Raw genomic sequence first — 55,891 nt, 5'->3', positions numbered from 1 at the left:
GGCGCCCGCGACCGGCCCGCGGGCGAAGGACAGCACGGCCTGGACGACCGCGAGGTCGTCCTCGGCCGGCAGGTGGGCGGCGGCGGCCCGGAGGTAGTCGGCGGGCGGGAGTTCGGCGTCGCGGACCATGTCGCGGGCGGCGTTCCACAGCACGGCGCGGCTGAGCGGGTCGGGGATGCCGGACAGGCACCGGAGGGCGGTCTGCCAGGAGCGCTCGTCGAGCCGGATCTTGGCGTACGTGAGGTCGCCGTCGTTGACGAGGACGAGGTCGGGCGCCCGGCCCTCCGCGGACGCGGACTTCAGCCCGAGGTCCGGCGCGAACTCCTGCGCCACCGTCTCGCGCAGCAGCATCCGGCCGGGCTCGTCGGGCACCTCGTCGTAGAGGCCGACGTCCAGCCGGTGCGGGCGGCGACCGGCGTGCTCGACCTCCAGCACCCACACGTCGTCCTCGCCCTCCCAGGTCTCGGGGCGGAAGGTGTCGACGCCGGTGGTGCGCAGCCAGGCGTCGGCCCACTCGGGCACGTCGCGGCCGGAGGCGCGGTCCATGGCCCCGATGAAGTCGGCGAGGGAGGCGTTGCCGAAGCGGTGCCGGGAGAAGTAGTCGTCGAGCCCGGCGAAGAAGTCCTTCTCGCCCATCCAGGCGACGAGTTGGCGCAGCACACTCGCGCCCTTCGCGTACGAGATGCCGTCGAAGTTCTGCAGCGCGGAGGCGCTGTCGGCGACGCGGGGCGGGGCGACGGGGTGCGTGGAGGGCCGCTGGTCGGCGTCGTAGCCCCAGTTCTTGCGGGCGACGGCGAAGTCGGTCCAGGTGCCGGCGAAGCGGGTGGCCTCGGCGAGGATCTGGTAGCCCATGTACTCGGCGAAGGACTCGTTCAGCCAGATGTCGTCCCACCAGCGCAGCGTGACCAGGTCGCCGAACCACATGTGCGCCATCTCGTGCGCGACGACCATGGCGCGGGTCTGGCGCTCGGTGTCGGTGACGGCGGAGCGGTAGACGAACTCGTCGCGCATGGTGACCAGCCCGGGGTTCTCCATGGCGTTGGGGTTGAACTCCGGGACGAACGCCTGGTCGTAGGAGTCGAAGGGGTACGGCTCGGCGAACCGCTCGTGGTAGCGGTCGAAGCAGCGCCGGGTGATGTCGAACAGCTCCTCCGCGTCGGCGTCGAGGTGGGCGGCGAGGGAGCGGCGGCAGTGCAGCCCGAAGGGCAGCCCGGCGTGCTCGGTGTGGACGGAGTGCCAGGGCCCGGCGGCGACGGCGACGAGGTAGGTGGCCAGCGGCGGGGTGGTGGTCAGCCGCCAGCGGACGCCGGCTCGGGGATCGGCGCCGGGGCCGGCGTCCGCTTCCTGGTGGGCGATGCCGTTGCCCAGCACGGTCCAGCCGGCGGGCGCGGTGACGGAGACGTCGAAGACGGCCTTGAGGTCGGGCTGGTCGAACGCGGCGAAGGCGCGCTGCACCTCGTCCAGGAAGAGGTGGCTGTAGACGTACGTCTCGCCGTCGGCGGGGTCCGTGAAGCGGTGCATGCCCTCGCCGGTGCGCGAGTAGTCCATGACCGCCTCGACGTGCAGTTCGTGCTCGCCCTCGGCGAGTTGCAGCACGAGGCGGTTGTCGTCGAGCGCGCCGGTGTCCAGCTCCCGGCCGTCGAGCGTGGCGCGTACCAGCTCGGCGGGCCTGATCTCGACGAACGTCTCCGCCGCCGCGCGGGCGGCGAAGGTGATGACGGTGCTGGAGCCGAAGACCTCCTCACCGCGCGTCAGGTCGAGGTCGACGGCGTAGTGGCGGACGTCCAGCAGGTCGGCGCGGAGCTGCGCCTCGGCGCGGGTGAGTGCGGGCATGGGCCATATGCTGCCTCACGACCTGCGGGTACGACGACACCCCGGCGGGCTCGGGCCCCGGACCGGGGGCCGGCGGGCGGGCGGCGGAGCTACCCTGCTCGGCGTGCCGGACAGAACCCTGGAGGCGCTGGGCCTCGCGACCGTGCCCCTGCTGCAGCCGCTGACGTACCCGGGCCCGCCGGGCCCCGGCCCCGCGCTCCTCGCCGGCGACCGGCTGCTGCCGCTGCGGCCGGAGCCGGGCGGTGTGGGGCGGTGGCGGGTCGCCGAGGGGCATACGGGCACGGGGCTGGACGAGGCGCTGGCGGCGCTGGGGCAGGCGCCGGCCGCGGCGCGGGTGCCGGTGCTGGCGCTGGGGTCCAACGCGGCGCCGGGGCAGGTGCGCCACAAGCTGACGCGGCTGGGGCTCCCCGCCGTGGTGCCGTTCTCGCCGGCCGCCGCCGGCGGCCTCGGCGTCGGCGTCTCGGGGCACATCAGCGGCCCGGGGTACGTCGCGGCGGCCCCGTACGCCGACGGGGGCGCCGGGTCGCGGCTGTGGGTCACGTGGCTGGACGAGGCGCAACTGCGCGCCGTGGACGGCACGGAGATGCCGCACTACGGGCGGGCGCTGCTGCCGGCCGTGGAGTTCCCGGTGCGGCTGCCGACCGGTGAGCGGCTGCCGGGCGCGTACGTCTACTACAACGCCCGCGGCGTCCTGGCGGGCGCGGACGGCCGCCCGCTCCCCCACACCCGGGACCAACCCGCCCTCCTCGCCCGCCTCCTCGCCGCGTCGGCCCGGCTGCGGGACCTCCTGGGGCCGGCGCCGCGCGACTGGGTCGCCCGCGCGGGGGCCGACGCGGCGGCGCGGGAGGCGGGGACGCGGATCTTCCGCGAGGAGGGCTGGCTGCTGCCGGAGCGGGCCTTCGCCGCGTACGACGCGGGGGCGGGCGGATGACAGGGCCCGCGGTCACCCGGCCGCGGGGGGCTCCGGGGCGGTGGAGTTGGCGATCGTCTCGTGGTGGCGGATGACCTCGGCGATGATGAAGTTGAGAAGTTTCTCCGCAAACGCCGGATCCAGCTTGGCGCTCTCCGCCAGCTCGCGGAGCCGGATGATCTGGCGGGCCTCGCGGGCGGGATCGGCCGGGGGCAGGTGGTGCGTGGCCTTCAGCCGGCCTACCTGCTGGGTGCATTTGAAGCGTTCGGCGAGCATGTGCACGACGGCCGCGTCGATGTTGTCGATGCTGTCGCGGAGCCGGGCGAGCTCGGCCCGTACATCGGAGTCGGAGAGGCCGTCCATGGCCGACGGGGACGTGGAGTGGTCGGTCATCGGGCCACCGTAACAGGGGCGGGGCCTTTGTCAGTGCCGGCTGTTACCTTCCTGGGCATGGCAAACGTGCAGGCGGGGGCGGATCGGCGGGCGATGGCCGCGGCGGCGGTGACGGTGGTGCTGTGGGCGTCGGCGTTCGTCTCGATCCGGGACGCGGGCGAGCACTTCAGCCCCGGCGCACTGGCGCTCGGACGGCTGCTGGCGGGCTCCATCGCGCTGGCACTGATCCTCGCCGTGCGCCGCGAGGGGCCGCCGCCGCGGGCGGCGTGGCCGGGCATCGCCGTCTCCGGAGCGCTCTGGTTCGGGGTGTACATGGTGGCGCTCAACTGGGGCGAGCAGTTGGTCGACGCGGGCACGGCCGCCATGGTCGTCAACGTCGGGCCGATGCTCATAGCGGTGCTGAGCGGCTGGCTGCTGAAGGAGGGCTTCCCGCCGGCGCTGCTGGCCGGCCTGGCCGTGTCCTTCGCGGGCGCCGTGGTGGTGGGCATATCGATGTCGGACGGGGGCGGCTCCTCGCTCGGCGGGGTGCTGCTGTGCCTGCTGGCCGCGGCGACGTACGCGAGCGGGGTCGTCAGCCAGAAGCCGGCCCTGGCACACGCCTCGCCGTTGCAGGTCACGGCGTACGGCTGCATGACGGGGGCGGTGCTGTGCCTGCCGTTCGCGGGGCAGTTGGCGGGGCAGGTCGGGGACGCGCCGCTGTCGGCGACGGCCAACGTGGTGTACCTCGGCATCTTCCCGACGGCGCTGGCGTTCACGACGTGGGCGTACGCGCTGGCGCGGACCACGGCGGGGAAGATGGGCGCCACGACGTACGCGGTGCCGGCGCTGGTGGTGCTGATGTCCTGGGCGGCGCTCGGCGAGGTGCCGGAGGCGGCCACGCTGCTGGGGGGCGTGCTGTGCCTGGCGGGCGTGGCGGTGTCGCGGCGGCGGGGCACGGGGCGGCGCCCGCGCGTCGTCGCCTCGGGCGGCGCGGCGGAGGCCGGTGCGGTGCCGGAGGCCGGTGCGGTGCCGGAGCTGCCCGAAGCCGGGGAGTCGGTGCGGGAGGAGAAGCCCTGCTGAGTACGCGGGCGGGACACTCGGGCGCTCCGGGCTCGGGAGCAGTGGCCCCGGTGAGCGGCGGGGGTGCGCCCGGGCCGTAGCGGGGGTCCTCCCGTGGTACTACGGCGTCGCGCGGATGCGGGCCGTGGTCGGACGACCCGCGCGGGCGCGCGGCCTAGCGTCGCCGGTATGACCATCGAAGCACGCGGGCTCACCAAGCGGTACGGCGAGAAGACCGCCGTCGACGACCTGACGTTCACCGTGCGCCCGGGGACCGTGACCGGCTTCCTCGGGCCCAACGGCGCCGGCAAGTCCACCACGATGCGCCTCATCACGGGCCTGGACGCGCCGACGCACGGCTCCGTCACCGTCAACGGGCGGCCGTACGACCGGCATCCGGCGCCCCTCGCCGAGGTGGGGGCGCTGCTGGAGGCGCGGTCCGTGCACACCGGGCGCAGCGCGTACAAGCACCTGCTCGCGCTCGCCCTGACCCACGGCATCCCGCGGGCGCGGGTGGAGGAGGTGATCGAGGCGGTGGGGCTGGCCGGTGCGGCGCGCAGACGCGCCGGCGGGTTCTCGCTGGGCATGGGGCAGCGGCTCGGCATCGCCGCCGCGCTGCTGGCCGACCCGGCGGTCGTCGTGCTCGACGAACCGGTCAACGGCCTCGACCCCGAAGGCGTGCTGTGGATCCGCGGTCTGCTCAAGGACCTGGCGGCCCAGGGCCGCACGGTGTTCGTCTCGTCGCACCTGATGAGCGAGATGGCGCTGACCGCCGAGCACCTGGTCGTCGTCGGCCGCGGCCGGCTGCTCGCGGACACCACGGTGGCGGAGTTCGTACGGTCCGCCGGGCGCGACGAGGTGTCGCTGAGGTCGCCGCAGGCGGGGAGGCTGCGGGAGTTGCTGGCCGGGCCCGGCGTCGAGGTCGCCTCGGACGCGCCGGGCGAGCTGCGCGTGCGCGGCGTCGGCGCCGAGGACATCGGTCTGACGGCCGCGGCGCACGGCGTGCCGCTGTTCGAGCTGACACCCCACCGGGTGTCGCTGGAGGAGGCGTTCATGGAGCTGACCCGGGACGCCGTCGAATACCACGCCCCTGCCCCGGGGCGGACGGAGGAGATCGCCGCATGAGTACCCCGTCCCTGACCGCGCCCGGCCCGGGCGGCACCGGCACCGGTGCCCGCGGCGGCGCCGGATACCGCGTGACGTACCCGCGCGTGCTGCGCTCGGAATGGTCGAAGCTGTGGTCGCTGCGCTCGACGTGGTACTCGCTGGCCGCCGTCGTCGTGCTGACCGCCGGCATCGGGCTCGCCGTCGGCGCCACGTTCACCGACGGCGGCGGCGACGGTCCCCAGGACCCCGTCGAAGTCACCCTGCTGGGCCTGAACTTCGGCCTGCTCATCCTGCCCGTGCTCGGCATCCTCACCACCGCCGGCGAGTGGTCGACGGGGACGGTGCGGGCCACGATGGCGGCCGTGCCGCGCCGGCTGCCGGTGCTGTGGGCCAAGGCGGCCGCCCTCGGCGCGGTGAGCTTCGTCCTGATGCTGGCGACGGCGCTCGCGACGTTCCCGCTGGCGCAGGCGTTCCTCGCCGACACCCCCATCGCCGCCGGCCTCGGCGACCCCGGGGTGGCGCGAGCGCTGGTCACCACGGCCGCGGGGGCGTCGCTGATCACCGTGCTCGGGGTGGCGGCCGGGGCGCTGCTGCGCAGCATCCCGGCGTCGATCGGGGCCTTCGTCGGGGTGCTGATGGTGCTGCCGAACGTGGCGCCGCTGCTGCCGTACGAGTGGGTCGGGGACGCCGTGGCGTACACACCGCTGGCCGCCATGGAACCGCTGGCGGCAGCACACCCGCCGCCCGACCTGCCGACGGTCGGCGCCGCGCTCGTCAGCATCGCCGTCTGGGCGGCGGCGGCGCTGGCCGCGGCGGCGCTGCGGCTCCGGCGTAGTGACGTCTGAGAGTCCGCCGGGCGACCATGGCCCAGGGGCACGCGGCTGCGCGCGGCCGTGACCGGGAGTTCGGGCAGGTGCCGGGCGGGGGACGGCTCCGGCAGGGAACGAGGCGCGGTGCGGAAGGCGGGGACGGCGGTGCGGACGAAGAGGGCGGGAACGGCGCGGGCGGCGTGGGCACGGACGACGGAGAGGACGTCCGCGGGCGGGTCCGCAGCCCCGGCCGCGGGGGCCGTGCCGGCGCCGCCGCCGACGCACCGCATCCACGCCGCCGCGCAGCGCGTACGGGCCTTCGACACCCGTCATCCGGCCGTGTGGGATGCGGGGCTGGCCGTCCTCCTCGCGTTCCCCGGCCTCGTGCAGCTCACCGTCGGCGACTGGCGCGAGGACTCCCGGGACCAGCCCGGCGCGGACGCCGCAGAACTGGCGTCGGTGCCGGTGGCGGTGCCGTGGCTCCTCCAGGCGGGCATGGTGCTGGCGCTGCCGTGGCGCCGGCGGCACCCGTTCGCCGTGTTCTGCGGCGTCGCCGCGCTGACCTTCGTCCACGACGCGTACCACCTGGCACTGGTGTCCGTGGTCGCCCTCGGCGTCGCCCTGCACAACGTCGCACTTCGGCTACCGCTGTCGCGGCTGCTGTGGGTCGCCGCGGTCCTGGCGGTGGACATCGGCGCGGAGACGCTGCGCGAGCCGCCGGAGGACTTCGTCCGCACGTATCTGCCCGTGGTCGCCATCGCCGCGACGATCGTGATGAGCGGCATCACCGTACGCACCCGGCGCGACTACATCGCCTCCCTGCTGGACCGGGCGGACCGGCTGGAGGTCGAGCGCGACCAGCGGGCGCGGCTCGCCGCCGCGGCCGAACGCGCGCGGATCGCCCGGGAGATGCACGACATCGTGGCGCACAACCTCTCGGTGATCGTGGGTCTCGCGGACGGCGGCGCGTACGCGGCCCGCGGCGGCGGCCGGTCGGCGAACGGCACCGGTGGCCGGTCCGCGGAGCGGCCCGCGCAGGCGCTGGAGGCGATCTCCGCCACCGGCCGGGAGGCGCTGGGTGAGCTGCGCCGGCTGCTGGGCGTCCTGCACGAGCCCGGCCCCGGTCCCGCCGACCTCGCGCCGCAGCCGGGCCTGGCGGAGCTGGAGCCGCTGCTCCAGCGGGTGCGGGAGGCGGGGCTGCCGGTGCGCTGTACGGTGCGCGGCGACTCGGGAACGCTGTCCGAGGGACGGCAGTTGACGGTCTACCGCATCGTGCAGGAGGCGCTGACGAACACGCTGAAGCACGGCGGCGCGGGTGCGGCGGCCGAGGTGCGGCTCGACTGCACGGTGGGCGGGGTGGAGATCGTGGTGACGGACACGGGGGCGCCCTCCGGGCGGGGCGGCGGGGACCGGGGCGGGATCGGGGGCGGACAGGTGCGGCGGGACGCGGGACACGGGAGCGGACGGGAGCAGGGAGCCGGGACCGGCGGCACCGCGGGCGGAGGGCAGCCGCCGTACGGCGCCGAGGCGGTGCCCGCCCGCGGCGCGGCGCGCCCGGCCCCGGGCGGCGGTGGAGCCACGGGCGCGGGAGCGGCCCCGTACGGCGGTGAGGCGGCGGGCGGCCGGGGCATCGCCGGTATGCGCGAACGCGCCGCCGTCTACGACGGCACCCTCGCCGCGGGCCCCGCCCCGGGCGGCGGCTGGCGCGTCCACGCGACGCTGCCGCCCCCGGCGGACCCGGGGCCGGGAGCCGATCGCCCGGCCGACTCCGCGTCCGTTCCCGGGCCTTCGCACCCCGCCGCCCCCGCGCCCGGCTCTCCTCCCGCACCCGGCCGCCGGCCCCCGCGGGACTCCCCGTCCGGTGCCGCGTACCCGCCCGGCCCCGCCGGCCCTTCCCCGGAAGGGGCCCCGTGACCAGCGTGCTGATCGTCGACGATCACGCCCTCCAGCGGTTCGGCTTCCGGATGCTGCTGGAGAGCCAGGACGACATGGCCGTCGCCGGCGAGGCCGGCGGGGGCGCGGATGCCGTGCGGCTGGTCGCCGAACTGCGGCCGGACGTCGTCCTCATGGACGTCCGCATGCCCGGTCTCGACGGCATCGAGGCCACCCGCCGCATCGCCGCCTCCGGCGGCCGCACCAGGGTGCTGATCCTGACGACGTTCGACCTCGACGAGTACGCGTTCGCCGGGCTGCGCGCCGGCGCCAGCGGCTTCCTCGTCAAGGACGCGCTGCCGGACGAACTGCTCGCCGGCATCCGCGCGGTGGCCTCCGGCGACGCCGTGGTCGCCCCGGCGCTGACCCGTCGGCTCATCGAGCGCTACGCGCACCTCCTGCCGGCCCCCGAGAAGCCCGCGGGCCCCGACCCGCGGCTCGCCGTGCTCACCGACCGGGAGCGTGAGGTGCTGCGGGCCGTGGCACTGGGCTGGACGAACGGCGAGATCGCCGAGCGGATGCACCTCGCCGAGTCGACCGTCAAGACGCACATCGGCCGGATCCTGGGCAAGACCGGTGCCCGCGACCGCGTGCAGGCGGTGATCTTCGCGTACGACACCCGCCTGGTGCACCCCGGCTGACCCGCCCCGGCTGGCACGGCCCACCGACCCGCCCGCACCGACCCGCCCGCACCGGCCAACCGGCAGGCCCCGCCCGCGGCTTCGGGCGCGGCTCCCCCGCGGCCCGCTACGCCGGTGCGCCGCCCGTCCCCCGCGGCGCCCCCTCCACCACGGGCGGGTCCCCCGCGTCCGGGACCCGGTCGCTCCAGCCGCCCGGCACCGTACGCCCCTGCTGGTCGCGGAAGCGCACCGGCGCCACCCCCACCCGGCGCGTGAACAGCCGGGAGAAATACGCCGGGTCGTCGTACCCCACCCGCCGGGCGACCGCCGCGATCGGCAGCTCTGTGGCGGCCAGCAGCTCCTTCGCCCGCCCGAGCCGTATGCCCAGCAGGTAGTCCTTCGGGCTGCACCCCGCCGCCCGCCGCACCGCCGAGCGCAGCTCCGCCGTCGTCATCCCGTGCCGCGCCGCGTGCTCGGCGACGGACAGCGGCAGGAAGGCGTCGCGGGCCAGCGCCGGCAGCACCGGGTCGCCGTCGGGGGCCATGTCCGCGCGCGACCGCCGCAGCGCGACGAGCAGGTCGTGCACGGCGGCGGACGTCTCGACCTCCAGCATCGGGTTGCCGCGGCGGGCGGCGCGCGCGATGCGGGTGACGACGGTGCGCGGCCCGGTGGCGTCGCTGAGCGGGACCACGGGCCGCTCCGGCTGGACGTAGCCCAGCTCGGTGTACGCGGCCACGGCGGACCCGGTGAAGTCGACGAACGCCTCGTCCCAGCCGGTCGCGGGGTCGGGCCCGTAGTGGTGGACGGTGCCCGGCGTGAGCCAGAGCAGCGCGGGCGCCGCGACGTCCAGCACCGGACCGTCGGCGCCCCGGAACCAGCCGCGTCCGCTGCTGATGACGACGGCGACGTGGTGGTCGAGCGTGCGCGGCCCGACGACCGGCAGGTCGCCGTACTGCAGGCCGACGCCCAGGCAGACCAGGCCGAGTTTGCGGTGCACCGGGCCGGGAGTGAAGTAGCGCATCCACGTGTGGTAGCTCATTCCCCGCCCTCCTCGCCTCGCCGCCGCCGGGTCCGGACACCGCATCCGAGTGCCGAGTCCAAGCACCGTCGATCTTTGTCCATGGACGGGCGGGTGGCCAGGGGGCGAGAGTATCTGCCCGGCAATCGGCGACGAACGGCGGGAATCGGGTGCCTGAGTTCACGGTGGGCGGCGACAGCTTTCTTCTGGACGGGCGGCCGGTGCGGCTGCTGTCCGGGGCCATGCACTACTTCCGGGTGCACGAGGCGCAGTGGGGCCACCGCCTGGCGATGCTGCGCGCGATGGGCCTGAACTGCGTCGAGGCGTACCTCCCGTGGAACCTGCACGAGCCGCGACCCGGCCGCTACGAGGACGTGGCGGCGGCCGGCCGCTTCATCGACGCCGCACAGGCCGCGGGCCTGTGGGTGATCGTCCGCCCGGGCCCGTACATCTGCGCCGAGTGGGAGAACGGCGGGCTGCCGCACTGGCTGACGGGCCCGCTGGGCCCGCGGGTGCGCACGCGCGACTCGGAGTTCCTCGCCGCGGTGGACGACTGGTTCGACGCCGCGGTGCCGCAGGTCGTCGCCCGGCAGGTGACGCGGGGCGGTCCGGTGCTGATGGTGCAGGTGGAGAACGAGTACGGCTCGTACGGCAGCGACCGCGCCTATCTGCGCCACCTCGCCGACGGGCTGCGGGCCCGCGGGGTGACGGTCCCGCTGTTCACCGCGGACGGGCCCGAGGACCACATGCTCACGGCGGGCTCGCTGCCCGGCGTGCCGGCCGCGCTGACCTTCGGCTCGGGCGCCCGGGAGGCGTTCGCGACGCTGCGCAGGCACCGGCCGGACGGGCCGCTGATGTGCGCGGAGTTCTGGTGCGGCTGGTTCGACCACTGGGGTGAGGAGCACGTCGTACGGGAGCCGGCGGACGCGGTGGCGGTGCTGGCGGAGATCCTGGACTGCGGCGCGTCGGTGAACTTCTACATGGCGCACGGCGGCACCAGCTTCGGCGGCTGGGCGGGCGCCAACCGCGCGGGCGGGCTGCACCGCGGCGCGCTCCAGCCGGACGTCACGTCGTACGACTACGGCGCGCCGGTCGACGAGTACGGGCGGCCCACGGCGAAGTTCGAGGCGTTCCGCGAGGTGCTGGCGCGGTACGCGGCCGGCCCCCTCCCCGAGCCGCCGCCCCCGCCCCCGGCGCTCCCGGCGGCCGTGCCGGCGCCGGTCGACGGGTATGTGCCGGCGGCGCGGGTGCTGGCGGCGCTGGGCGGGCCCGAGACGGAGTCGGGGGTGCCGCCGACGTTCGAGGAGCTGGACGTCGACCGCGGGCTGGTCCGCTACCGCTTTCGCATCCCGGGCCCGCGGCAGCCGTACCCGCTGCTGGTCACCGGGCTGCGGGACGTGGCCGTCGCGTATGTGCGGGACGCGGCCGGCGAGCGGCGGATCGCGCTGGCCGGCGAGGAGGCGCCGCTCGGGGACGTCACGGGCCCCGCCGAGGTCGAGGTGTGGGTGGAGTCGCTGGGCCGGGTCAACTACGGCCCGCGGCTCGGGGAGCCGAAGGGGATCACCGGCGGGCTGCTGCACGAGCGCCAGTACGTGCACGGCGTACGGGCCAGGGGGCTGCGCCTGGACGCCCTCGACGACGCGGAGGCGGTGGCGGCGCTCCCGTACGACCCGCCGGACACGGACTGGACGGACGGCACGGACGCCTCGGACGGAGGGGGCAGCGCGGGCGGCGCGGGCCTCTACCGGGCGTCGGCCGAGGTCGCGCACCCCGGCGACGCGGCGCTGGAGCTGCCGGGCTGGGGCCGCGGCTGGGCCTGGGTCAACGGCTTCTGCCTGGGCCGCTACTGGGCCGCGGGCCCGCAGGAGTCGCTGTACGTCCCGGGCCCCGTGCTCCGCACCGGCGCCAACGAGGTGCTGCTGCTGGAACTGGCCGGGCCCGGCGGCGAGCCGGTGCTCGGCCCGCCGCCGCCCTGACCGGTGCGCCTACGCCCCCTCCGACAGCCGCGCGGGGAAGCCTCCGGTGGCCACCGGGCCCCACCGCTCCGGCGTGATCCGGATCAGCGACTTCCCCTGCCGCACCATGGCCTCGCGGTACTCGTCCCAGTCCGGGTGCTCCCCCGAGATGTTGCGGAAGTACTCCACGAACGGCTCCACGTCCTCCGTCGCGTCGATCACGTCGGCGGCGCCGTCAACCTGCACCCACGGCCCGTTCCACTCGTCGGACAGCACGACGATCCCGACCCGCGGGTCCCGCCGCGCGTTGCGCGTCTTGGCCCGCTCCGGGTACGTGGACACCACGATCCGCCCCGCGTCGTCCACCCCGCAGGTCAGCGGCGACGCCTGCGGCGAGCCGTCGGCCCGCCGGGTGAGCAGCAGGGCCCGGTGCCTGGGCCGTACGAAGTCCAGCAGCCCGGCGAGGTCGACACGGGTGTTGGTGGCGATGTTCGGACTCATGCGCGTCACGATACGTCGCCCGCGGACCCGGGGGCGCGGGCCCGTACAGTGGGCGGGAGTCGGACCCTGGGGGTCGCCGGTGGACAGCGCGAGCGAGGTCGTGCACGGCTTTCCGCACCTGCGGACGGTGCAGTCGGCCCTGACGGCGCTGTACCGGCGGCTCACCGCGGACGCCCTGCACGCCGACTTCGCCCTCAGCGTCCCCCCGGCGGACGTGGCCCTGGACGCCGACGAGGACCTGCACCTCGGCGTCCAGCGGGTGGCGCGCGCGCTGGTGCAGCACCTGCGGCTTCCGGACGCCCGCATGATCGTGAGCTTCCGGGAGATGCCGGAGGCGGCGGTGGTGGAGCTGGCGGCGGGCCCGGAGTACTTCATCGAGCTGAACCCGCGCTTCCGCGAGCACCGCCGGGACATCGGCGGGGCGCTCGCGCACGAGGTGATGCACGTCTACCTGGACCGCCTCGGCCTGTCCTTCCAGGACACCGGGGAGAACGAGATCCTCACCGACACCGCGACCGCCTACCTCGGCGCCGGCTGGCTGCTGCTGGACGCCTTCCGGGAGGGCGGCGGCGCCTCGCAGCGGTTCGGCTACCTGACGCCGGAGGAGTTCGGCTACGTCGTCGCCAAGCGCGCCCTCGCCTTCGGCGAGAACCCCGAGGTCTGGTTCACCAGCCCGCAGGCGTACGAGGCGTACACCGCCGGCATGCGCCAGGCCCGCCGGGACGCCGCCCGCCCGCCGCTGACGGCGAGCGGGCGCCTGGGGCGGCACCGGTACACGAGGGACCGCAGGCGCGCGCAGGAGCTGTTCGCGCAGGCGGGCGGCGGCGAGCTGACGACGACGGCCGTCCCCGTCGACGGCTACGCCTTCGAGGACGGCTCCCCGCTGCGGGTGTCGTTCCCGTGCCCCGTCTGCCACCAGCGGATCCGGGTGCCGGTGCGCGGCCACGTACGGGCGCGCTGCGGGCTGTGCAGGACGGTGCTGGAGTGCGACACGTGACCGGCCCGCGAGCCGGTACGCGCCGCTCCCCCTCCCTGAGCCCTTTGAGCCCAGCCTGCGGTCTCAGCCCTTGATCGCCCCGGCCGCCAGCCCGGAGGCCAGCCGCCGCTGCACGATCACGAAGAAGATCAGCACCGGCAGGGTGATCAGCGTGGAGCTGGCCATCACGGGCCCCCACGCGGTGTCGTTCTCGCCGAAGAACTGGTAGATCCCGACGGCCGCCGTGTACTTGTCGCTGTCCTTCATGAACGTGTACGCGAAGACGAACTCGTTCCAGGCGGTGATGAACGCGAACACGCTGGTGGCCACGAGACCGGGCGCCACCAGCGGCAGCAGCACCGACCAGAACATCCGCGGCCAGGTGCAGCCGTCGATGTACGCCGCCTCCTCGACCTCCTTGGGCACGGTGGCGACGAACCCGCGCAGCGTCCAGATCGCGAACGGCAGCGACAGCGCGATGTAGACGATCGTCAGCCCGAGCAGGCTGTTGAGCATCTCGTAGTCGCGCATCTGCAGGAAGAGCGGGATGACCAGCGCCTCCAGCGGCACCATCTGCACGATCAGGATCATGATCAGCACGGAGGTGCGGAACTTGAACCGGAAGCGCGCCACGGCCACGGCCGCGAAGAGCGACAGCGCGGCGGCGGCCAGGATGGTGCCGAGGCCGACGATCGCCGAGTTCAGCAGGTAGCGGTCGAAGTCGCCCTCGTTCCACACCCGGCTGAAGTGCTCGAACGACACGCCGCTCGGCAGTATGTCCGAACCGCGCGAGGAGGCCCGCGGGTCCAGCGCCGTGCTCATCATCCAGTAGACGGGGAAGAGGGTGAAGATCAGCAGTCCCGCGACGGCGGCCGGCAGGCCGATGCGCGAGCCGATCGAGGTGCGTTTCACAGGTCCTCCTCCCCCTGCCGGAAGAGCGTGCGGATGTAGACGAGGGTGATGGCGATGAGCAGCAGCGTGAGCATCACGGCCGCCGCGGCGCCGGCCCCGTAGTCGTTCTTGGCGAACGCCTCGATGTACGAGTACACGCCGAGGTTCATGACCTCCTCGTTGCTGCCGCTGCCGCCCGGCATCAGGAAGATCTGGGTGAAGACCTTGAAGTCCCAGATGGTCGAGAGGATGGTCACGACCAGGAAGATCGGCCGCAGCGCCGGCACGGTGATGCGCCAGAACCGCTGCCAGGCGCTCGCGCCGTCGATCATCCCGGCCTCGTACAGCTCCTTCGGCACGGTCATCAGGCCCGCGAGCACGGTGATGGCGACGAAGGGGAAGCCGTGGTGGATGACGTTCAGGGTGGCGATGGCGTAGAAGCCGAGCCGTTCGGTGAACCAGTTGGTGGTCTCCGGGTCGATCAGCCCGAGGCCGCCGGCGACCTTGCTCATCAGCCCGTCCTCCGGCGCGAACAGCCACACCCAGACGTACGTGCCGGTGACCGCGGGCATCGCCCAGGCGGCCATGATCGCGGTGGAGCAGACCACCCGCCACAGGGTGCCCAGGCGGTTCAGCAGCAGCGCGACGAGGGTGCCGAACCCGACGGTGAGGATGACGCAGGCGAACGCGAAGAACGCCGTGTTCGGCAGGACGGTGCGCCACAGCAGGTCGTTGGAGAGCAGGTCGGCGTAGTTGTCGAAGCCGGTCCAGGTGCCGACGCCGCCGCCGAACTTGACCTCGTAGTCCTGCAGCGACAGCTTGCCGACCTCGATCAGCGGCCACAGCAGCAGCCCGGCGAGCACCACGAGGGAGGGTGCCAGCAGCAGCCACGGCCGGGTCACCGTCACCAGCCGCTTGCGGCGGCGTGCGGCGTCAGCGGAGGCGCGGCCGGGCCGCGACGGCTCCTTGGGGGGAGCCAGCGCGGCCTCGGCGGCAATCGATTCCTTCACGGTGTCTTTCCGTGTCCTTGTCCGAAGTCCGGGTCTACTCGGACTTGGCGAAGATGTCGTCCATCTCGCCGGCGGCCTTGTCCGCGGCCTCCTGGACGCTCTGGTCGCCCTTGAGCACGGACTGCACCAGCTTCAGCACCACCTGGCTGGCCTGGATCTCGCCGTAGGAGGTGGTCTTCGGGACGGTCGCGCCGGCCTCCAGCATCTGCTTGGCGAACGGCTCGACCAGCGGGTCGCCCTCCGCGGCGATCTTCTCCAGCTCGGTGTTGGTGCCCGGGAAGTAGTTCGTCTGCTTGGCCCACTCCGCGGCGTACTTGCCGGTGGTGGCCATCTTGACGTACTCCCAGGCCAGCTCCTTCTTGTCGCTGTCGAAGGTCGACAGGTAGGAGCCGCCGAGGAACGACGGGCTCATGCCGCCGTCCTTGCCGGGGATCGGCGCGGCGCCGAGCTTGCCCTCCAGCTCGGGGGCCTCGTCGATGAAGGTCTTGGGGGTCCAGTTGCCGGAGATCGTCATGGCGACGTTCCCCTTGGTGAACTCCTGGGCCACCTCGTCCTCGCGCCAGGTGGTGACCTTCGCCGGGGACAGGCCGTCCTTCGTCGCCAGGTCGGTGTAGAACTGCAGGCCCTCGACGGACTCCGGCGAGTTGATGGCGGACTTCCAGGTGTCGCCCTCCTGCACGGCGGGCTCGCCGCCCGCGCCCCAGACGAAGGGCATCGCGAACATCTCGGCCCCGCCGGCGACGGGGAACGAGATCATGTCCGGCTCCTCCTTCTTCAGGGTGAGCGCGACGTCACGAAGCTCTTCCCAGGTCGTCGGGGGCTTCAGACCGTGCTTGTCGAAGATGTCCTTGCGGTAGACGAGGCCGCGGACGCCGGCGTACCAGGGCATGCCGTACTGCTTGCCCTCCAGCGTGCCCGCGTCCTTCAGGCCCTCGACCAGGTCCTGGTCGAGCCCGGCCTCCTTGACCTGGTCGGTGACGTCGACCAGACCGCCGGTCTCGGCGAACTGCGGCACCCAGGTCGTACCGACCTCGGCGACGTCCGGCACCTGGTCAGGCCCACCCTCGATCGCAGTGGTGAACTTGCGCTGGGCGCTCTCCCACTGCTGTTCCTCGATGTTGACCTTGGCGCCGGTCTTCTTCTCGAACTCCGCGTTGAGCTTGTCGAAGAACGGCTTGGCGTCGGGGTTGGTCCCCTTCATGATCCAGACGTCGAGGGTCTTGCCCTTGCCGTCCAGTGCGTCACCGCCGCCGTCCCCATCGTCGGAGTCGCTGCCACAGGCAGCGAGCCCCAGCACCATTGCGGCGCTCACGGCGCCGATGACGAACTTCCGCATGAACCGCTCCCGCTCCTCAGTGAGCCGAACCTGAACTTGTCTAGACCAGCAGGACGGTATGGAGTGGTTTAACCAGGGTCAAGGGTGGCTTCGAGGTGATGCCGAACCGTTGTCTGAGGCGTCGCAGAAGCGTCCACTCGACAATTGTCCGACCTTTGGCGTTGCGCGCTGTGCAGCCGAAACTATCATCGCCATTTTCATGACGCACGCCCCCGGCGTACGACCGGGGGCGTGCGTGGAAGCGCTTGCTACCTGCGGGTTGTCAGCTCGCCGCGCTGCTGGAGGCGGTCAGCGTGCAGGCGTCGCCGTTGAGCACGGCGCGCTTCGGCGGCGAAACGTCACCCGTGTGGCTCGCCAGATAGCCCAACGCGACGCTCTCCCCCGGCTCGATCACCGCATTGTGCGTGGCATTGGCCGCCGTGACCATGTCACCGCCCTGGAAGAGGTCGGTGTTCCAGTCCGAGATCACGCTCTGCCCGGCCGCGAGCGGGAACTTCAGGGTCCAGCCGTCGATCGGCGTGCTGCCCGTGTTGGTGAGCGTCAGATCCACGGTCAGGCCCCCGCCCCAGGTCTTGCTGGCGACGTCCAGCCCGCAGGTCGGCTGCTGCCGCCCGAAGTCGACCTTGTGCAGCCCGCCGGGCAGGTCGTTGACGACGTAGAACTCGCCGTCGACGGTCTCGCCGACGTCCGTGACCTGCGTGGGGAACTGGCCGATCTCCGCCTGCCGGTAGCCGCCCGCGCCGTCCGGGCGCAGCGCCCAGACCGCGGAGGAGCAGTAGTCGGTGCCGATGTACGTGCCGCCGAGCAGGTCGGCGTACTGCTCGCCGTGGTAGACCCGGCCGCCGACGACGGCGCAGCCGCCGGTCTGCGGGGAGTAGGTGAAGACCGGGTCGGTGTAGTCGGCGTCCGCGGCGCACTGGGCCTCGTCGAAGACCTCGAAGCCCTCGCGGCAGGACCAGCCGAAGTTCGCACCGGCCTGCTCCGTACGGGCGACGTGGTCGATCTCCTCCCAGCGGCCCTGGCCGACGTCGCCGAGCCAGAGCGAGCCGTCCGCCGGGTCGAAGGAGAACCGCCAGGGGTTACGCAGCCCGTACGCCCAGATCTCCGGGCGCGCGCCCGCCGTGTCCGCGAACGGGTTGTCGTCGGGGACGCAGTACGGCAGGTCGCCGCAGGTCCGGCCGACGTCGATGCGCAGCAGCTTGCCGAGGAGGGTGTCGAGGCGCTGGCCGCTGTCGAACGGGTCGCCGGAGCCGCCGCCGTCGCCGATGGTCCAGTACAGGTAGCCGTCGGGGCCGAAGGCGAGCGTGCCGCCGTTGTGGTTGCTGTACTCGGCGTGCTCCTGGGAGAGCAGCACCTCGATGCCGCCGTCGTCGAGGCCGTAGCGGGCCAGGGTGATCGCGCCGTCGGGCAGCGCGCTGTAGACCACGTACAGGTCCTGCACCTCGGGGAAGGCGGGGTCGGGGACGATGGCGAGCAGCCCGCGCTCGTTGCCGGACTCGTCGACGACGCCGGTGAGGTCGGCGACGGGATCCGGCGCGAGGCCGGTGTCGGGGTGGTACGCGCGGACGGTGCCGCGCTTCTCGGCGATGAACAGCCGGCCGCTGCCGTCGTCGGGCGCGGCGATGTCGATGGGGCGGCGCAGGCCGGAGGCCACCTGGGTGGTGGTCACCGCCAGCTCCTCCAGCGGGACTTCGGCGGCCGGGCCCGATCCGGTGACGGTCGGTTCGGGCGCGGCGGCGGCCGTGAGGGGGGCGAACAGGGCGAGCACGAGGGCGAGGAACAGCGGTGCCGTCGAGCGACGTCTGAGCATGTGGACTCCTGGGAGACATACGGGAGTTGCATGACGGCGCACCTTCCCGGAAGGTATCCGCTGCGCCCCTGCCGCACCAGACCGCATCCATCCCGCCGCAGCCATCCCACCGGCCCCGCCCGCCACCTCGCCCCGGCGCCCCGCGTCCGGACACGCCGAGGCGCCCGCCTCAACGGTCGGGGAGAGGCAGGCGCCGCGGGTCTTGCTGTTCCGTACCTCGTTGTACGGGACATCCCAAGGACATCGTGCGGGTGGAGCCGGGCGTCAGACCACCACTGCCCGGTCCGTCGGCCTGATCGGGGCCGGCAGTTCGCTCGCGCCCGTCAGCATACGGTCCACGCCGCGCGCCGCGGAACGGCCCTCGGCGATCGCCCAGACGATCAGCGACTGGCCGCGCCCGGCGTCGCCGGCGACGAAGACGCCGGGGACGCTGGTGGCGTAGTCGGCGTCGCGCGCGACGTTGCCGCGCGCGTCCAGCTCCAGGCCCAGTTGCTCGACGAGCCCGTTCTCCCGGTCCACGCCGGTGAAGCCCATCGCGAGGGTGACCAGCTCGGCCGGGATCCTGCGCTCGGTGCCCGGTACGGGCTTGAACCCGCCGTCCTCGAACCGCACCTCCACCAGGTGCAGGAAGGCCACGTTGCCGTCCTCGTCGCCCTCGAAGTGGGTGGTCGAGACGGCGTAGACGCGCTCCCCGCCCTCCTCGTGGGCGGAGGTGACCTTGTACGTCATCGGGTACGTCGGCCACGGCTGGCCCTCGGGCCGCTCGTCCGACGGCCGCGGCATGATCTCCAGCTGGGTCACGGACGCCGCGCCCTGCCGGTGCGCGGTGCCGACGCAGTCGGCGCCGGTGTCGCCGCCGCCGATGACCACGACGTGCTTGCCCTCGGCGGAGATCGGCGGTGCGACGTAGTCGCCCTCCTGGACCTTGTTGGCCAGCGGCAGGTACTCCATCGCCTGGTGGATGCCGGCCAGCTCGCGGCCCGGCACCGGCAGGTCGCGCGCGGTGGTGGCGCCGGCGGCGATGACGACGGCGTCGTAGCGCTTGCGCAGCTTGGCGGCGTCGATGTCGCGGCCGATCTCCACGCCCGTACGGAACTTGGTGCCCTCCGCCCGCATCTGCTCGACGCGCCGGTTGATGTGCCGCTTCTCCATCTTGAACTCGGGGATGCCGTACCGCAGCAGCCCGCCGATCCGGTCTGCCCGCTCGTAGACCGCGACCGTGTGCCCGGCCCTGGTCAGCTGCTGCGCGGCGGCCAGGCCCGCGGGGCCCGAGCCGATGACGGCGACCGTCTTGCCCGACAGCCGCTCCGGCGGCTGCGGCGTGACGGCACCGGCCTCCCACGCCTTGTCGATGATGGTGACCTCGACGTTCTTGATGGTCACCGCCGGCTGGTTGATGCCCAGCACGCAGGCCGTCTCGCACGGCGCCGGGCACAGCCGCCCGGTGAACTCCGGGAAGTTGTTGGTCGCGTGCAGCCGCTCGCTGGCGGCGGTCCAGTCCTCCCGGTAGGCGAAGTCGTTCCACTCCGGGATGAGGTTGCCCAGCGGACAGCCGTTGTGGCAGAAGGGGATGCCGCAGTCCATGCAGCGGCCGGCCTGCTTGCTGATGACGGGCAGCAGCGAGCCCGGGACGTAGACCTCGTTCCAGTCCTTGACCCGCTCGGCGACGGGCCGGGTCTCGGCGACCTCGCGGCCGGTGGTCAGGAAGCCCTTGGGGTCAGCCATGGAGCGCAGCCTCCATCATCTTCTCGTGGGTCTGGGCCTCGGTGAGGCCGGCCCGCTCAGCGGCGTCCTTGGCGGTGAGCACTGCCTTGTACGTGGACGGGTAGACCTTGCTGAACCGCGCGACGCCGGCGTCGGGGGCGTCCCAGTCGGCGAGCAGCTTCCCGGCGACGGTCGAGCCGGTCTCCTCGTGGTGGCGGCGCACCACGTCGTGCAGCCATTCCCGGTCGGCGTCGTCGAGCTTCTCGACGGCGGCGAGGTTGCCCTCGTTGACGTTGTCGGGGTCGAGGTCGATGACGTACGCGACGCCGCCGGACATGCCGGCCGCGAAGTTGCGCCCGGTCTCGCCCAGCACGACGGCCTGGCCGCCGGTCATGTACTCGCAGCCGTGGTCGCCGACGCCCTCGGCGACGACGAGCGCGCCGGAGTTGCGCACGCAGAACCGCTCGCCGACCTTGCCGCGCAGGAACATCTCGCCGCCGGTCGCGCCGTAGGCGAGGGTGTTGCCCGCGATGACGCTGTACTCGGCGAGGTGCTCCGCTCCGCGGTCGGGGCGGACCACGAGCCGGCCGCCGGACAGGCCCTTGCCGACGTAGTCGTTGGCGTCGCCCTCCAGCCGCAGCGTGACGCCGCGCGGCACGAAGGCGCCGAACGACTGGCCGGCGGAGCCGGTGAAGGTGATGTCGATCGCGCCGTCGGGCAGTCCTTCGCCGCCGAACTTCTTCGTCACCTCGTGGCCGAGCATGGTGCCGACCGTGCGGTTGATGTTGCGGATCGCCACCCGGGCCCGTACGGGCTGGGCCTCGGCGGCGGACGGCGCGGCGAGCGCGTCGGCGGCGAGCTTGATCAGCTCGTTGTCGAGCGCCTTCTCCAGGCCGTGGTCCTGGCCCGTGACCTGGTAGCGGGAGGCGCCGTCCGGCAGCTCGGGAACGTACAGCAGCGGCTCCAGGTCCAGGCCCTGGGCCTTCCAGTGGTCGACGGCGCGGCTGACGTCCAGCATCTCGGCGTGCCCGACGGCCTCGTCGAGGCTGCGGAAGCCCAGCTCGGCCAGCAGCTCGCGGACCTCCTCGGCGATGAACTCGAAGAAGTTGACGACGTGTTCGGCCTGGCCGGTGTAGCGCTCGCGCAGCACCGGGTTCTGGGTGGCGATGCCGACCGGGCAGGTGTCCAGGTGGCACACGCGCATCATCACGCAGCCGGAGACGACCAGCGGCGCGGTCGCGAAGCCGAACTCCTCGGCGCCCAGCAGCGCGGCCACGACCACGTCGCGGCCGGTCTTGAGCTGGCCGTCGGTCTGCACGACGATGCGGTCGCGCAGCCCGTTGAGCAGCAGCGTCTGCTGGGTCTCGGCGAGGCCCAGCTCCCAGGGGCCGCCCGCGTGCTTGAGCGACGTCAGCGGGGAGGCGCCGGTGCCGCCGTCGTGGCCGGAGATCAGCACCACGTCGGCGTGCGCCTTGGACACCCCGGCCGCGACCGTGCCGACGCCGACCTCGCTGACCAGCTTCACGTGGATGCGGGCCTGCGGGTTGGCGTTCTTCAGGTCGTGGATGAGCTGCGCCAGGTCCTCGATCGAGTAGATGTCGTGGTGCGGCGGCGGCGAGATGAGGCCGACGCCGGGCGTGGAGTGCCGGGTCCTGGCCACCCACGGGTACACCTTGTGGCCGGGCAGCTGGCCGCCCTCGCCGGGCTTCGCGCCCTGCGCCATCTTGATCTGGATGTCGTCGGCGTTGACCAGGTACTCGCTGGTGACGCCGAAGCGGCCGGAGGCGACCTGCTTGATCGCCGAGCGCCGCCGCGGGTCGTACAGCCGGTCGGCGTCCTCGCCGCCCTCGCCGGTGTTGGACTTGCCGCCGAGCTGGTTCATCGCGATGGCCAGCGTCTCGTGCGCCTCCCGCGAGATGGAGCCGTACGACATGGCGCCGGTGGAGAACCGCTTGACGATCGCGGCGACGGGCTCGACCTCGTCCAGCGGCACCGACGGGCGGTCGGACGCCAGCCGGAACAGGCCGCGCAGCGTCATCAGCCGCTCGGACTGCTCGTCCACGCGCTGCGTGTACTGCTTGAAGATGTCGTAGCGGCGGGTGCGGGTGGAGTGCTGGAGCCGGAAGACCGTGTCCGGGTCGAACAGGTGCGGCTCGCCCTCGCGGCGCCACTGGTACTCGCCGCCGATCTCCAGGTTGCGGTGCGCCGGGGCGATGCCGGAGGCGGGGTACGCCTTGGCGTGCCGGGCGGCGACCTCCCGGGCGATGACGTCGAGGCCGGCGCCGCCGATCTTCGACGTGGTGCCGTGGAAGTACGTGTCCACGAACTCCTGGTCCAGGCCGATGGCCTCGAAGACCTGCGCACCGCGGTACGAGGCGACGGTGGAGATGCCCATCTTGGACATCACCTTCAGCACGCCCTTGCCCAGTGCCTTGATCAGGTTGCGGATGGCTGTCTGCGAGTCGCCGTCCGGGTCCGCCTCGATGAACGTGCCGGCACGGACGAGGTCCTCGACGGACTCCATCGCCAGGTACGGGTTGACCGCGGCGGCCCCGTAGCCGATGAGCAGCGCGACGTGGTGCACCTCGCGCACGTCGCCGGCCTCGACCAGCAGGCCGACCTGGGTGCGCTGCTTGGTGCGGATCAGGTGGTGGTGGACGGCCGAGGTGAGCAGCAGCGACGGGATCGGCGCGTGCTCGGCGTCGGAGTGCCGGTCGGAGAGGACCAGCAGCCGGGCGCCGGAGTCGATGGCCGCGTCGACCTCGGCGCAGACCTCCGCCAGCCGGTCGGCGAGCGCCCGGCCGCCGCCCTGCACGCGGTAGAGGCCGGAGAGCGTCACGGACTTGAAGCCCGGCATGTCGCCGTCGGCGTTGACGTGGATGAGCTTGGCCAGCTCGTCGTTGTCCAGGACGGGGAAGGGCAGCGTCACCGTGCGACAGGACGCGGGCGTGGGCTCGAGCAGGTTGGCCTGCGGCCCGAGCGCCGAGTGCAGCGAGGTGACCAGCTCCTCGCGGATCGCGTCCAGCGGCGGGTTGGTGACCTGCGCGAAGAGCTGCGTGAAGTAGTCGAAGATCAGCCGCGGCCGGTCCGAGAGGCCCGCGAGCGGGGTGTCGGAGCCCATGGAGCCGATCGGCTCCGCGCCGGTGCGCGCCATCGGCGCGAGCAGGACGCGCAGCTCCTCCTCGGTGTAGCCGAAGGTCTGCTGGCGGCGGGTGACCGAGGCGTGGGTGTGCACGATGTGCTCGCGCTCGGGCAGCTCCGGCAGCGCGACGGTGCCGGCGTCCAGCCAGTCCCCGTACGGGTGCTCCGCGGCCAGCTCCGCCTTGATCTCGTCGTCCTCGACGATGCGGTGCTGCGCGGTGTCGACCAGGAACATCCGGCCGGGCTGCAGCCGGCCCTTGCGCACGACGCGGTCCGGGTCGAAGTCGAGCACGCCGACCTCGGAGGCGAGCACGACCAGGCCGTCGTCGGTGACCCAGTAGCGGCCGGGGCGCAGGCCGTTGCGGTCCAGCACGGCGCCGACGAGGGTGCCGTCGGTGAAGCTGACGCCGGCCGGGCCGTCCCAGGGCTCCATGACGGTGGAGTGGTACTGGTAGAACGCGCGCCGGGCCGGGTCCATGGAGTCGTGGTTCTCCCACGCCTCCGGGATCATCATCAGCATCGCGTGCGGCAGCGACCGGCCGCCCAGGTGCAGCAGCTCCAGCACCTCGTCGAAGGAGGCGGTGTCGGAGGCGTCGGGGGTGCAGATCGGGAAGACGCGCTCCAGGTCGTGCGCGCCGAACAGCTCCGAGTAGAGCTGGGACTCGCGCGCGCGCATCCAGTTGCGGTTGCCCTTGACCGTGTTGATCTCGCCGTTGTGCGCGATGTAGCGGTACGGGTGGGCCAGCGGCCAGCTCGGGAAGGTGTTGGTGGAGAACCGGGAGTGCACGACGCCGATGGCGGTGGTCAGCCGGCGGTCCGACAGGTCGGGGAAGAACGGCTCCAGCTGCCCGGTGGTCAGCATGCCCTTGTAGACCAGGGTGCGCGAGGACAGCGAGGGGAAGTACACGTCGGTCTCGCGCTCGGCGCGCTTGCGCAGCACGAACGCGGACCGGTCCAGCTCGATGCCGCTCTTGCGGGCCGCCGGGTCGGCGCTCTCGACGAAGAGCTGGGCGAACGAGGGCATGGTCGCGCGGGCGCCGGCGCCGAGCAGCTCGGGTGCGACGGGCACCTCGCGCCAGCCGAGGACGGCGAGGCCCTCCTCGGCCGCGATGGCCTCGACGCGCTCGCGTACGGCGGCGGCCTCGTCCTCGGCCACGGGCAGGAAGGCCATGCCGACGGCGTACGAGCCGGCGGCCGGCAGCGGGAAGTCGGCGGCCGCACGCAGGAAGGCGTCCGGGACCTGCAGCAGGATGCCGGCGCCGTCGCCGGTGTCCGGGTCGGAGCCGGTGGCACCGCGGTGCTCCAGGTTGCGCAGCACCGTCAGCGCCTGCTGGACGAGTGCGTGGCTGGCCTCCCCGCTCAGCGTGGCGACGAAGCCGACCCCGCAGGCGTCGTGCTCGTACCGGGGGTCGTACAGCCCCTGCGCTGCAGGGCGGGCCGCCTGGGATGCGTGCCGCATCGGCTCTCCCGTCGTCGTCGTGGCAGTGATGCGTGCCGAGGGACGACGTTGGCCCTGGCCGAAATTTCGTGCAGGTTACATGATGACCTGCAGCTCAGGAAGCGGATACCGCGTATCAGCATCCGGACACCCCTGGTCGGGGAGTGCACCCCGCCGAGCGGGGGATCTGCACGGTTCGTGCAGGAGGAAGCGCGGGCGGCACTGCCCGCGGTTCCCGTCACATGCCCGCGCAGGTCCGGTTCGAAACGCTGCGGTAATAGATCAGGAGTGCGGGCAGGTCGCTTTCGAGGATACGGGATTCGGCCGGGCCCGCGGCCCGGCGGTCAGCCCCCGACGGCGGCCCCGAAGAGCGCGCCCAGACCGTACGTCACGGCCGCCGCGGACCCGCCGAGCAGCAGCTGCCGCAGCCCGCTGTACCACCAGCTGCGGGCCGTGATGCGGGCCACCATCGCGCCGCAGGCGAAGAGCCCGGCCAGCGCGAGCAGCACCGCGGGCCACAGCGCGGTGGCGCCCAGCAGGTACGGCAGCACCGGCAGCATGGCGCCGACGGCGAACGACCCGAACGACGACAGCGCCGCGACGGTCGGCGAGGGCAGGTCGCCCGGGTCGACGCCCAGCTCCTCGCGGGCGTGGATCTCCAGCGCCTGCTCCGGGTCCCGCATGAGCTGCTTCGCCACCTCGGTGGCCAGCTCGGGGTCCACCCCGCGGGACTCGTACAGGTCGCTCAGCTCGCGCTGCTCGTCCTCCGGGTGCCGGTGCAGCTCGCGCCGCTCCACGTCCAGCTCGGCGAGGACCAGCTCGCGCTGGGAGGCGACCGAGGTGTACTCCCCCGCGGCCATCGAGAACGCGCCGGCCGCCAGCCCCGCGAGGCCGGTCAGCACGATGGTCCTCGACGAGACCGAGCCGCCGGCCACGCCGGTGATCAGCGCGAGGTTCGACACCAGTCCGTCCATCGCACCGAAGACGGCCGGCCGCAGCCAGCCGCCGGTGACGTCGCGGTGGGTGTGGCCGTGCCGCTCGGCCGGCCGGCCCGCCTGCAGCCCCGCGGACATGGGATCGCGCTCCCCTCGTCGATCTTCAGTTCGACGATACGCGCGGTCCCGGGCGCCCGCCAGCAAGGCAGGCCGTACTCACCTGGGGAGACGCCCTCCGTGCCGCGTGCGTGCGGGGCGGTGTGTCCCGGGGGTTTGCCGGACAGAATCCAGGAGGCGCTCCGGCCGGGACACCCGGGCCGGACACGGGCGGGGCCGTCGCCGCGGGTGCGGTGACGGCCCTGCCGTACGCGTGCTGCGCGGGGCGGCTACGTGTGGCGGCCGCGTTCGCCGGACGGCGGGTCGCCGGCGGTCTTGGCCTCGGCCGCCACGGCGGGCTCGGGCTCCGGCCCGGCCTCGGCCGCGTCACCGGGCTCGTCCGCCTTCCCGGAGTCCTGCGCGTCGGCGGACTTCGCCGAGCCGCCGTCCCCGGGCTCGCCGTCCGCAGCACCCGGCTCCACGACCTCCTCGCGGCCCGGCCGCTTCTTCGCCGAGACCACGATGTAGACCACCGCGGCGGCGAAGACCAGGATCGACGTCCAGACGTTGAGACGCAGCCCGAGGACGTCGTGCGCCTCGTCCACGCGCATGTACTCGATCCAGCCGCGGCCCGCCGTGTACCCCGCGACGTAGAGCGCGAAGGCCCGGCCGTGGCCGAGGCGGAAGCGCCGGTCGGCCCAGATCACCAGCAGCGCGACGCCGATGCACCACAGCGACTCGTACAGGAAGGTCGGGTGGAAGGTCTCCGCGGTGCCGGTGACGGAGTGCTCCGCGTCGATCTCGACGGCCCAGGGGACGTCGGTCTGCTTGCCGTACAGCTCCTGGTTGAACCAGTTGCCCCAGCGGCCCAGGGCCTGCGCGAGCGCGATGCCGGGCGCGACGGCGTCGGCGTAGGGGGGCATCGCGATGCCGCGGCGGCGGCAGCCGATCCACACGCCCAGCGCGCCCATCGCGATGGCGCCCCAGATGCCGAGGCCGCCCTCCCAGATCTCGAAGGCCTTGACCCAGTCGCCGCCCTCGCCGAAGTACGGCTCGGGGGTCGTGACGACGTGGTAGAGCCGGCCGCCGACGAGGCCGAAGGGCACGGCCCAGATGGCGATGTCCGCGACGGTCCCCGCCCGGCCGCCGCGCTCGATCCAGCGGCGTCCGCCGAGCCAGATGGCGACGAAGATGCCGAGGAGGATGGCGAGGGCGTAACCGCGCAGCGGGAGCGGTCCGAGGTGCCAGACGCCGTCGGAAGGGCTGGGGATGTATGCGAGATCCATAGCAGCACCGACGGTACCGTGCCGCAGCGCGGCGCGGGGACCCCGCGGGGGCAACGGCTCCGTAACTCTCCGCGAGTACGGGCGCCGCGCCCCCGGCGGCTCAGTCCTTGCCGGCGTCCTCGACGAGCTGCTTGAAGCTCGCCGGGGAGAGGTTCGCGCCCTGGCCGTAGATGTTCTCGCCGTCCAGCAGGACGGTGGGCGTCGAGTTGTGGCCGGACTTGCCGAACGCCTCGTCGGAGGCGTCGACCCAGCCGTCGTACCTGCCGTCGTCGACGCAGGCGTCGAAGCGCTTGCCGCTCAGCCCGTCGACCTTGCCCGCCAGCTCCTTCAGGTGCCCCTTGTCGGCGAAGGCGTCGTCGGACTCCGGCGGCTGGTTGCGGAAGAGCACGTCGTGGTACGGGACGAACTTGCCGGCGTCCTGGGCGCAGGCGGCGGCGTTGGCGGAGTTCCGCGAGCCGGTTCCGCCGAAGTTGCCGTCGATGAGCTTGACCAGGCGGTACTCGGTGCGCAGCTTCCCGGCGTCCTCCAGCTCGTTGATCGTCTTGCTGAAGCCGGCCTCGAACTGGCCGCACGCCGGGCAGCGGAAGTCCTCGTACACGGTGAGGGCGGCCGGGGCGTCCGCCTTCCCCGCGGGCAGCGCGAGCCGGTCCTTGCCGACGGCGCCCTTCGGGAACGCGACGGGCTTGCCGCCGTCGTCGTCGCCGCTGTTCTGGCCGATGAGGATGCCGACGACCGCGACCACGGCGAGCACCCCGACCACCGCGGCGAGCACGACGAGCATGCGCCGCTGCCTGTCCTTGGACTTCTGCCGCTCGCGCTCGGCCTGCATCCGCTCGCGGGCACTGCGCTTTCCCTGAGGGTTGTTCTCGCTCACGCCCGGCTATAACGAGGGACCCGCCGCCCGGTGACGGATCAGAACACCTGCCCGTACTGCAGGTACGCGGCGGCGGCGGAGAGCACCAGCACGACCGAGACGACGACGAAGCCGACGGCGAAGGCGCGCGGCACCGGCGCCTCGGGCATCCGCGGGCGCAGGCGGCGCCTGCGCCGCGGGCGCGGGGCCGCCTCGCGCCGCGCGTCGTCGGCGGCGAGGCGCTCCGTGACCTCGTACCACCGCGCGGAGTGCTCCTTCGGCGCGGTGTCCTCTATCTGACCCAGGGAGTCCTTCTGGAACCGATCCCATATGTCCTCGGGCAGACGCGGTTCGTCGTCGGCGCCGGGCTGCTTGCCGGCCATCGGGCCCTCCCCAGTGCGGCACGGATTGCTCCCTTCCAGGATCGCACGTCCGTACGCACCGCGGAGGGCCCTGTGGACGACCGCGGCAGGCCGTCAGGCCCGCCGGCGCACCCCCGCGGCCAGCTCGCCCGCCAGCTCGCGCACCGACGCGAGGCCGGCCTCGTGGTCGTCACCCGCGGCCAGCAGCCGCTTGACGAACGCCGAGCCGACGATCACGCCGTCGGCGAACGCGGCGACCTCGGCCGCCTGCTCCGCCGTGGAGACGCCGAGGCCGACGCAGACGGGCAGGCCGCCGTCCCGTACCGCCTCGGTGGCGCGGGTGCGGCGGACCAGGTCCTGGGCCTCGCGGCCCACGGATTCGCGGGTGCCGGTGACGCCCATCAGCGACGCGGCGTAGACGAAGCCGCTGCCGGCCGCCGTGATGGCCGAGAGCCGCTGCTCGCGGCTGCTGGGGGCGACCACGAAGACCGTGGCCAGGCCGTGCTTGCCGGCCGCCTGCCGCCACGGATCCGACTCCTCGACGGGCAGGTCGGGCAGGATGCAGCCGGCGCCGCCCGCCGCGGCCAGGTCCTCGGCGAAGCGCTCGGGGCCGTAGCGGTCGACCGGGTTCCAGTACGTCATGCAGAGCACGGGCGCGTCCGTCGCGGACTGCACCTCGGCGACCGTGCGGATCACGTCCTTGATGCGCAGCCCGCCGCGCAGCGCGATGTCGTCGGCGGTCTGGATCACCGGGCCGTCCAGCACGGGGTCGCTGTGCGGCAGGCCGACCTCGACGGCGTCGCAGCCGCCTTCGAGCATGGCCGTCATGGCCCGTACGCCCGTGTCCACGTCCGGGAAGCCGGCGGGCAGGTAGCCGATGAGGGCCGCCCGGTCCTCCGCCTTCGCGGCGGCGAGCACGGCGTCGAGCCGCGCGATGTTGCCCGTCACCGGTCCGCCTCCTCGGCGTCGTAGAGCCCGAAGTAGCGGGCGGCGGTGTCCATGTCCTTGTCGCCGCGGCCGGAGAGGTTGACGACGACCAGGCCGTCGGGGCCCAGCTCCCGGCCGACCTGGAGCGCGCCGACGAGCGCGTGCGCGCTCTCGATGGCCGGGATGATGCCCTCGGTGCGCGACAGCAGCCGCAGCGCCTCCATGGCCTCGTCGTCGGTCACGGCCCGGTACTCGGCGCGGCCGGCGTCCTTGAGGTAGGCGTGCTCGGGGCCGACGCCGGGGTAGTCGAGGCCGGCGGAGATCGAGTACGGCTCGGTGATCTGGCCGTCCTCGTCCTGCAGCACGTACGACCGGGAGCCGTGCAGGATCCCGGGCTCGCCGAGGCTGAGGGTGGCGGCGTGCTCGCCGCTGGTCAGGCCGTGCCCGGCGGGCTCGCACCCGACGAGGCGCACGGCGGGGTGCGGCAGGAAGGCGTGGAAGAGGCCGATGGCGTTGGAGCCGCCGCCGACGCAGGCGACGGCCGCGTCGGGCATCCGGCCCGTGCGGTCGAGCAGCTGCTGCCGGGCCTCGATGCCGATCACCCGGTGGAAGTCGCGGACGAGCGCCGGGAAGGGGTGCGGGCCGGCGACCGTGCCGAAGAGGTAGTGGGTGCGGTCGACGTTGGCGACCCAGTCGCGGAAGGCCTCGTTGATGGCGTCCTTCAGGGTGCGGCTGCCGGACTTCACCGGGATGACCTCGGCGCCGAGGATCCGCATCCGGGCGACGTTGAGCGCCTGCCGCTCGGTGTCGATCTCGCCCATGTAGACGGTGCACTCCAGGCCGAGGAGGGCGCAGGCGGTGGCGGTGGCCACGCCGTGCTGGCCCGCGCCGGTCTCGGCGATGACGCGGGTCTTGCCCATGCGGCGGGTGAGCAGGGCCTGGCCGAGCACGTTGTTGATCTTGTGCGAGCCGGTGTGGTTGAGGTCCTCGCGCTTGAGGAAGACCCGGGCCCCGCCGGCCTGTTCGGCGAAGCGCGGCACCTCGGTGAGCGGGCTGGGCCGGCCGGTGTAGTTGACCAGCAGGTCGTTCAGCTCGGCGACGAACGCGTCGTCGGTCTTGGCCTTCTCGTACGCGACGGCGACCTCGTCGACGGCCGCGCGCAGCGCCTCGGGGATGAACTTGCCGCCGTACGCACCGAAGTATCCCTCGGCGGTCGGCACCTGACGTTCTGGGTCAGGGATGAAGAAGTCTGTGGGCATGGCTGATCCTCGGTCGGAACGGATGGCGGACGGCGTGGGGACACGCCGCGTGCCATCGCATGCCGTTGATCTGCCCGGGCTCGGCCCCGATGTGGTACCGCACGCGCCGGCCGCGTACGCGCCGCGCCGGCGCGCGGCAGCCCCGCGGCCGGCAGCCGCGGGCGAGGACGCCTCCCTCCGGGGGGAACCCGGTGCGCACGGTACGGCGAACGCCCGCCGCGGCCGGGGCCGGGGAGCGCGTCGCGCCCGCGGGCGGCGGCACGGACCGGTGCGCGCCGTCGCCGCGCGGGGCGGCCGGCGGGCGGGCCGATGTCACGGTCACCGGGGCGTCAGCCCCGCCCGTGGCGCAGCGCCGGGTGGGCGCCGGCGGCGACGAGGTCGGCGACGGCGGCGCGCGGGTCCTTGCCGGTGACCAGGGACTCGCCGACGAGCACGGCGTCGGCGCCGTCGTTCGCGTACGCGATGAGGTCGTGCGGCCCGCGCACCCCGGACTCGGCGATCTTGACGATGTGGCCGGGGATCTCCGGGGCCACCCGGCCGAAGTTGCCGCGGTCCACCTCGAGGGTCTTGAGGTTCCGCGCGTTCACGCCGATGATCTTCGCCCCGGCGGCCACCGCGCGCTCGGTCTCCTCCTCGTCGTGCACCTCGACCAGCGGCGTGAGCCCGATGGACTCGGCCCGCTCCACCAGCGAGACCAGCGCGTCCTGCTCCAGCGCGGCGACGATCAGCAGCACCAGGTCGGCGCCGTACGCCCGCGCCTCCCAGAGCTGGTACGCCGTGACGACGAAGTCCTTGCGCAGCACCGGCACGTCCACCTTGGCGCGCACGGCCTCCAGGTCCGCCAGCGAGCCGCCGAAGCGGCGCTGCTCGGTGAGGACGCTGATGACGGCGGCGCCGCCCGCCTCGTAGTCCGCGGCGAGCGCGGCCGGGTCGGCGATGGCCGCGAGCGCGCCCTTGGACGGGCTGGAGCGCTTGACCTCGCAGATGACGGTGACGCTGTCGCCGCGCAGCGCGGCCACGCCGTCACGCGCCCGGGGGGCCCTGGCGGCGCGCTCCTTGAGCTCGTCGAGCCCGACCCGGGCCTGCCGCTCGGCGAGGTCCTCGCGCACGCCGTCAATGATCTCGTCGAGCACACTCACGCGAGCGGACCCCTTTCTGCTGGCGCCGGTGCCGGCCGGCGCGGGCGCCGGCCGCCGACGGGCGGCTGTTCGGGTACTGCGATGGTATCCGGCACCGGGCGGAAGCCCCGAATCCGGACCTTCTCCGTCCCACGGGCCGGACGGGTTGCCGCTACGGTCCCAGCACTGCCCCGAACGACAGGTTCCGCAGCAGCGTAAACGCCGCGACCAGCGCGAACAGCGCCGCCCCCGGGCGCGGCACGGAAATCGGGGCCCGGCGGCTGCGCCACCGGGCCGCCGCGCCCGCGCGCCGCGGCCCGCCGCGCGGTGCGGGCGCCGGGCCGGACCTGGCCCCCGCAGGCCGCGGCCGGCGGGGCCGGAACGCCGCGAGCAGCCACCACAGCAGCGCCACGGCGCAGACCGCCGCGCCGGCGACCGCGAGGGCGTTGGCGCCCAGCGCGGCCGCCACCTCGCCGTGGGCGAGCGCGTGTGCGGCACGCAGGCCACCGCAGCCGGGGCAGGCCAGCCCCGTGTACGCCAGGACGGGGCACGGCGGGTAGCGGCCGGGCCCGTTCGGGTCGACGGCGCCGACCACGGCGAAGCCGGCGGTGGCACAGGCCAGCGCGGCGAGCGGGGGCGCGAGCCGCCGCAGCACGGCGCTCGCGGGGGTCCTGTCGGTACGAGCGGACACACCCGGATTGTCCCGGTATCGACGCGGGGACGCATCCGGCGGCGCGCCGCGCGGCCCGCAAAACCGCCCCCGGCCCGGGGCTTCCCGGTCGGGGGCGGAGGGGGGCGCTCGTCAGTCGCCGGCCATGCGCACCGGCGGCACCGGCTTCTTGCCCATGCCCATGCCGCGCATCACGGCGCCGACCACGCCGCCGATGGGGATGATGATCAGGCTCAGCCAGAACAGCAGCGGCTTGTCCATCACCACCAGGGCGCCCGAGACGCAGAACCCGATGAAGATGATGACCACCGCGGTCCATGCGGCCGGCGTGTGTCCGTGGTCGTGGTTCTCCGCCATCACTGCTCCTTGAAACGTGCAACCGCTCATATCACCAGACGCGCCCATTGTCCCCGATCGGCCGTGACCGCCGACGACGGGGGGCGCTCAGCCCTCGCGGGTGGGGTCCTCGCCGCGGTCCAGGGCCTTCCACAGCTCCTCGGGCCGCTCCGGGTCCACGGGTGCGGCCCGCCGCGGGCGGGCCGCGGCGCCGGTCGAGCCGGGGCGCTCGTAGCGCCCGGACATGGCCGGCCAGCCGGACCCGTAGCGCAGCGCGAGCAGCCCGGCGCACAGCAGCAGCACGCCGCCGGCCAGGCTCACCCAGGGCCAGGCGGTGTGGCTCACGGCGTCGACCGCGGCGTCGGTGAGGCCGGCGGCCCTGGCGGCCTGGTCGTCGAGCGCGGCGGTGTCGGAGGCGCCGAGGGCGGAGGCGATGATCACGCCGACGCCGGAGAGCGTGAGGAGCGCGGCGACGACGGTGCGGCCCGCACGGCGGACGGCGAAGACGGCGACGAGCGCGGCGAGTCCGACGATCGCCAGCGCGGACGGCATGCCGGTGACGTCCCGGCCGCCCGCGGTCACGGGCAGCACGGTGTCCCCCACGGGGGTCGGGGCCTCGCCCTCGGCCCAGGTGCGGCCGGCGGCGACGAGGACCACGGCGGCCCCGAGCGCGCCGGAGAGCAGGGCGGCGGCGAGGGGGGTGCGGGAGCCGGGCTGTGGTGTCACCCGGCAAGTGTCTCGCACCTGTCCGGCCCCGTTCAGGCAGGGGGCGCGGGTGGCCGGATCCGCACGCCGGAGCCGCGGGTTTCCGGCCGCACGGGCGGGCTCTGCCGCGTACGGCGGCACCACCGCCGTACGCGCCCTGCCGCGCCGCCGTACGCCCCTACTCCGCTCCTCCCCCGCTTTCCCGCCCCGCGCGCGACAGGTGCCCCGCCGCCGCGACCGCCCGCAGCACCGCCGCCGCCTTGTTGCGGCACTCCTCGTCCTCCGCCGCCGGGTCCGAGTCCGCCACGATCCCCGCGCCCGCCTGCACGTACGCCGTGCCGCCGCGCAGCAGCGCGGTGCGGATCGCGATCGCGGTGTCCGCGTCGCCGGCGAAGTCCAGATATCCGACGCAGCCGCCGTACAGCCCGCGCCGCGTGGGCTCCAGCTCCTCGATGATCTGCAGCGCCCGCGGCTTCGGCGCCCCCGACAGCGTCCCGGCGGGGAAGCAGGCGGTGAGCACGTCGAACGCGGTACGTCCCGGGGCGAGCCGGCCGGTGACCGTGGAGACGATGTGCATGACGTGGCTGTAGCGCTCGACGGACATGAAGTCCACGACCTCGACACTGCCGGGCTCGCAGACCCGGCCGAGGTCGTTGCGCCCGAGGTCGACGAGCATCAGGTGCTCGGCGCGCTCCTTCTCGTCGGCGAGCAACTCCTCGGCCAGCGCCGCGTCCTGCTGCGGGGTGGCGCCCCGCGGGCGCGTACCCGCGATGGGGTGCAGCAGGGCGCGCCCGTCCTCGACCTTGACCAGCGCCTCCGGGCTGGAGCCGACGATGTCGAACCCGCCCCCTCCGCCCGCGGTGCCGGAGCCGCCGGTGTCGGGCAGCCGGATCAGGTACATGTACGGGCTGGGGTTGGTGGCCCGCAGCACGCGGTAGACGTCGAGGGCGCTCGCGGCGCACGGCGTCTCGAACCGCTGCGAGGGCACCACCTGGAACGCCTCCCCCGCCCTGATGCGCTCCTTGATGTCCTCGACGGCGGCCCTGAACTCCGCGCCGCCCCACAGCTCCTCGTACTCCGGCAGCGCGGACGGCGGCAGCGGCGCCGCGCTCGCAGGGGCGGGGCGGGCGAGGTCGGCGGTCATCGCGTCGAGCCGGGCGACCGCGTCGTCGTACGCCTCGTCGACGCCGGTGTCGAGGTCGTTGTGGTTGATCGCGTTGGCGATCAGCAGGACGCTGCCGTCCCAGTGGTCGAGGACGGCGAGGTCGGAGGTGAGCAGCATCGTCATCTCCGGCAGCCGCAGGTCGTCCGCAGTGCTGTCGCCGATGCGCTCCAGCCGCCGCACGGCGTCGTACCCGAGGTAGCCGACCATGCCGCCGGTGAAGGGCGGCAGCGCGTCCCGGCCGTCGGCGCCCACGTGCAGGTCGCGCGGGGTGTGCAGGGCCTCGACGGTGGCGCGCAGGGCGGCGAGCGGGTCGCCTTCCGTGGGCAGCCCGACGGGCGGGGTGCCGAGCCAGTGGGCGCGGCCGTCGCGCTCGGTGAGGGTGGCGGCGCTGCGCACGCCGACGAACGAGTAGCGCGACCACGTGCGGCCGTTCTCCGCGGACTCCAGCAGGAACGTGCCCGGGCGCTCGCCGGCGAGCTTGCGGTACAGCCCCACGGGGGTGTCGCCGTCGGCGAGCAGCCGGCGCACGACGGGGATGACGCGGCGGTCCTTGGCCAGCGTGCGGAACGCCTCCCGGTCCGGGGCGGTCACTCGGCGCCGCCCAGCGCCAGCTCCCGGCCGTCGAAGCAGGTGCGGCTGCCGGTGTGGCAGGCGGGGCCGACCTGGTCGACCCGGACGAGCACGGTGTCGGCGTCGCAGTCGAGCGCGACCGACTTCACGTGCTGCACGTGCCCGGACGTCTCGCCCTTGACCCAGTACTCCTTTCGGCTGCGGCTGTAGTACGTGCCGCGGCCGGTGGTCAGCGTGCGGTGCAGCGCCTCGTCGTCCATCCACGCCAGCATGAGGACTTCGCCGCTGTCGTACTGCTGCACGACGGCGGGCAGCATGCCGTCGGCGTTCCGCTTCAGGCGCGCCGCGACGGCGGGATCGAGGTCGGAGGGCCCCGCGGGCCGGTTGCCGGTCATGGGGCCATTGTGCCAACAGGGACGGACACACCGCGGTGTCGGACGGCGCGACGCGCGCGGCCGGGGATGGCCCCTTCCCGTACATCGGAACGTGTCGATAGGGCATGCTTCGCCCATGACCAACCCACCTCCGGATCCGCCCGAAAGACGCCGCGGGCCGAAGACCGTCACGGCCGTGGCCACCGCGGCCGTGCTCGTCGCCGTGGCGGTCGTCTCCTTCCTCGCGCTGCGCGGCGGCGACGGCGACGGCGGGACGCAGGCGGGCGGCCCGCGGCCGCTGGGCAGCGCGGAGCGGCCGGCGGGTCAGGACAGCCTGGGCGGCAGCGCGGAGACCAAGAGCGCCAGCGCGGGATCGGCGGCGGGCACGGCGGACGCGCGGGGCGATCTGGAGCCGACCGAGTCGCACATCCCGTACGTGGTGCTGCGCACCGGCGAGTGCTTCGACCACCCGTCGCTGGACAGCAGCGTGGAGTCTGTCGAGACCCGCCCGTGCGCGGGCCCGCACGACGGCGAGGTCATCGGCAACCGCACGCTCAGCGGCGACTTCCCGGACGGCGACGCGCTCGACGACCAGGCGCTGGGGCTGTGCCAGCGGGCCGCGGAGGACAAGCTGGACACGATGCCGGCTGACGGGCGGCACTACTTCTACTACGCGCTGTACCCGACGCTGACGACGTACGAGTACCAGAGCCAGGACGAGATCTCCTGCGCGCTGACGCTGAGCACCGAACCCGACGGCCCGAAGCTGACCCAGCCACTGCCGTGACGCCCCCGGCGCGGCCTTGCGTGCCGGGGTGCGGCCCGCGGTCGTAGGGTGGCCGCATGACGACCCATGCGAAGCGTGAACGGCTGCTCCTCGCCGATCTGCTGGAGGGCGCCGGGCCCGAGGCGGCGACGCTGTGCGAGGGCTGGACGACGTACGACCTGGCCGCGCACGTGGTGGTGCGCGAGCGCCGGCAGGACGCGGCCGGCGGGATCCTCTTCAAGCCGTTGCAGAACCGTCTGGAGCGCGTGCAGGCGGAGTTCCGGCAGAAGCCGTACGAGGAGCTGGTGCAGCTCATCCGCAGCGGGCCGCCGCGGTTCTCGCCGTACGCGCTCAAGCAGGTCGACGAGGCCGCGAACGTCGTGGAGTTCTACGTCCACGCCGAGGACGTCCGCCGCGCGCAGCCCGACTACGCGCCGCGCGAGCTGGACCCGGTCTTCTCCGACACGCTGTGGCAGCGCCTGGAGCGCGGCGCCCGGATGATGGGCCGCAAGTCGCCCGTGGGGCTGGTGCTGCGCCGGCCGGACGGGCAGACGGCGGTGGCCCACCGGGGCACGCCGGTGGTCACGGTGACCGGGGAGCCGGCGGAGCTGCTGATGTTCGCCACCGGGCGGCAGGAGTCGGCGAAGGTGGACCTGGAGGGCGACGAGGACGCCGTGGCGCAGGCCCGGTCGGCACCGCTCGGCTTCTGACGCCGGACGGCGGGCAGTTGCGCCGGGCGGCGAGGCGCGGCTCCGCTACGGGGCCGGGGCGCGCGGCGGGTCCGGCAGCGGGCCCGTGCCGGCGCCGCGGCTGCGGCGCGGGGCGCGGGCGCGGGGCAGTTCGGCCCGGCGTACGGCGGGCGCGGAGAGGCAGACGACGGCGCCCAGGCAGCTGAACGCGCCGCAGGCGAGGAAGACCGGCGCGCTCCCCCAGGCTCCGATGGCCGCGCCCACGAGCGGGTAGCACAGCGGCGCGAGTCCCAGTCCCGTCAGGCTGGTGGCCGCGGTGACCCGGCCGAGGTAGGCGGGCGCGGCGGAGGTCTGGATCAGCGCGTACGCCAGTCCCCCGCAGACGCCGCCCGCGAGGCCGCCGAGTCCGCAGGCGGCGACCGCGAAGCCGGCGGAGGGCGCGAGCGCGACCGAGCCGAGCGCGGCGCCGGCGGCGACGAGCGTGGCGATGTGGACGATGCCGGGGCGCGGCAGCCGGCCCGCGACGGCCAGCAGCAGTGCTCCCGCGCCGGCGCCGAGGCCGAACGCGCCGACGAGCCAGCCGAGTCCGGCCGCACCCCAGCCGCGTTCCGCGGCGAGGAGGACGAGGCCGACGTTGAGCGGGCCGTTGAGGCCGAACTCGCTGAGCGCGCCGGAGAGCACGAGCGGCCCGATGAGCGGGTGCCCGCGCACGTAGCGCAGCCCCTCGCGCAACTCCCGCCCCGCGCCCGCCGGATGCGCCTGCTCCGCCTCGCCACCGGTCGGGCCGGGCGCGTCCGGTAGAGGGCGTACGCGCAGCGTGAGCAGCAGCGGCACCGACGCGGCGAACAGCAGCCCCGCCGCCGCGAACGCCGCCGCCGGCCCGCCCAGCACCAGCGCGTACCCGCCGACCGGCGCCGCCGCCGCACCCCCGAGGCGCAGGGCCAGCGCCCGCAGCCCCGCGATGCGGCCCAGTTCCTCCGGCGGCGCGATCCGCGCCGGGAGGGCGCCGACCGCGGGCAGGAACAGCGCGTCGACCACGCCGAACGCCAGCGCCACCGCGACCAGCAGCCACAGCCCGGGGGCGGCGATCCCCACTGCCGCGGCGGCGCCGAGGATGAGGACGCAGCGCACCGCGTCGGCGCCGATGACGACCCGGCGCGGCCCGAACCGGTCGGCGACCACTCCGCCGCCGAGCAGCAGCACCGCGCGCGGCACCGAGCCGACTGCCATCACCACCCCGGTCTCCGCGGGGCCGGCGGCGCGCTGCGCGGCCCAGCCGAGGGCGAGGAAGAACACGCCGTCGCCGAGTACGGAGAGGGCGTACGCGACGAGCCACCGCAGGACGGCGGCGTCGCGGTACGCGGGCATGCGCGCGGCCCCCGGCTCAGGGGCGGAAGGGGAAGCCGTAGAGGTGCAGGGCGACGGTCTCGCGCCCCGCGCCGCCCCCGGCCTCCGCCCCGGCCTCGTCCGCCCCGGCCTCCGCCTCCCGGGCCTCCGCCGCCTCGGCCCGCTCGCGCCACCTGCGGACGAACGCGCCCATCTCCTCCGCCAGCTCCTGCAGTTCGCCGGCGGTCAGCCGCACCGTGTACTCCGAGCTGAACGCGGCCCGCGTCCACTCCCGTCCCCACCCGGCCTGCTGGTCCAGGTAGTTGAGATATGTGCGCGTCCGGGTGGCCAGCAGCTCGCGGGTGACGCCCGTCAGCGCCGCCGTGCCCTCCGGGGTGCCGTCGAAATCCGCGGACCGGAAGCTGAACGACCGCTCCGCCGAGATGCGCCACCAGCGCTCGCGCCCGTCCCGCCCCTGCTCCGCCGCCTCCTCGATGAAGCCGTGCTCGGCGAGCTTGCGCAGGTGGTAACTGACCAGCGACACCGCCTCGCCGGCCTGCTCCGCGAGGTGCGACGCGGTCGCGGTACGGGTCGCGGTGAGCAGCCGGTACAGCTCGATGCGCAACGGGTGGGTGAACGCCTTCAGCTGCGCCAGCTCGGTGATCCGCTCCGGTTCTCTCCCCATGCGGGGACCGTAGATACGAAAGAAGTATTGCGCAATACTTCTTTCGCAATTCGCGGTGACGGAGGCCTACGCGCGGGCCTCCTCCCCGCGCCCGCCCTCCCCGCGCTCGCGGCCGCCGGTGCCGGAGGCGGTGTCGATGCGGTAGCCGACGCCGGGCACCGTGGCGATCAGCCAGGGCTCGCCGAGCCGCTTGCGCAGCGCCGAGACGGTGATGCGCACGGCGTTGGTGAACGGGTCGGCGTTGGCGTCCCAGGCCCGTTCCAGCAGTTCCTCCGCGCTGATCACCCCGCCCTCCGCGGCGACGAGGACGTCGAGCACGGCGAACTGCTTGCGGGTCAGCGCGACGTACCTGCCGTCCCGGTAGACCTCGCGGCGGAACGGGTCGAGCCGCAGCCCCGCGATCTCCCGCACGGGCGGCCGGATGTGGGCGCGCCGGCGGTCGAGCGCGCGCAGCCGCAGCGCCAGCTCGCGGATGTCGAAGGGCTTGGTCAGGTAGTCGTCGGCGCCGAGCCCGAAGCCGGTGGCCTTGTCGTCGAGCCGGTCGGCCGCGGTGAGCATGAGGATCGGCATGCCGCTGCCGGAGTCGACGATGCGCCGGGCGATCTCGTCGCCGGAGGGGCCGGGGACGTCGCGGTCCAGGACGGCGATGTCGTACGAGTTCACGCTCAGCAGTTCCAGGGCGGTGTCCCCGTCGCCCGCGATGTCGCCCGCGATCGCCTCCAGCCGGAGGCCGTCGCGGATGGCCTCCGCCATGAAGGGCTCGTCCTCGACGATCAGCACGCGCATACACCGATGTTACGAGCGGGTGCATATCGTCCGTGTATAGAAAACCGCATACGTACCGGTAACGCCCCTCCTCCTTCACTGGTGGAATGACTCGAACCCGGCGATCGGCGCGGCGTACGGCCCGGCGGATTCGCACCCTTCTGGGCGTCGGCCTGACCGGCCTCGTCGTGGTGGTCGCCGCACCTCTCGGCTACCGGTCGATGCAGACGTCGTCGGACCCCGCCGCCTCGGCCACCCCCGCCTCCTCTGCTCCCCCTGCCTCCCCCGCCCCGTCGGCACCGGCGCCCACGGAATCCGCGCGGCGCGACCGCGGCGGCCCGGCCGGCGAGGCGGACGGCGTCGTCCCCGAAGGCACGACGGTGTTCGACGACGCGGTTCCGGCCGTCGCCGAACTCGACGCCCCTTTCCTCACGGCCCTGCGCGAGGCGGCGACGGACGCCGCGGCCTACGGAGTCGAATTCCGCGTCAACAGCGGCTGGCGTTCTCCCGCGTACCAGGAGCGGCTTCTCCAGGAGGCCGTCGGGAAATACGGGTCGGAAGAAGAAGCCGCCCGGTGGGTGGCCACTCCGCAGACCTCCCCGCACGTGTCGGGCGACGCGGTCGACATCGGCGAAGCCGACGCGCAGATGTGGCTCTTCGAGCACGGCGCCGCGTACGGGCTGTGCCCGGTCTACCGGAACGAGCCCTGGCACTACGAGCTGCGGCCCGACGCGGCCGGCGGCCGCTGCCCGCCCATGTACGCCGACCCCACCGAGGACCCGAGGATGCAGAGTTGAACGAGCGACTTCCCACGATGACGCAGCCGGACCCGGCGGACACCGCTGCCCCCGCTGCCACGGCGGAATCCGCCGGCACCGCCGATGACACCGGCACCGCCGACGCCACCGCCCGCCCGGCCGCCCGCCGCCGCGGCGCCCCGCCCGCCGTCCTCCACCGCGCGGCCCGCGCCCTGCGCAGCCCCGCGCCCTGGCGGCGCGGCCTCGTGCTCGCGGCGCTCGCGCTGCTGCTCGGCCTGCTCATGGCCCTGCACGCGCGGATCCCGGACGGCACCATGAACCTCCGCAGCCTGGTGGAGACCTTCCTGCCGTGGTTCGGCCTCCTCGTCCTCCCGCTGCTCGCCGGGGCGCTGTGGCGCCGCTCGGCGTCCGCGGTGGTCGCGCTGGTGCTGCCGGTCACGGTGTGGCTGAGCCTGTTCGGCGGGCTGCTCACGGACAAGTCCCGGCCGGGCGGCGACCTCACGGTGGCCACCCACAACGTCGGCGCCGCCAACCCCGACCCGGCCGGCACCGCCCGCGACCTGGCCGCCTCCGGCGCGGACCTGCTGGCGCTGCAGGAGATCACGGACGCGGCCCGGCCGGTGTACGAGGCGGAGTTGGCGGAGACGTACCCGTACCGCACCACGCAGGGCACCGTCGGACTGTGGAGCAGGCTGCCGCTGTCGGACACCCGGGCGGTCGATATCGCGATGCACCCGTCCCGCGCGCTGCGCACGACGGTGGCCACCGGGCGGGGCCCGCTGGCGGTGTACGTGGCCCACCTGGGGTCCGTGCGCGTGAACCCCCGCGCGGGCATGTCGACGGCGCAGCGCGACGCCGGGGCGCGGGCCCTCGCGGCGGCCGTCGCCGCGGAGCCGGCCGCGCGTGTGGTGGTGCTCGGCGACCTCAACGGCACGGTCGACGACCGCGCGTTCGACGCTCTCACCGACCGGCTGCGGTCGGTCCAGGAGGAGGCGGGCAACGGCTTCGGCTTCAGCTGGCCGGCGGACTTCCCGGTGGCGCGTATCGACCAGATCCTGGTACGCGGCGTGGAGCCGCGCAGCGCCTGGTCGCTGCCCGCCACCGGCAGCGACCACCTGCCGGTGGCGGCCGGCCTCGCGTGGTGAGCGCCGGGCGCGGGGGACCGTGCGGCGGATAATCCGGTTCCGCGGGATGTGACAGGAAGCTGACACCGCGCGTACAGAAGCATTGACGCGCCACCGCGCCGTTGCCAGACTCCGCGGCCGAGTTCTCCTCGGCGGCCTCCACAGGGGGAGCAGCCCCGTCGGCCGGCCACCGATGCCCGAGCAGCACACCCGATGCGCTGAGGAGTGTTCAGATGCGGTCAGACACCACGCGCAGACAGGCGGTCACCGGCCTCCTCGGCACCGCGGCGGCGCTCGGCGCCGGCGCGGCCGCCGCCGGGCCCGCCGCGGCCCGCTCCGGCGGCGCGGCGGGCTCCGGTTCGTACGCCCGGCTGCTGGCCCGGGCGCTGGTCCGCCGGATGACCCTGGAGGAGAAGGTCGGCCAGCTCTTCGTGGTCGAGGTCGCCGGACAGGACGCGGACGACGTGACCGACGCGGCCGCCGCCGTCAACCAGCGGCGCTACGGCGTCCGCACCCCCGCCGACGTCGTACGCAAGTACCGGCCCGGCGCCGTCATCTACTTCAGCGCCCGCAGCGACGACAACCTCCGCGACGCCCGCCAGATCGCCCGCCTCTCCAACGGCCTCCAGCGCGCCTCGCTCGCGCACCGCCGCGGCGTCCCGCTGATCATCTCCACCGACCAGGAGAGCGGCCTCGTCCAGCGGCTGCCCACCCCGCCCGCCACCGAGCTGCCCGGCAGCATGGCGCTGGGCGCCACCTACTCGACCGCCGACGCCCACCGCGCCGCCGAGATCACCGGGCGGGAGCTGGCGGCGCTGGGCATCAACCAGAACTACGCTCCCGTCGCCGACGTCAACGTCAACCCCGACAACCCCGTCATCGGGCTGCGCTCCTACGGCGCCGACCCGCAGCAGGTCGCGCGCATGGTCGCGGCGGCCGTACGCGGCCAGCGCCGCGGCGGCGTCGCGTCGGCCGCCAAGCACTTCCCCGGCCACGGCGACACGGGCCAGGACAGCCACTACCTGCTGCCGCGCATCGAGCACACCCTGGAGCAGATCCACGAGCTGGACCTGCCGCCGTTCCGGGCCGCGATCGCAGCGGGCCTGGACACCGTGATGACCGCGCACATCCTCGTCCCCGCACTCGACGACGGCGTGCCCGCGACCATGTCGCACCGCATCCTGACCGGGCTGCTCCGCGAGGAGCTGGGCTTCGACGGGCTGATCGTCACGGACGCGCTGGACATGGGCGGCGCCACGTCCCAGTACCCGCCGGAGAGGGCGTCGGTGGCGGCGTTCACGGCGGGCGCGGACATGCTGGTGCTGCCGCCGGAGATGGACGTCGCGTACGGGTCGGTGCTCGCGGCCGTACGGGGCGGTGAGATCGGCGCGCGGCGGCTGGAGGAGTCGGTGGTGCGCATCCTGGCGCGCAAGATCGACGAGGGGCTGTACTTCGGCCCGTTCGTCGACGAGCACCGGGCGGAGCGGATCGTCGGCGACGCCGGGCACGTCGCGGACGCGCGGGCGCTCACCGGGCGGGCGGTGACGCTGGTGAAGAACGACGCCGGGCTGCTGCCGCTGGCCGCCGGGGCGCGGAGGGTGCTGGTCGCCGGCTGGCAGACGACGTCGGCGCCGGCACTCGACCGCCTGGCGACGGCGGTCGGGGCGCGCAGCGGGCAGAGCCCGACGGTGCTGGCGACGGGCGGGACGCCGGCGCAGTCGGTGATCGACGCGGCGGTGGCCGCGGCGCGGACCCACGACCTGGTGCTGGTCGGCGCCAACGCGGCGGCCGGCGCGGAGCCGGTGGCGGAGCGGGGCGCGGCGCAGGCGGCGCTGGTACGGGCGCTGCTGGCGTCGGGGACGCCGGTCGTGGTGGTGGCGGTGCGCAACCCGTACGACGTCCGGCGGTTCCCGGAGGCACCGGCGTACCTGTGCACGTACGGCACCGGGGCGGGGGTGCTGGGGCGGGCGGTCGACGCACTCTACGGCGACCTGCGCCCGACGGGCCGCCTGCCGGTGGCGATCCCGGAACTGGGCGAACCGGGCACGGAGCTGTACCCGCTGGGCCACGGCCTGGAGTACTGAACCACGGGGCTACGGGCGGTGGCCCGCCGGGGCCGTCGGCAGCGCCGCTCTCCGGCACGGCCGGAGCGGCGCCTCCCCCTCAGCCGCCCCGCGGCGGCGCCGCGCCGCCGCCCACCGCGTCGATCAGCAGCCTGCGCAGCTCCCGCGCCGCCCGGGGCGGCGACACGTCGCCCCGGTGCGCCACGGAGATCGTCCGGTGCAGCCCCGGCGCCGCGAACGCCGTCGTCACCAGCCCCGAGCGCTCCGCGACCATGCTCGGCACCACCGCCACCCCGAGCCCGGCCCGTACGAACCCCAGCACCGCGTCCATCTCCCCGCCCTCGACCCCGAACTCCGGCTCGAAGCCCGCCTCCCGGCACGCCGCGACCGTCAGCTCCCGCAGGTCGTACCCGTGCCGGAACATCGCCAGCGGCCGCCCCCGGAGATCCCCGATGCGGATCCCGCCGCCCGCGCCGCCGTTCCCGGTCCCCGTGACCGGCGGTGCGTCCGGGGAGGAGACCACGACCAGTTCCTCCCGCAGCAGCTCCGTCGTCGTCAGCGCCGGCGCCTGCCCCGCCAGCGGCGTGATCACCAGCGCGAGGTCCAGCTCGCCGGCCGCCAGCGTCCGTACGAGGTCCTGCGAGCCGTCCTCGTGCACGTGCAGTTCGATGCCCGGGTAGCGGGCGTGGAACGTGCGCAGCGCGTCCGGCACCAGGCTCGCGCACAGGCTCGGCGTGGCCCCCAGCCGCACCCGCCCCCGCCGCAGCTGCGCGACCTCCTGGACCTCCCGCCGCGCCGTCTCGGTGTCGGCGAGGATCCGCCGTGCCAGCGGCAGCAGCGCCTCCCCGGCGTCGGTGAGCGTGATGTGCCCGCGGGCCCGGTGGAACAGCTCGGCGCCCAGCTCCCGCTCCAGCGCCCGTACGGACTGCGACAGCGACGGCTGCGCCACGTGCTCGCGCTCGGCGGCCCGGGTGAAGTGGCGGGTCTCGGCGACGGCGGCGAAGTAGCGAAGCTGCTGCAGGTGCATGGATCCAGCGTAGCCCGCGATAGCCACCACCTATCGAAAGCAGCGAATTCATGTCTTGGACGGATGCCGCGTGCCCTCCTTACCGTCACAGTCATGGCCCTGACCACGAAGTCGGCGTCGAAGCCCACCGACGGCAAGCGCGCCCCCGGCAAGCCCGCACCCGCGCCGGACCGTCCCAAGCGCTACCCGCCGTCGCTCCCCGCGCTGCTGTGGCACTCCACCGTCGGCAAGAAGACGGTGCTGGCCGTCACCGGTCTGATCATGGTCGGCTACCTCGTGGCCCACCTGGTCGGCAACCTCAAGATCTTCTTCGGCGCGGAGGAGTTCAACAGCTACGGCCACTGGCTGCGCACCCTCGGCGGCCCGGTGCTGCACTACGAGTGGGCGCTGTGGATGATCCGCGTCGTGCTGGTCGCCGCCGTCGTGCTGCACGGCGTGACCGCGTACCAGCTCAGCCGCCGCGACATCGCCGCGCGCCCGGTCGCGTACGTCCACAAGCGCCGGCGCGCGAGCTACGCGACCCGCACGATGCGCTGGGGCGGGGTCATCCTCGGCCTCTTCGTCGTCTGGCACATCCTCGACCTCACGACGCTCACCGTGAACGAGAACGCCGAGACCGGCCACCCGTACGAGAACACCGTCGCCACCTTCTCCACCTGGTACGGCAACACCATCTACATCACCGCGATGGTCGCCCTCGGCCTGCACCTGCGGCACGGCTTCTGGAGCGCGGTGCAGACACTCGGCGCCGCGAGCCCGGCCCGCGAGCGGGCCCTCAGGGTCGTCACCGACACCTCTGCGCTGGTGCTGACCTGCGGCTTCATCTCCATCCCCGTGGCCGTCATGACGGGAGTCGTGAACTGAAGATGTCCCCGACCTACGCGCAGTACACCGAGGGCGAACCCGTCGCCGACGCCGCCGCCCCGCCCGGCGACATCGCCGAGCGCTGGGACCGCCGCCGCTTCACCGCCCGGCTGGTCAACCCCGCCAACCGGCGGCGCTACAAGGTCATCGTCGTCGGTACGGGCCTCGCCGGCGGCGCCGCCGGCGCCACCCTCGCCGAACAGGGCTACCAGGTCGTCCAGTTCTGCTACCAGGACTCCCCGCGCCGCGCCCACTCCATCGCCGCCCAGGGCGGCATCAACGCCGCCAAGAACTACCGCAACGACGGCGACTCCGTGCACCGCCTCTTCTACGACACCGTCAAGGGCGGCGACTTCCGCGCCCGCGAGTCCAACGTGCGCCGCCTCGCGCAGGTCTCGGTCGAGATCATCGACCAGTGCGTCGCGCAGGGCGTGCCCTTCGCCCGCGAGTACGGCGGCCTCCTCGACACCCGCTCCTTCGGCGGCGTCCAGGTCTCGCGGACGTTCTACGCCCGCGGGCAGACCGGGCAGCAGCTCCTCCTCGGCGCGTACCAGGCGCTGTCCCGGCAGATCGAGGCCGGCAACGTCGAGATGCACCCGCGCACCGAGATGCTCGACCTCGTCGTCGTCGACGGCCGGGCCCGCGGCATCGTCGCCCGCGACCTGGTCACCGGCCGCATCGAGACCCACCTCGCCGACGCCGTCGTACTGGCGACCGGCGGCTACGGCAACGTCTTCTACCTCTCCACCAACGCCAAGAACTCCAACGCCACCGCCATCTGGCGGGCCCACCGGCGCGGCGCGTACTTCGCCAACCCCTGCTTCACCCAGATCCACCCCACCTGCATCCCGCGCTCCGGCGACCACCAGTCGAAGCTGACGCTGATGAGCGAGTCGCTGCGCAACGACGGCCGCATCTGGGTGCCCAAGGCGCACGGCGACGGCCGCCCGCCGAACGCCATCCCCGAGGACGAGCGCGACTACTACCTGGAGCGCCTCTACCCCTCCTTCGGCAACCTCGTCCCCCGCGACATCGCCTCGCGCGCGGCGAAGAACGTCTGCGACGAGGGCCGCGGCGTCGGCCCCGGCGGGCAGGGCGTGTACCTCGACTTCGCCGACGCCATCCGGCGGCTGGGGCGGGCGGCGGTCGAGGAGCGGTACGGCAACCTCTTCGAGATGTACGAGCGGATCACGGCGGAGGACCCGTACCAGGTGCCCATGCGCATCTACCCGGCGATCCACTACACGATGGGCGGGCTGTGGGTCGACTACGACCTCCAGACCACCGTCCCCGGCCTCTTCGCCATCGGCGAGGCCAACTTCTCCGACCACGGCGCCAACCGCCTCGGCGCGTCCGCGCTCATGCAGGGCCTGGCCGACGGCTACTTCATCCTCCCCGCCACCATCGGCGACTTCCTCGCCCGCCACCGCCCCGAGGAGGTCTCCCCCGACCACCCGGCGGTCGCGGAGGCCGTGGCGGACACCGAGGACCGCCTCCATCTGCTCCTCTCCGTCGACGGCGACCGCACCCCCGACTCCTTCCACCGCGAGCTGGGCGAACTGCTGTGGGACGAGTGCGGCATGGCCCGTACGGAGCCGGGGCTGCGCAAGGCGCTGGAGCGGATCCCGGCGCTGCGCGAGGAGTTCTGGCGCCGGATCAAGGTGCCGGGCACCGGCACGGAGCTGAACCAGTCGCTGGAGAAGGCCAACCGCATCGCGGACTACCTGGAGCTGGCCGAGCTGATGTGCCTCGACGCGCTGCACCGCGCGGAGTCGTGCGGCGGCCACTTCCGCGAGGAGAGCCAGACCCCGGACGGCGAGGCGGCCCGCGACGACGAGCAGTTCTCGTACGCGGCGGCCTGGGAGTTCACCGCCACCGGCACCGCCCCGGTCCTGCACCGCGAGGACCTCGCATTCGAGTACGTCATCCCGACCCAACGGAGCTATCAGTGAAGGTGACCCTGCGGGTCTGGCGGCAGCCGGGCCCCGACGCGGCCGGCGAGATGGTCTCGTACGAGGTCGAGGACGTCACGCCGGAGATGTCGTTCCTGGAGGTGCTGGACACCCTCAACGAGCGCCTGATCCTCGACGGATCGGAACCGGTCGCCTTCGACCACGACTGCCGCGAGGGCATCTGCGGCGCGTGCGGCGTCGTCATCAACGGGCAGGCGCACGGCCCGGAGCGTACGACGGCGTGCCAGCTGCACATGCGGTCCTTCGCGGACGGCGACGTCATCGACGTCGAGCCGTGGCGGGCGGCGGCGTTCCCGGTGGTGAAGGACCTGGTCGTGGACCGCTCGGCCTTCGACCGCATCATCGGCGCCGGCGGCTACATCACCGCCCCCACGGGCAGCGCCCCCGACGCCCACGCCACCCCGGTCCCCAAGCCGGCGGCGGAGACGGCCTTCGAACACGCGGAGTGCATCGGCTGCGGCGCCTGCGTCGCCGCCTGCCCCAACGGCTCGGCCATGCTGTTCACCGCCGCGAAGGTGGTCCACCTGGGCGCCCTGCCGCAGGGCGCCCCGGAGCGCGAGTCGCGGGTACTGGACATGATCGGCCGGATGGACGACGAGGGCTTCGGCGGCTGCACGAACACCGGCGAATGCGCGGTGGCCTGCCCGAAGGGCATCCCCCTCCAGGCGATCTCGTCGCTGAACCGGGAATTCCTCCGCGCAGCCCGCAAGTCGGCGTAGGGCACTCGGCGTAGGGGGCGGGCCTCACCACGGCGAGGGGAACTGTCCGGCAGCGCTTCGCCCCCGCCGCCCTTACGCGGCTCCCGGGAGTGCAGTCGGGGCGCAGGGCGGCGGGCGGCCGCCCTCGGCACGAGGGAGGCGGCGGCTACTGGCGGGTCAGTTCCTGGGACGTACCGTTCTGCCAGTTGACGGTGACCGTGTCACCCTTCACCGACCAGACCGCGTTCATCGCGCCGAACGCGTTCGGATCGGTCATGTCGAGCGCGTCGCATGAGGTCAGGGCGATGTCACGGTCCGTGGCCACGCCCGTGCACTCCCCGGTCTCTGCGCTGCGGTAAGTCACTTGCGCGGACTTGGACGTCAGCGAGATGTCGCCGGAAACCCAGGTGCCGTCAAGCTCGCCGCCGATAGCGGACAGGCCGCTGTCGTCCGGGGGGTTGGTGTTCGAAGGGGAGGCGACCGAGTCGGGCTTCTTGGCCTCGTTCTCCGGCGAGTCCGGAGAACTTGAGGCCGCGGGTTCCTCCTGGGCTCCCGCGTCCTTGTCGTCGTTACCACAGCCGGTCGACACTAACGCCGCCAGCGCGACGGCCACGGGCAGAGCAAAACGCCACTTCATATGCATGAATCCCCCGATTTCTGGTGAAAACGGAGTGATCTGCGAACGTCGGTTCGGCGCACTCCGTCACCGACAAGCTACCCAGCCCTCGACACGGCAGGCAAGCGCACAGGACAGGGCCAGGAGTCACCGGGCCATGGGCTCAACCACTGCCGTCCCGGCAGGAATACCCAGCACCGCCCCGGCCTCCACCGCTAGCGGCCATACGCCTGTCACCCTTTCCCCGTACCGACACGACCGCCCCGGCTCTGGGCCCTACGCCGCAAGGCCAGTGCACGCGGCGGCGATGGCCGCCGTGTCCCAGTAGAAGGGGCGCACCTCGGCTATCCGGCCGTTCTCGATCCTGACCGTCTGCAGGATCGGAAAGGTCAGCTCCCGCCCGGTGGCCCGCGCCCGGGCCCGTACCTGCGTCAACACCACCGACGTCTCACCGGTGGCGAGGAACCGCTGCTCCAGCATCTCGAACTCCGCCCAGGTCGCGGACATCGCGAGAAAGAACTCCGTCATCCCGTCGTGCCCGCGCCACGTCCCTCCGTAGGGCAACGCCTCCGCCTGGTGCAGGACGACGTCCGGCGCGAAGTACGGCGCGAGCGTGTCGAAGGAGGCTACACCGGGGCCGCCGGCTGCCAGGTACACGGCTTCGGCTTCGTACATGCCGCGGAGCACCGCCGCCGCGTCTGAGGTCTGTGCGGTCGTCATGCGCCCCAGGCTGCCGCCCGGGGTGGGCGCTGTCTGGCAGGAATCCGACGGCAGGTTGGCAAGCCCTCGGGAGGGTTACTTCTTGTAACTGTGCAGTGACCGTACGGCGCTAGGCTCGGGGCACGTCGATGACCCCGACCAGACGAAGGACATGGGGGATTGCACATGTCTGCCAAGCCGCGCGAGCTGCATCCGGACCGTTCCGCCCGCGATCTGTACGGATCGGAGGTCCGCAGGTACCGGAACAACGCCGGGATGTCGCTGGAGGCGTTGTCCGGTGTCGTGATGTACAGCAGGGCCCACCTGTCGCGTATCGAGACGGCGGAGGCGATCCCGCCACCGGACCTGAGCGAGAAACTGGACGCCTGCTTCGGCACGGACGGCCACTTCGGCCGCCTGTACGGCGTCGCACGACACGAAGTACACCCGGACAAGTACAAGCGCCGGATGGAGTTGGAAGCGAGGGCGCGGTGCATCGAGGAGTACTCGGGCCACGTCGTTCCCGGCCTGGTGCAGACGGAGGAGTACGCACGAGCGGTGTTCCGCGTGGCCAACCCGGAGATGGGTGCCGACGACATCGAGGACAAGGTCTCGGCACGCATGAGCCGCCAGCAGATCCTGAAGTCGGCGGCCCCGCCCTACCTCTCGGTGATCCTCGACGAAGCGGTGATCCGGCGCCCGATCGGCGGCCCCGAGGTGATGCACGCCCAACTCGCGAAGCTGCTCCCGCTCACGGACACCCCCCACAACGTCGTACAGGTTCTTCCCTTCGCACACGGAGAACATGGCTTGATGGGCGGGTCGTTGACCCTGCTCACCAGCGACGACACACCGGTGGCCTACGAAGAGGGCATGACGACCGGCCACTTGATCGAGACAACAGAAGGCGCGCGAAAGCGACGCCGGGCATACGATCTGCTCAGGGCCTATGCCCTGTCACCCCGAGACACGGCGGCGGTGATCCGATCCGCAATGGAGGCGCTTCCCCATGAGCACCATCCCTGACCTGTCCCTCACCCGTTGGGTCAAGTCCAGCCACAGCAACGGTGACGGCGGCAACTGCATCGAGTGGGCACCGGACTTCGCCGCAGGCGGCATCGTGCCCGTCCGGGACTCCAAGGACCCGGACGGACCCGCCCTCACCTTCACGACCGACGCCTGGGCCACCTTCATCAAGAACGTGAAGACCGGTGCCTTCCCCACCCCCTAGTACTCCAGCCGTAGATCGTGATCTTGCTGGTGTGGGACGCCGCGGAGATGGCCAGCGTTGATCATCTGGACGAGATCGCCCACACCATCGGCGGCATCCGTCCCTTGCCCGCTTACTCCAGTCCACCGAGGCGGGCGGCTTCCTTCACCTCGCTGAGCTTCGCGGCTGCCGTCGCGGTCCACTCCTGCGGCTGTCCGGCAACACGGAGGGCGTCCTCGATCTCCCTGAGCTTCACGGAGGGCAGCACGCCTGCCCGCTCGACCAGGTCGTCCCGGGACACGGTGGTCAGCCACGTGCAAGGGGTGAAGCCTGGACGCCGGAACGCGAACCGCAGCACGCCTTCGAAGGGCAGTCCTTCCGCGGCGCCCACGGCCACTTCGATGCCCAGACCGCTGATGTCGACGCCCGCCGGAGCGACGACCTGCATCGCCCGGAGCCCGGGCGCCTCGCCTCCCGGCAGCAGCACGACCGGCCGTCGCTCATCGAACTCTACCCACCAGACTTCGCCGTGTTGCATATGTCCTCCAGGCACGAGCTGCGGTGAGGGCGCTGTGAAAACGCAGGTGGCCGCAGGTCACAGCGTAGACCGTGCCCGGTGGCAGGGGTCGTTCGAGAGCCTGATGCGGCGGATCGCGGGCCGCTTCGCGCGACGGGCGAGCGGGCAGGCATGCGCGGTGACCTGCGGCCACCGCCACGTGTGATCATGCTGCTATGGCATCCGGTCGGATCATCTTCCTCAACGGCACCTCCAGCTCGGGGAAGTCGAGCATCGCCAAGGAGCTTCTGGGCATCCTTGACGACGGCGTCTACTTCCACATGGCGGTCGACGGCTTCAACGCGATGCGCACCAAGCGCGAACTCGGGGCGGAGGAACTCGATGCCGCGCTGCGCCGGACCAGGATGGGCTTCCACCGCTCGATCGCGGCCATGGCGGAGGCGGGCAACGACATCGTGGTCGACCATGTGCTGAGCGAGCCGTGGCGGCTGCTCGACTGCCTGGCACTGCTACCGGCCGAGGACGTGCTGTTCGTCGGAGTCCACTGCCCGTTGGACGAGCTGACCCGCCGCGAGCTGACCCGGGGCGACCGCCCTCCGGGCCTCGCGGCGCACCAGTACGACCTGGTCCACAGCCACGGTGACTACGACTTCGAGTGCGACACCAGCGCGGCAAGCCCACGGGAATGCGCGCAGCGGATCAAGGAGTTCCTCCCGCACCGCCCCACGCCCACCGCCTTCACCCGCCTCCGCCGACACCACCTGGCTGACGGCCGGGAACCGCTGACGGCATGAGGCATGCCTACTCGGCCGTTGGCTCGCTCGTGGCGGAAACCTGATCCGTGAGCGCCGAGTAGGCGGCCTCCGCCCTGCGTCCCGGAGCCACGTCACTCGGAGCGTGCGCCAGGAACGCACTCGTCGGACCCTCGAACAGCAGCCTTCCGGCGCTCAGAACCGCAACGTGATCCGACTCCTCCGCCAAGTCCGTGACGTCGTGGGTGGACATCATCACGCGGACATCCGGCCGGAGATCAGTCAGATGAGTCCGGAACTGACGCCTCTGCGTCGGGTCCAGGCCGGCAGTCGGCTCGTCGAGGAGCAGAACCTTTGCCCCGTGGACCATTGCTGACGCGATGCCGATGCGCCGCACCTGGCCGCCGCTCAGCCGGTTCATCTTCACATTCTCTTGCGCGGAAAGCTCCACCCGCGCCAGCGCATCGGAAGCAGACTCCCATGCCGAAGACTTGCTCATCCCCTTCAACCAGCCGACGTAGGCGACCTGCTCTCTGGCCGTAAGTCCCGCCATGACGGGGATGTTCTGGGGCATCCAAGCAACCGTTCTCCGGTATGAGCGGTGCCCGGACGGTACGCCGTCGAGGGCGATCGCGCCCTTCGTCGGCTGCGCAACACCCGCCGCCAAGCGCAGGAGGGTGGACTTCCCCGCGCCGTTCGGGCCGAGGAGAACGGTCACTCCAGGATTGAGTTCATAATCAATGCCCTCAAGCACGAACGAGGACCATCTTCTGTACCTGTACGAGCATTCCGCAATCCGCACAACTCCTCCTAAAGCTTCCCGTGTCGAGCAGCGGCCGTAAAAGCGGCACCGACACAAAAGGTGATCACGGATATCGCGAAGGCGGGTGGATCCAGGCCATCTCTTGCGATGACGGCCCAGACGCGAGGACGGTGCCCGTCGCCATAGCCGATCACCGCAGCCAACAAGACCCAGGCTGCAGGAACCATCGCGGCGGCTTCCCTCGTGAAGACACGCGCTACCAACATCAGTCCGACAAGGAAGGCGGTGTTCCGGCCTGCGGCGAGAGCAGTGGCCGAGTGGTCGAGGGAGTGAACGAATATGCCGATCGACGCCGCCAGGGCAACAGTAAGCGTGATCAGACCCAAGTCCAAGGAAACTATCGGGCGCACCCCGGACGACTCAGCAGACTCCATTCGCGAATCCAAGGCGGCCGCCAAGGCCGCACAAACGGGAATGGGGGCAATGAAGAGAAGCGGCACGCTGCCCCCGCCTCCCATGAGGAACGACGGCAGATCGGCGTATTCTTCACGCAGCGCCCATACGAGGAGCCCGAACAAGGCAAGCGAGCCGGGCATATAGATGTGCGCGCGTCGAGCAGACACCCACAGTCGCATCAGAGGACTTGTCTTTCCCATCTATCGATGCAGGACCTCTGCACCTCGTTCTCGTACCATCGGACCTGGCCACCCGACGGCATCGTCCTCACCTCCTGCAAGTACTGCTCAACTTCGCCGAGAATCTTCTCCCCCTCCCTGAGCGCGGCCGGATTGGCCTCGGCCCGGAACTCCTCTGCGCGGTCGCCTTCACTCTCCGGTAGTCACACGCGGTTTCTGTCCCGCACAGATGCTCGCCACATTCCCACAGGACAACGGTGGGGTGTGGCCCCATTCCTGCACAGCCGAGTACGATCCGTATGTGCCCGCGATCAGCACCGAGACGGCTGCGGTCCACAGCAAGGGTCGAGCCCTCCTGTTTCGAGTCGGCGTGCAAAACAGAACCGCGGCGGCGGCAATTGCCCAGATGAATGCCACCGGAGCAACCACGGACGACGTGGTGGGAAGTTCGCCGAACAAGAGATCCGTCGCATAATGCCCCGAGAGGTGTCGCAACCAGAACGGCTCGTACGACCACGCCGCAGAAACCGCATAGAAGACGGCGACAGAAAGAATCGGCGGCGCAAGATGCGGTGGGGTGATCGTGCCGATACAGAACCCGATCACACAGTGCGCGAGTGAAATCACCAGCGCCATCAGCACAAGGACCATTGATCCTGCGTCAGGTGCCGTTCCTTCTTGCACCAGAGCCATGCACACAGGCACAAGAATCAGAACCCATGCGACCGCGACGACAGGCAGAAGTGACTCCCACGCAATCCTGTAGCGAAAGCGCACGGGGGATAGCTTCCAGACCTGGTCCCGCTTGAGGCGACCCGCTTCCCATGCGGAAAGCCCCGAGGCGACAGCGTAAGACACCGCGTAGAACGACAAGAGTACGGACGAAACAACGTACGGCGCATATTCAGGCTGCCCCGTGGGCGGCTTGAAGTCTTCCTTGAAGCTCTTGAAGAAGTACAGATATATCAACCCGAGGCAGACGGGGACGGCCCAGGTCGCACTGCTCACCCGAAGCCGGGTTCCAAGCTTCACGGCGTAGCTCCGGTGCATAGCTTCGCGTCCTGCGAACTCAAGGCTCCTCCTCGGACTCGACGCGAACGCGAAGCTAATCCGGGCTCCAGAAGCTCATCAAGCGAACTCGCAAATGCACCCATTGCGCCACAAATCGAACCACCTACGGCTCGGCGCGCTCGAAGGCGGTTGGTACGTCGACCTGGTTCAAGTGGAGGAAGCCGCCCCGGGGCAACTGCTGGTCCACGACCTCTACGTCGACATCGTCGTACCCCCGCGCGGTCGGCGCTACGAAGTCCTCGACCTCGACGAACTCGCCGACGCGCTGCGGGACGGCAGCATCGACGCCCTCACCGCCGCCGGAGTTCTGCGCAACACCCAGCGCTTCATCGACAAACACCTTCGTGATCTCGACCGGGAAGCGCCCGGCTCCTGGCCGGACTTCCCGCCGGCAGCCATTCGGGACCTGGTCGAGCTGCCCCCCTTCGGCGTCGGGTGAGGCGGTGCCCCCCGTCGCCCAGCCTCCGGTACCTCCGCGATGATCAGCGTGTGGTCGGCCACCTCGACGTGTCGCGTCGTACGGCACGACGGGACCGCCGTGCTCCCCGGCGATTCCGGGCCGCTCTCCCCGCGCGGCCGGTCACCACGCGGGGGCGAGCGGGGCCGGGGCCGCCAGGGCGGGGAAGTGCGGGACGACCTCCTCGGCCAGCCGGGTGACCGCCTCCGCCGCGCGACGCCGACGGCCACCTCGCCCAGCTCGTCGCGGCGGCGCCGCGGAGGTGACCGCGGGCGGTGTGGACGTCCTCGGTGAACTGGCCTTTACTGCTCCGCATGGATCCGATGAACGCTGCCGTGCTCGGTCCCGGCGGGGTCGGCGGGCTGCTCGCCGGGCTGCTCGCCCGGGCCGGGCACCGGGTGACCTGTCTGGCCGGCGACGCGACCGCCGGCGCCCTCCAGGCCGACGGAATCACCGTCAACAGCAAGCAGTTCGGCGACTTCGCCACCCACGTGGCCGGCGACACCGAACTGCGCGAACCCGTCGACCTGTGCGTCGTCGCCGTGAAGGCCACGGCCTTCGACGCCGCCCTGGAACGGGTGCCCCCCGCGGCGCTCGGCGACGGACTCGTGGTGCCGCTGCTCAACGGCGTCGACCACATGGCCGCGCTGCGCGAGCGCTACCGCCCCGAGCAGGTCGCCGCCGGCACGATCACCGTGGAGTCCACCCGGATCGCGCCCGGGCTGATCGAGCACGGCAGCCCGTTCACCAAGGTCTCGCTCGCCTCCGCCACGGCGCCGCGCGCGCGGCTGGAGGCGGTCGCGCGGGTACTGACCGACGCCGGCGCCGAGGTGCAGGTCCGGGACGACGAGGCGAGCGTCCTGTGGACGAAGATGGCCTTCCTCGCGCCGATGGCCCTGCTCACCACCCGCCACGGCCTGCCCGTCGGCGGCGTACGGACCGAGCACCGGGACGAGATGCTGGCGCTGCTGGCGGAGACGGCCGCGGTCGCGAGCGCGTGCGGGGCACGGGTGGACGCGGCGGCGGTCGCGACGATGTACGACACCTTCCCGGCCCGTACGAAGTCCTCGATGCTCCGCGACGCGGAGGCCGGCCGGCCCCTCGAACTCGACGCGATCGGCGGCGCCCTGCTGCGCGCCGCCGGGGCGCACGGGATCGCGGTGCCGGTGGCGGAGCGGCTGGTCGCGGAGATCGGGGCACGGGCGGGCGCGTAACGCGCCGGGCGCCGCGGCGACCGCGGCGGGGGCCGCCCGGGCGGGCGGCCGACCGGGACAACTGGCACGCGGCGGGGGGCCGCCCCCCCCACCCCGGCCCCCCCCCCCGCGGGCCCCCCCGCCCCGGGCGGGCCCCCCGCC

Annotated in this window: 54 protein-coding genes (1 of these 54 cut by a window edge); 21 read left to right on the top strand and 33 right to left on the bottom strand. The window is 73.2% G+C overall.

Annotated features, from left to right (window positions below):
• A protein-coding gene (pepN, locus tag LG396_RS35440) for an aminopeptidase N (RefSeq protein WP_225797859.1) crosses the window boundary here: on the bottom strand, positions 1 to 1,833 show its 5' portion. 819 nt of this gene lie to the left of the window's left edge; only the first 1,833 of its 2,652 coding nucleotides appear in the window; the start codon lies at positions 1,831 to 1,833; the stop codon falls past the left edge of the window.
• A gap of 103 nt (positions 1,834 to 1,936) precedes the next feature.
• Here pepN and LG396_RS35435 point away from each other — a divergent pair, with 103 nt between their 5' ends.
• Entirely contained in the window at positions 1,937 to 2,764 is an 828-nt protein-coding gene (locus LG396_RS35435) for a hypothetical protein (RefSeq protein ID WP_225797858.1), read from the top strand.
• A gap of 12 nt (positions 2,765 to 2,776) precedes the next feature.
• Here the strand turns inward: LG396_RS35435 and LG396_RS35430 are convergent, their stop codons facing one another.
• The gene (locus LG396_RS35430; protein WP_018835607.1) at positions 2,777 to 3,136 is read right to left on the bottom strand and encodes a chorismate mutase; all 360 of its coding nucleotides are present in this window, start codon (positions 3,134 to 3,136) and stop codon (positions 2,777 to 2,779) included.
• Between the two features lie 93 nt (positions 3,137 to 3,229).
• Between LG396_RS35430 and LG396_RS35425 the strand changes: the two genes are divergently transcribed.
• The 5 genes from LG396_RS35425 (at position 3,230) to LG396_RS35405 (ending at position 8,663) form a co-directional block, all read left to right on the top strand.
• The gene (locus tag LG396_RS35425; protein ID WP_225797868.1) at positions 3,230 to 4,195 is read left to right on the top strand and encodes a DMT family transporter; all 966 of its coding nucleotides are present in this window, start codon (positions 3,230 to 3,232) and stop codon (positions 4,193 to 4,195) included.
• A gap of 168 nt (positions 4,196 to 4,363) precedes the next feature.
• Positions 4,364 to 5,299: an ABC transporter ATP-binding protein gene (locus tag LG396_RS35420; RefSeq protein WP_018852337.1), complete on the top strand. Its 936-nt coding sequence runs from the start codon at positions 4,364 to 4,366 to the stop codon at positions 5,297 to 5,299.
• The gene (locus LG396_RS35415) at positions 5,296 to 6,126 is read left to right on the top strand and encodes an ABC transporter permease (RefSeq protein WP_225797857.1); all 831 of its coding nucleotides are present in this window, start codon (positions 5,296 to 5,298) and stop codon (positions 6,124 to 6,126) included. Before LG396_RS35420 ends, LG396_RS35415 begins: the two co-directional genes overlap by 4 nt.
• A gap of 108 nt (positions 6,127 to 6,234) precedes the next feature.
• Positions 6,235 to 8,004, top strand: a complete 1,770-nt coding sequence (locus LG396_RS35410; RefSeq protein ID WP_372483627.1) for a sensor histidine kinase — start codon at positions 6,235 to 6,237, stop codon at positions 8,002 to 8,004.
• A complete protein-coding gene (locus tag LG396_RS35405; protein WP_225797855.1) occupies positions 8,001 to 8,663 on the top strand; it encodes a response regulator in 663 nt (220 codons plus the stop codon). Before LG396_RS35410 ends, LG396_RS35405 begins: the two co-directional genes overlap by 4 nt.
• 106 nt (positions 8,664 to 8,769) lie before the next feature.
• Here the strand turns inward: LG396_RS35405 and LG396_RS35400 are convergent, their stop codons facing one another.
• On the bottom strand, positions 8,770 to 9,681 hold the full coding sequence (locus tag LG396_RS35400) for a helix-turn-helix domain-containing protein (protein ID WP_018835601.1): 912 nt from the start codon (positions 9,679 to 9,681) through the stop codon (positions 8,770 to 8,772).
• 149 nt (positions 9,682 to 9,830) lie between these two features.
• Here LG396_RS35400 and LG396_RS35395 point away from each other — a divergent pair, with 149 nt between their 5' ends.
• Positions 9,831 to 11,636 (top strand): glycoside hydrolase family 35 protein, encoded by a 1,806-nt coding sequence (locus LG396_RS35395; RefSeq protein ID WP_225797854.1) that lies wholly within the window; start codon positions 9,831 to 9,833, stop codon positions 11,634 to 11,636.
• A gap of 9 nt (positions 11,637 to 11,645) precedes the next feature.
• Here LG396_RS35395 and LG396_RS35390 read toward each other — a convergent pair whose 3' ends face one another.
• Positions 11,646 to 12,116 carry a PPOX class F420-dependent oxidoreductase gene (locus LG396_RS35390; protein WP_225797853.1) on the bottom strand — a complete coding sequence of 157 codons (471 nt, stop codon included), beginning with the start codon at positions 12,114 to 12,116 and terminating at the stop codon, positions 11,646 to 11,648.
• 79 nt (positions 12,117 to 12,195) lie between these two features.
• On the opposite strand from LG396_RS35390, the gene LG396_RS35385 reads away from it, so the two are divergent.
• Positions 12,196 to 13,113: a hypothetical protein gene (locus LG396_RS35385; protein ID WP_225797852.1), complete on the top strand. Its 918-nt coding sequence runs from the start codon at positions 12,196 to 12,198 to the stop codon at positions 13,111 to 13,113.
• A gap of 63 nt (positions 13,114 to 13,176) precedes the next feature.
• On the opposite strand, the gene LG396_RS35380 is transcribed toward LG396_RS35385, so the two are convergent.
• From LG396_RS35380 to hisI, 19 genes are all read right to left on the bottom strand, one after another.
• Positions 13,177 to 14,004 carry a carbohydrate ABC transporter permease gene (locus tag LG396_RS35380; RefSeq protein WP_018835597.1) on the bottom strand — a complete coding sequence of 276 codons (828 nt, stop codon included), beginning with the start codon at positions 14,002 to 14,004 and terminating at the stop codon, positions 13,177 to 13,179.
• Entirely contained in the window at positions 14,001 to 14,993 is a 993-nt protein-coding gene (locus LG396_RS35375) for a carbohydrate ABC transporter permease (protein ID WP_225797851.1), read from the bottom strand. The genes LG396_RS35380 and LG396_RS35375 overlap by 4 nt, the downstream gene beginning before the upstream one ends.
• A gap of 34 nt (positions 14,994 to 15,027) precedes the next feature.
• Positions 15,028 to 16,329 carry a sugar ABC transporter substrate-binding protein gene (locus LG396_RS35370; protein WP_018835595.1) on the bottom strand — a complete coding sequence of 434 codons (1,302 nt, stop codon included), beginning with the start codon at positions 16,327 to 16,329 and terminating at the stop codon, positions 15,028 to 15,030.
• A gap of 262 nt (positions 16,330 to 16,591) precedes the next feature.
• Positions 16,592 to 18,139 (bottom strand): PQQ-dependent sugar dehydrogenase, encoded by a 1,548-nt coding sequence (locus tag LG396_RS35365; protein WP_225797850.1) that lies wholly within the window; start codon positions 18,137 to 18,139, stop codon positions 16,592 to 16,594.
• A 264-nt stretch (positions 18,140 to 18,403) separates the two neighbouring features.
• Positions 18,404 to 19,864: a glutamate synthase subunit beta gene (locus LG396_RS35360; protein WP_018835593.1), complete on the bottom strand. Its 1,461-nt coding sequence runs from the start codon at positions 19,862 to 19,864 to the stop codon at positions 18,404 to 18,406.
• Positions 19,857 to 24,443 (bottom strand): glutamate synthase large subunit, encoded by a 4,587-nt coding sequence (gene gltB / locus LG396_RS35355; protein ID WP_225797849.1) that lies wholly within the window; start codon positions 24,441 to 24,443, stop codon positions 19,857 to 19,859. The genes LG396_RS35360 and gltB overlap by 8 nt, the downstream gene beginning before the upstream one ends.
• Before the next feature lie 323 nt (positions 24,444 to 24,766).
• Entirely contained in the window at positions 24,767 to 25,495 is a 729-nt protein-coding gene (locus LG396_RS35350; RefSeq protein WP_225797848.1) for a VIT1/CCC1 transporter family protein, read from the bottom strand.
• Between the two features lie 248 nt (positions 25,496 to 25,743).
• Positions 25,744 to 26,739 carry a prolipoprotein diacylglyceryl transferase gene (lgt, locus tag LG396_RS35345; protein WP_225797847.1) on the bottom strand — a complete coding sequence of 332 codons (996 nt, stop codon included), beginning with the start codon at positions 26,737 to 26,739 and terminating at the stop codon, positions 25,744 to 25,746.
• A gap of 100 nt (positions 26,740 to 26,839) precedes the next feature.
• Entirely contained in the window at positions 26,840 to 27,613 is a 774-nt protein-coding gene (locus LG396_RS35340; RefSeq protein ID WP_308190151.1) for a DsbA family protein, read from the bottom strand.
• Between the two features lie 38 nt (positions 27,614 to 27,651).
• Positions 27,652 to 27,975, bottom strand: coding sequence for a hypothetical protein (locus LG396_RS35335; RefSeq protein ID WP_027745716.1), 324 nt, complete (start codon positions 27,973 to 27,975; stop codon positions 27,652 to 27,654).
• Positions 27,976 to 28,068: 93 nt separating this feature from the next.
• Positions 28,069 to 28,902 (bottom strand): tryptophan synthase subunit alpha, encoded by an 834-nt coding sequence (gene trpA / locus LG396_RS35330; protein WP_018835587.1) that lies wholly within the window; start codon positions 28,900 to 28,902, stop codon positions 28,069 to 28,071.
• The gene (gene trpB, locus LG396_RS35325; RefSeq protein WP_037750772.1) at positions 28,899 to 30,140 is read right to left on the bottom strand and encodes a tryptophan synthase subunit beta; all 1,242 of its coding nucleotides are present in this window, start codon (positions 30,138 to 30,140) and stop codon (positions 28,899 to 28,901) included. The genes trpA and trpB overlap by 4 nt, the downstream gene beginning before the upstream one ends.
• Entirely contained in the window at positions 30,115 to 30,339 is a 225-nt protein-coding gene (trpM, locus tag LG396_RS39860) for a tryptophan biosynthesis modulator TrpM (RefSeq protein ID WP_308190152.1), read from the bottom strand. Before trpM ends, trpB begins: the two co-directional genes overlap by 26 nt.
• Positions 30,340 to 30,469: 130 nt before the next feature.
• Positions 30,470 to 31,279 carry an indole-3-glycerol phosphate synthase TrpC gene (gene trpC, locus LG396_RS35320; protein WP_225797846.1) on the bottom strand — a complete coding sequence of 270 codons (810 nt, stop codon included), beginning with the start codon at positions 31,277 to 31,279 and terminating at the stop codon, positions 30,470 to 30,472.
• Between the two features lie 151 nt (positions 31,280 to 31,430).
• Positions 31,431 to 31,949 carry a DUF2752 domain-containing protein gene (locus tag LG396_RS35315; RefSeq protein ID WP_225797845.1) on the bottom strand — a complete coding sequence of 173 codons (519 nt, stop codon included), beginning with the start codon at positions 31,947 to 31,949 and terminating at the stop codon, positions 31,431 to 31,433.
• A 111-nt stretch (positions 31,950 to 32,060) separates the two neighbouring features.
• Positions 32,061 to 32,285 (bottom strand): HGxxPAAW family protein, encoded by a 225-nt coding sequence (locus LG396_RS35310; RefSeq protein ID WP_018852329.1) that lies wholly within the window; start codon positions 32,283 to 32,285, stop codon positions 32,061 to 32,063.
• An 87-nt stretch (positions 32,286 to 32,372) separates the two neighbouring features.
• Positions 32,373 to 32,990, bottom strand: a complete 618-nt coding sequence (locus LG396_RS35305) for a TIGR02234 family membrane protein (RefSeq protein ID WP_225797844.1) — start codon at positions 32,988 to 32,990, stop codon at positions 32,373 to 32,375.
• Positions 32,991 to 33,147: 157 nt separating this feature from the next.
• Entirely contained in the window at positions 33,148 to 34,725 is a 1,578-nt protein-coding gene (locus LG396_RS35300; RefSeq protein WP_225797843.1) for an anthranilate synthase component I, read from the bottom strand.
• On the bottom strand, positions 34,722 to 35,099 hold the full coding sequence (gene hisI, locus LG396_RS35295; RefSeq protein WP_018835580.1) for a phosphoribosyl-AMP cyclohydrolase: 378 nt from the start codon (positions 35,097 to 35,099) through the stop codon (positions 34,722 to 34,724). Before hisI ends, LG396_RS35300 begins: the two co-directional genes overlap by 4 nt.
• 115 nt (positions 35,100 to 35,214) lie before the next feature.
• Here hisI and LG396_RS35290 point away from each other — a divergent pair, with 115 nt between their 5' ends.
• Both LG396_RS35290 and LG396_RS35285 read left to right on the top strand, forming a co-directional pair.
• Entirely contained in the window at positions 35,215 to 35,865 is a 651-nt protein-coding gene (locus LG396_RS35290; protein WP_037750782.1) for a hypothetical protein, read from the top strand.
• A gap of 56 nt (positions 35,866 to 35,921) precedes the next feature.
• The gene (locus LG396_RS35285) at positions 35,922 to 36,554 is read left to right on the top strand and encodes a TIGR03085 family metal-binding protein (protein WP_037750783.1); all 633 of its coding nucleotides are present in this window, start codon (positions 35,922 to 35,924) and stop codon (positions 36,552 to 36,554) included.
• 45 nt (positions 36,555 to 36,599) lie between these two features.
• Here the strand turns inward: LG396_RS35285 and LG396_RS35280 are convergent, their stop codons facing one another.
• From LG396_RS35280 to LG396_RS35270, 3 genes are all read right to left on the bottom strand, one after another.
• Positions 36,600 to 37,901, bottom strand: coding sequence for an MFS transporter (locus LG396_RS35280; RefSeq protein ID WP_225797842.1), 1,302 nt, complete (start codon positions 37,899 to 37,901; stop codon positions 36,600 to 36,602).
• Positions 37,902 to 37,917: 16 nt separating this feature from the next.
• On the bottom strand, positions 37,918 to 38,544 hold the full coding sequence (locus LG396_RS35275; protein WP_225797841.1) for an ArsR/SmtB family transcription factor: 627 nt from the start codon (positions 38,542 to 38,544) through the stop codon (positions 37,918 to 37,920).
• Positions 38,545 to 38,610: 66 nt separating this feature from the next.
• A complete protein-coding gene (locus LG396_RS35270; protein ID WP_037750789.1) occupies positions 38,611 to 39,330 on the bottom strand; it encodes a response regulator transcription factor in 720 nt (239 codons plus the stop codon).
• Positions 39,331 to 39,458: 128 nt separating this feature from the next.
• Here LG396_RS35270 and LG396_RS35265 point away from each other — a divergent pair, with 128 nt between their 5' ends.
• The 3 genes from LG396_RS35265 (at position 39,459) to LG396_RS35255 (ending at position 43,275) form a co-directional block, all read left to right on the top strand.
• The gene (locus tag LG396_RS35265) at positions 39,459 to 40,106 is read left to right on the top strand and encodes a M15 family metallopeptidase (protein WP_225797866.1); all 648 of its coding nucleotides are present in this window, start codon (positions 39,459 to 39,461) and stop codon (positions 40,104 to 40,106) included.
• A 17-nt stretch (positions 40,107 to 40,123) separates the two neighbouring features.
• Complete coding sequence (locus LG396_RS35260; RefSeq protein ID WP_225797865.1) at positions 40,124 to 41,212, top strand: endonuclease/exonuclease/phosphatase family protein; 1,089 nt, start codon at positions 40,124 to 40,126, stop codon at positions 41,210 to 41,212.
• Positions 41,213 to 41,424: 212 nt separating this feature from the next.
• Positions 41,425 to 43,275, top strand: coding sequence for a glycoside hydrolase family 3 protein (locus LG396_RS35255; RefSeq protein WP_225797840.1), 1,851 nt, complete (start codon positions 41,425 to 41,427; stop codon positions 43,273 to 43,275).
• A gap of 79 nt (positions 43,276 to 43,354) precedes the next feature.
• Here LG396_RS35255 and LG396_RS35250 read toward each other — a convergent pair whose 3' ends face one another.
• Positions 43,355 to 44,281 carry a LysR family transcriptional regulator gene (locus LG396_RS35250; RefSeq protein ID WP_037750795.1) on the bottom strand — a complete coding sequence of 309 codons (927 nt, stop codon included), beginning with the start codon at positions 44,279 to 44,281 and terminating at the stop codon, positions 43,355 to 43,357.
• Positions 44,282 to 44,374: 93 nt separating this feature from the next.
• Between LG396_RS35250 and LG396_RS35245 the strand changes: the two genes are divergently transcribed.
• From LG396_RS35245 to LG396_RS35235, 3 genes are read left to right on the top strand one after another with little or no spacing between them, the layout of a single operon-like run.
• A complete protein-coding gene (locus LG396_RS35245; protein WP_225797839.1) occupies positions 44,375 to 45,145 on the top strand; it encodes a succinate dehydrogenase in 771 nt (256 codons plus the stop codon).
• A 2-nt stretch (positions 45,146 to 45,147) separates the two neighbouring features.
• On the top strand, positions 45,148 to 47,097 hold the full coding sequence (locus LG396_RS35240) for a fumarate reductase/succinate dehydrogenase flavoprotein subunit (RefSeq protein WP_225797838.1): 1,950 nt from the start codon (positions 45,148 to 45,150) through the stop codon (positions 47,095 to 47,097).
• Complete coding sequence (locus LG396_RS35235) at positions 47,094 to 47,837, top strand: succinate dehydrogenase/fumarate reductase iron-sulfur subunit (protein WP_225797837.1); 744 nt, start codon at positions 47,094 to 47,096, stop codon at positions 47,835 to 47,837. The genes LG396_RS35240 and LG396_RS35235 overlap by 4 nt, the downstream gene beginning before the upstream one ends.
• A gap of 145 nt (positions 47,838 to 47,982) precedes the next feature.
• Here LG396_RS35235 and LG396_RS35230 read toward each other — a convergent pair whose 3' ends face one another.
• Both LG396_RS35230 and LG396_RS35225 read right to left on the bottom strand, forming a co-directional pair.
• The gene (locus tag LG396_RS35230) at positions 47,983 to 48,429 is read right to left on the bottom strand and encodes a hypothetical protein (protein WP_225797836.1); all 447 of its coding nucleotides are present in this window, start codon (positions 48,427 to 48,429) and stop codon (positions 47,983 to 47,985) included.
• Between the two features lie 279 nt (positions 48,430 to 48,708).
• Positions 48,709 to 49,152 carry a nuclear transport factor 2 family protein gene (locus LG396_RS35225; protein WP_225797835.1) on the bottom strand — a complete coding sequence of 148 codons (444 nt, stop codon included), beginning with the start codon at positions 49,150 to 49,152 and terminating at the stop codon, positions 48,709 to 48,711.
• A gap of 165 nt (positions 49,153 to 49,317) precedes the next feature.
• On the opposite strand from LG396_RS35225, the gene LG396_RS35220 reads away from it, so the two are divergent.
• Positions 49,318 to 50,157: a helix-turn-helix domain-containing protein gene (locus tag LG396_RS35220; RefSeq protein ID WP_225797834.1), complete on the top strand. Its 840-nt coding sequence runs from the start codon at positions 49,318 to 49,320 to the stop codon at positions 50,155 to 50,157.
• The gene (locus LG396_RS35215) at positions 50,141 to 50,362 is read left to right on the top strand and encodes a DUF397 domain-containing protein (RefSeq protein WP_225797833.1); all 222 of its coding nucleotides are present in this window, start codon (positions 50,141 to 50,143) and stop codon (positions 50,360 to 50,362) included. Before LG396_RS35220 ends, LG396_RS35215 begins: the two co-directional genes overlap by 17 nt.
• Positions 50,363 to 50,474: 112 nt before the next feature.
• Here the strand turns inward: LG396_RS35215 and LG396_RS35210 are convergent, their stop codons facing one another.
• Entirely contained in the window at positions 50,475 to 50,879 is a 405-nt protein-coding gene (locus LG396_RS35210) for a putative type II toxin-antitoxin system PemK/MazF family toxin (RefSeq protein ID WP_225797832.1), read from the bottom strand.
• Positions 50,880 to 51,073: 194 nt separating this feature from the next.
• Between LG396_RS35210 and LG396_RS35205 the strand changes: the two genes are divergently transcribed.
• Positions 51,074 to 51,652, top strand: coding sequence for a chloramphenicol phosphotransferase CPT family protein (locus LG396_RS35205; protein ID WP_225797831.1), 579 nt, complete (start codon positions 51,074 to 51,076; stop codon positions 51,650 to 51,652).
• A 7-nt stretch (positions 51,653 to 51,659) separates the two neighbouring features.
• On the opposite strand, the gene LG396_RS35200 is transcribed toward LG396_RS35205, so the two are convergent.
• From LG396_RS35200 to LG396_RS35190, 3 genes are all read right to left on the bottom strand, one after another.
• On the bottom strand, positions 51,660 to 52,364 hold the full coding sequence (locus tag LG396_RS35200) for an ATP-binding cassette domain-containing protein (protein WP_225797830.1): 705 nt from the start codon (positions 52,362 to 52,364) through the stop codon (positions 51,660 to 51,662).
• 56 nt (positions 52,365 to 52,420) lie between these two features.
• Positions 52,421 to 53,008, bottom strand: a complete 588-nt coding sequence (locus LG396_RS35195) for a hypothetical protein (RefSeq protein WP_225797829.1) — start codon at positions 53,006 to 53,008, stop codon at positions 52,421 to 52,423.
• A 189-nt stretch (positions 53,009 to 53,197) separates the two neighbouring features.
• Positions 53,198 to 54,040 carry a hypothetical protein gene (locus LG396_RS35190; RefSeq protein ID WP_225797828.1) on the bottom strand — a complete coding sequence of 281 codons (843 nt, stop codon included), beginning with the start codon at positions 54,038 to 54,040 and terminating at the stop codon, positions 53,198 to 53,200.
• A 121-nt stretch (positions 54,041 to 54,161) separates the two neighbouring features.
• On the opposite strand from LG396_RS35190, the gene LG396_RS35185 reads away from it, so the two are divergent.
• Together LG396_RS35185 and LG396_RS35180 are read left to right on the top strand one after the other, a co-directional pair.
• Positions 54,162 to 54,518, top strand: coding sequence for a ribonuclease FAU-1 family protein (locus tag LG396_RS35185; RefSeq protein WP_225797827.1), 357 nt, complete (start codon positions 54,162 to 54,164; stop codon positions 54,516 to 54,518).
• A gap of 341 nt (positions 54,519 to 54,859) precedes the next feature.
• A complete protein-coding gene (locus LG396_RS35180) occupies positions 54,860 to 55,750 on the top strand; it encodes a ketopantoate reductase family protein (protein ID WP_018835555.1) in 891 nt (296 codons plus the stop codon).
• Positions 55,751 to 55,891: the final 141 nt, after the last annotated feature.

This window comes from Streptomyces aculeolatus (assembly GCF_020400605.1).
GTDB classification, from domain to species: domain Bacteria; phylum Actinomycetota; class Actinomycetes; order Streptomycetales; family Streptomycetaceae; genus Streptomyces; species Streptomyces aculeolatus.
The sequence above is the reverse complement of the archived record's forward strand: the minus strand, read 5'-3'. Positions and strand labels throughout refer to the sequence as shown.

What these genes read in the sequence shown, in the direction of transcription:
- LG396_RS35430 (WP_018835607.1), bottom strand. Translation starts at nt 3,136, where the DNA reads ATGACCGACCACTCCACGTCCCCGTCGGCCATGGACGGCCTCTCCGAC.
- LG396_RS35425 (WP_225797868.1), top strand. Translation starts at nt 3,230, where the DNA reads ATGGCCGCGGCGGCGGTGACGGTGGTGCTGTGGGCGTCGGCGTTCGTC.
- LG396_RS35420 (WP_018852337.1), top strand. Translation starts at nt 4,364, where the DNA reads ATGACCATCGAAGCACGCGGGCTCACCAAGCGGTACGGCGAGAAGACC.
- LG396_RS35415 (WP_225797857.1), top strand. Translation starts at nt 5,296, where the DNA reads ATGAGTACCCCGTCCCTGACCGCGCCCGGCCCGGGCGGCACCGGCACC.
- LG396_RS35400 (WP_018835601.1), bottom strand. Translation starts at nt 9,681, where the DNA reads ATGAGCTACCACACGTGGATGCGCTACTTCACTCCCGGCCCGGTGCAC.
- LG396_RS35390 (WP_225797853.1), bottom strand. Translation starts at nt 12,116, where the DNA reads ATGAGTCCGAACATCGCCACCAACACCCGTGTCGACCTCGCCGGGCTG.
- LG396_RS35370 (WP_018835595.1), bottom strand. Translation starts at nt 16,329, where the DNA reads ATGCGGAAGTTCGTCATCGGCGCCGTGAGCGCCGCAATGGTGCTGGGG.
- LG396_RS35365 (WP_225797850.1), bottom strand. Translation starts at nt 18,139, where the DNA reads ATGCTCAGACGTCGCTCGACGGCACCGCTGTTCCTCGCCCTCGTGCTC.
- LG396_RS35360 (WP_018835593.1), bottom strand. Translation starts at nt 19,864, where the DNA reads ATGGCTGACCCCAAGGGCTTCCTGACCACCGGCCGCGAGGTCGCCGAG.
- gltB (WP_225797849.1), bottom strand. Translation starts at nt 24,443, where the DNA reads ATGCGGCACGCATCCCAGGCGGCCCGCCCTGCAGCGCAGGGGCTGTAC.
- LG396_RS35350 (WP_225797848.1), bottom strand. Translation starts at nt 25,495, where the DNA reads ATGTCCGCGGGGCTGCAGGCGGGCCGGCCGGCCGAGCGGCACGGCCAC.
- lgt (WP_225797847.1), bottom strand. Translation starts at nt 26,739, where the DNA reads ATGGATCTCGCATACATCCCCAGCCCTTCCGACGGCGTCTGGCACCTC.
- LG396_RS35335 (WP_027745716.1), bottom strand. Translation starts at nt 27,975, where the DNA reads ATGGCCGGCAAGCAGCCCGGCGCCGACGACGAACCGCGTCTGCCCGAG.
- trpB (WP_037750772.1), bottom strand. Translation starts at nt 30,140, where the DNA reads ATGCCCACAGACTTCTTCATCCCTGACCCAGAACGTCAGGTGCCGACC.
- LG396_RS35310 (WP_018852329.1), bottom strand. Translation starts at nt 32,285, where the DNA reads ATGGCGGAGAACCACGACCACGGACACACGCCGGCCGCATGGACCGCG.
- hisI (WP_018835580.1), bottom strand. Translation starts at nt 35,099, where the DNA reads ATGACCGGCAACCGGCCCGCGGGGCCCTCCGACCTCGATCCCGCCGTC.
- LG396_RS35290 (WP_037750782.1), top strand. Translation starts at nt 35,215, where the DNA reads ATGACCAACCCACCTCCGGATCCGCCCGAAAGACGCCGCGGGCCGAAG.
- LG396_RS35285 (WP_037750783.1), top strand. Translation starts at nt 35,922, where the DNA reads ATGACGACCCATGCGAAGCGTGAACGGCTGCTCCTCGCCGATCTGCTG.
- LG396_RS35280 (WP_225797842.1), bottom strand. Translation starts at nt 37,901, where the DNA reads ATGCCCGCGTACCGCGACGCCGCCGTCCTGCGGTGGCTCGTCGCGTAC.
- LG396_RS35275 (WP_225797841.1), bottom strand. Translation starts at nt 38,544, where the DNA reads ATGGGGAGAGAACCGGAGCGGATCACCGAGCTGGCGCAGCTGAAGGCG.
- LG396_RS35270 (WP_037750789.1), bottom strand. Translation starts at nt 39,330, where the DNA reads ATGCGCGTGCTGATCGTCGAGGACGAGCCCTTCATGGCGGAGGCCATC.
- LG396_RS35260 (WP_225797865.1), top strand. Translation starts at nt 40,124, where the DNA reads ATGACGCAGCCGGACCCGGCGGACACCGCTGCCCCCGCTGCCACGGCG.
- LG396_RS35255 (WP_225797840.1), top strand. Translation starts at nt 41,425, where the DNA reads ATGCGGTCAGACACCACGCGCAGACAGGCGGTCACCGGCCTCCTCGGC.
- LG396_RS35250 (WP_037750795.1), bottom strand. Translation starts at nt 44,281, where the DNA reads ATGCACCTGCAGCAGCTTCGCTACTTCGCCGCCGTCGCCGAGACCCGC.
- LG396_RS35245 (WP_225797839.1), top strand. Translation starts at nt 44,375, where the DNA reads ATGGCCCTGACCACGAAGTCGGCGTCGAAGCCCACCGACGGCAAGCGC.
- LG396_RS35240 (WP_225797838.1), top strand. Translation starts at nt 45,148, where the DNA reads ATGTCCCCGACCTACGCGCAGTACACCGAGGGCGAACCCGTCGCCGAC.
- LG396_RS35225 (WP_225797835.1), bottom strand. Translation starts at nt 49,152, where the DNA reads ATGACGACCGCACAGACCTCAGACGCGGCGGCGGTGCTCCGCGGCATG.
- LG396_RS35220 (WP_225797834.1), top strand. Translation starts at nt 49,318, where the DNA reads ATGTCTGCCAAGCCGCGCGAGCTGCATCCGGACCGTTCCGCCCGCGAT.
- LG396_RS35215 (WP_225797833.1), top strand. Translation starts at nt 50,141, where the DNA reads ATGAGCACCATCCCTGACCTGTCCCTCACCCGTTGGGTCAAGTCCAGC.
- LG396_RS35210 (WP_225797832.1), bottom strand. Translation starts at nt 50,879, where the DNA reads ATGCAACACGGCGAAGTCTGGTGGGTAGAGTTCGATGAGCGACGGCCG.
- LG396_RS35205 (WP_225797831.1), top strand. Translation starts at nt 51,074, where the DNA reads ATGGCATCCGGTCGGATCATCTTCCTCAACGGCACCTCCAGCTCGGGG.
- LG396_RS35195 (WP_225797829.1), bottom strand. Translation starts at nt 53,008, where the DNA reads ATGCGACTGTGGGTGTCTGCTCGACGCGCGCACATCTATATGCCCGGC.
- LG396_RS35180 (WP_018835555.1), top strand. Translation starts at nt 54,860, where the DNA reads ATGAACGCTGCCGTGCTCGGTCCCGGCGGGGTCGGCGGGCTGCTCGCC.